Below are 56,487 nucleotides of genomic sequence, written 5' to 3'. Positions count from 1 at the left end.
TGTCGCTGCACTGGGAGTTCATGTACACCCGCTCGCTGTTTGAAACCACCGACATGATCGAACAGCACAAGCTGCTCAACCGGGTCGCTGAACTGATCGACGACGGCACGCTGAAAACCACCCTGGGCGAGCACTTCGGCACCATCAACGCCGCCAACCTGCGCCGCGCCCATGCTCTGCTGGAAAGCGGAGCGGCGAAGGGCAAGATCGTTCTGGAAGGCTTCTGAAAGTTCGCGCCCACCTCGCTGGCGGGGTGGGCGCGACCGTCAGTCCGACAACTGACTCAGGTTATTCCGCTGCCCGTGGCCGGCGCTACAATGCATCAGCCAACGCCAACCTCAGGTATGCAGATATGAATATCCAGGTCAGTGCATCAGCAAAAAAGCCCGGCTGCCCATGGCAGGTCCAGCTCGACCAGCATGTGGTCAGCTTTCGCAGCGAGGCCGAGGCCCGCGCCTTCGTCAACACCCTGCAAGCCCGGCTCCAGGCGCCGCACCCGCTCAAACGGAGCGGCTGAGGTTAAGCCTGCGGGTCAGCATCGCCACGCTCACTACCGCCAGGCCGCACAGGCTGATAACGATGGCCATCGGCACCGCCGTGCCGTCGTGCAGCACCCCCACCAGCGCCGCAGCCGCGGCCGCCACACTGAACTGCAGGCAACCGAGAAGTGCCGAAGCGCTACCGGCCCGGGCGCCCTGCCCACTCATGGCGCAGGCCGAGGCGTTGGGGATGATGCAGCCGAGGCTGGCGATACAGATGAACAGCGGAATCAGCAATGGCCACAGCGCCGCCGGATGCAATGCGCTGATGCCCAGCAGGGTCAGGCCCGCCGCCAGGTAAACCCACACCGCCCGGGCCAGCAAGAAGGCCGGGCCACGCTTGGCCAGCAGCCGTGCGTTGACCTGCGCCACCAGAATGAACCCCGCCGCGTTACTGCCGAACAGCCAGCCATAGTGCTCGGCCGGCACCCCATAGAGCTTGATGAAGACGAACGGCGAGCCGGCGATGTAGGCAAACATGCCGGCGATGGCGATGCCACCGGTCAAGGCATGGCCGAGGAAGATGCGGTCCTTGAACAGCCGGCCGTACTGGCGCAGCGAACCGGACAACGGCGGGCGCGGCTGGTTGGCCGGCAGGCTTTCGGGCAGGCCCAGGGCCACAGCCAGGGTGCACAGGGCACTGAACAGGGTCAGGGCAATGAAGATCGACTGCCAGCCGTACAGGTTGACCATCAAGCCACCGAGCATGGGTGCCAGGATCGGCGCCAGGCCCATGACCAGCATCAGTTGCGAGAAGACCTTGGCCGACCCCACGGCATCGCACTTGTCGCTGACGATCGCCCGCGACAGTACCATCCCCGCGCAACCGCCGAGGGCCTGGACAAAACGCGCCAGAATCAATGCATCAAGGCTCGGAGCGAAAGCGCAGGCCAGCGACGCCAGGGTGAACAAGGTCACCCCGACCAGCAGCGGAATGCGCCGGCCAAAGCGGTCGGCCACCGGCCCATAGGCCAGCTGGCCCAGCGACAGGCCAAGGAAGTACGCCGCGAGAGTGGTCTGGATGTGCTTCTCGTCGGTGCCAAAGGCCAGCGCCATGGCCGGGAAACCGGGCAGGTAGAAGTCGATCGCCAGGGGCCCGAACGCACTCAAGGCGCCGAGAATCAGGATGGTTCGCAGGTTCATCGGAAATCCGTAGCAGGCTAAGCAAGTCCGCTAGTCTAACCGCCCTGCCGGGGTTTCGCTGACAGAGTTACGCCTGCGCGATGAATCTTTTATCCACCGCGCCGGCGTCGGCGGTCAGGCTGGCTCGGCGCCGTAGCCCTCTGCCCGAATTGCCTTGAGAATATTGTCTGCCGGCAAATCGCTCTGCACTTTAACCTGCTTGCGCGCCAGATCGATCTCGACCACAGCCTCATCATCATGCTCGCGAACGGCACGCGTGATAGCTTTGGCGCAATGGCCGCAGGTCATTCCTTGAACAGTGAATACTTGCATTGCAACAGCCTCCTGTGGGGTTTGAGCGCAGTCTCAAGCTTGCCATCGGGGCAAGGTCAAGTACGAGGATTGCCTGCCGGGCTGGAAATCAGCGCGCCGCTCCGCCAAGCTGCAAGCCTGAGAATCGATTTGCAGGAGTTTGAATTCATGCGCAGGGCAGCTTTGGGCCTTTTCGGCCTGCTGGGAGTAATGGGCCTGGTGCCCGCGGCCAGTGCCGAGGGCAACGCCGACTACAGCATTCTGACCATTTCCCGCGAGCGCCTGGAAGTGGCGACCTCGTGCGAGATCGGCGTGTACCTTAATGACCAGCTTTCGGCGCGGCTGTTCCAGGAGCAGTCGACCTCGTTCAACCTGCCGCCGGGCAAGGTCGCGGTGCGCCTGCGCCTGCTGCCGGCACAGATGCCGGGCTGCCAGAACGGCCTGGAGAACCAGCGCAACCAGAAGCTCACGCTCAAGGCCGGCGAGATCAATAAATACCGCATCGCCGTGGACCAGAATGGCCTCAAGCTGATCAGGGCCGGCCTGGGCTATTGACCTTCCCCGCATGGCAAGGTTGATGCTTGAGGCCTGTCCAAGGAGGAGTGCCCCATGTCCGCATCTACCACATTCGACCTGCCGATTGCCGGCATGACCTGCGCCAGCTGTGCTGGCCGGGTCGAGCGCGCCCTGCGCAAGGTCGTCGGTGCCGAACAGGTCAGTGTCAACCTGGCCACCGAACAGGCCCGCATCCAGGCCCCGGCCGACAGCCTGCCGGCGCTGGTCGAAGCCGTTGAACAAGCCGGCTACAGCGTGCCCGCGCAAACCCTCGAGCTGCAGATCGGCGGCATGACCTGCGCTTCCTGCGCCGGGCGCGTCGAGCGGGCCCTGGCCAAGGTCGCCGGCGTACAGCAGGTGACCGTCAACCTGGCCAACGAACGTGCCCACCTGCAGCTGCTCGGCCAGGTCGACAGCAACGTGCTGATCGATGCCGTCCGCCAGGCCGGCTACAGCGCCAGCCTGCCACAGAGCGCCAAGGTCAACCAGGCCGACGCCGAACACCGCCTGCGCAAGGAGCGCTGGTCGGTGGCCCTGGCGGTGCTGCTGGCCCTGCCGCTGGTGCTGCCAATGGTCCTGCAACCCTTCGGCATCCACTGGATGCTGCCGGCCTGGGCGCAGTTCGTCCTGGCAACCCCGGTGCAGTTCATCCTCGGTGCGCGGTTTTACGTCGCCGCGTGGAAAGCCGTGCGCGCCGGTGCCGGCAACATGGACCTGCTGGTGGCCATCGGCACCAGCGCAGGTTACGGCCTGAGTCTTTACGAATGGGCCACGGCCAGCGCCGGGGTCATGCCGCACCTGTACTTCGAAGCTTCGGCGGTGGTGATTGCCCTGATTTTGCTGGGCAAGTACCTCGAAAGCCGGGCCAAGCGCCAGACCGCCAGTGCCATCCGCGCCCTGGAGGCCCTGCGCCCGGAACGCGCGCTGTTGCTGGTCGACGGCCAGGAACGCGATGTCGCCATCAGCGAACTGCGCCTGCATGACCTGGTGCTGGTCAAGCCCGGCGAGCGCTTCCCGGTCGACGGTGAAGTCGTCGAAGGCCAGAGCCACGCCGACGAAGCGCTGATCAGCGGCGAGAGCCTGCCGGTACCGAAACAGCCGGGCGACAAGGTCACCGGCGGCGCGATCAACGGCGAAGGCCGACTGCTGGTCCGCACCCTGGCGCTGGGCACGGAAACCGTGCTGGCGCGCATCATTCGTCTGGTCGAAGACGCCCAGGCGGCCAAGGCACCAATCCAGAAACTGGTCGACCGGGTCAGCCAGGTGTTCGTCCCGGCCGTGCTGGTGCTGGCGCTGATTACCCTGGTGGGCTGGTGGCTGAGCGGCGCACCGATCGAAACCGCGCTGATCAACGCCGTCGCCGTACTGGTGATTGCCTGCCCGTGCGCCCTGGGCCTGGCCACACCGACGGCAATCATGGCCGGCACCGGCGTCGCTGCCCGTCACGGCATCCTGATCAAGGACGCCGAAGCACTGGAGCGCGCCCATGCGGTCAACCGCGTGGTGTTCGACAAAACCGGCACCCTGACCTCCGGCAGCCCGCGCATCGTCCACAGCCGTGCGCTGGTCGGTGACCAGGCGCAGTTGCTGCAAATGGCCGGCGCCCTGCAGCGCGGCAGCGAGCACCCGCTGGCCAAGGCGGTGCTGGATGCCTGCGAAGAGCAAGGCCTGCGGGTCGCCGATATCAGCAACAGCCAGTCGCTGACTGGCCGTGGTATCGCCGGCAGCCTCGACGGTCGCGAGCTGGCCCTGGGCAACCGCCGCATGCTGGATGAGAGCGGCTTGCAGCCCGGTGAACTGGCCGCCAATGCCCAGGCCTGGGAAGCCGAAGGCCGAACCCTGTCGTGGTTGATCGAGCGCAGCCCGCAACCGCGGGTGCTGGGCCTGTTCGCCTTCGGCGACAGCCTCAAGCCCGGCGCCGGGCAAGCGGTTCGCCAGTTGGCCGGGCAAGGCATCAGCAGCCACCTGCTGACCGGCGACAACCGCGGCAGTGCCAAGGTGGTCGGCGAAGCCTTAGGCATCACCGACGTGTATGCCGAGGTGTTGCCGGCCGACAAGGCCGCCACCGTTGCCACGCTCAAGCAGTCCGGCGTGGTGGCCATGGTCGGCGATGGTATCAACGATGCTCCGGCCCTGGCCGCTGCGGATATCGGCATCGCCATGGGCGGCGGCACCGACGTGGCCATGCAGGCGGCGGGCATTACCCTGATGCGCGGCGACCCGCGCCTGGTGCCCGCGGCTCTGGAGATCAGCCGCAAGACCTACGCCAAGATCCGCCAGAACCTGTTCTGGGCGTTTATCTACAACCTGATCGGCATTCCCCTGGCCGCCTTCGGCATGCTCAACCCGGTGCTGGCCGGCGCCGCCATGGCCCTGTCGAGTGTCAGCGTGGTGAGTAATGCGCTGCTGCTCAAAACCTGGAAACCGGCCACCGCGCCTGAGGACGATGCCCAATGAATATCGGCCAAGCCGCCCGCCGCTCGGGCCTGAGCGCGAAGATGATCCGCTATTACGAGTCGATCGGCCTGCTCAAGCCGGCCCTGCGCAGCGACAGCGGCTATCGCCTGTATCAGCAGGAAGACCTGCACCAACTGGCCTTCATCAAGCGCTCGCGGGACCTGGGGTTTTCCCTGGAGGAAGTCGCCCGCCTGCTGACCCTGTGGCAGGACCGCCAGCGCGCCAGCGCTGACGTCAAGGCCCTGGCCAGCCAGCACATCGACGACCTCAACCGGCGCATCGAGGAACTGGTGAGCTTGCGTGACACCTTGAGCGAGCTGGTTGCCCACTGCCAGGGCGACGACCGCCCGGACTGCCCGATCCTCAAGGACCTGGCAGCCGGCGGCAGCTGCTGTCACTGACGCGTTTACTGGAGCCAGGGCGGCGCCGGTTCTTCGTCCTTGACCGTACCCCGCTCGGCGTCGGCCTTGGCCGCACGCCGGCGGGCTTCATCAATGCGCGCCGCGTCGATCTCGCGCATCACTCCGTCAACGTCGGCACTGTGCTCGTCATCGGCGAATACCCCGGTCAACGGGCTGTCCGGCAGCAACTTGCCGGCCTGGTACAGGGCCCACATCTCGCGGGCATAGCGCGTCTGCTTGAGCTCCGGGGCGAAGCGCCCGAAGTAGGCGGCCATGTTGCCGACATCGCGTTCGAGCATGCTGAACGCGTGGTTGTTGCCGGCGGCGTCGACCGCTTGCGGCAGGTCGATGATCACCGGGCCGTCTGGCCCGAGCAGCACGTTGAATTCCGAGAGGTCGCCATGGACCAGGCCGGTGCAAAGCATCAGCACGATCTGGCGGATCACGAAGGCGTGGTACTCCCGGGCCTGTTCAGGCTCCAGGTGCACGTCGTTCAGGCGTGGCGCGGCATCACCATGTTCATCGGCGACCAGTTCCATGAGCAGCACGCCATCAAGAAAATCATACGGCTTGGGCACCCGCACACCGGCATTGGCCAGGCGGAACAGCGCCGCCACTTCGGCGTTCTGCCAGGCGTCTTCTGCCTCCTTGCGGCCGAACTTGGAGCCCTTGGCCATGGCCCGGGCCTGGCGGCTGTTGCGCACCTTGCGGCCTTCCTGGTACTCGGCGGCCTGGCGAAAACTGCGCTTGTTGGCTTCTTTGTAGACCTTGGCGCACCGTAGCTCCCGACCGCAGCGGACCACATACACCGCAGCCTCCTTGCCACTCATCAGCGGTCGCAGTACTTCGTCGACCAGTCCATCTTCAACCAGCGGTTCAATGCGTTTTGGAGTCTTCATCGGTTTCTGTCGGGGGTCCTGTCTGGCCAAACACGGGATTGTTATAGGTCACAGGTCCTGGAACCTGCTTGTCGCTGAAGCAAGACCGCACTGCGTTGTAACGGCAATCAGCCTGACTTGCCATTCTTTTTCTGCCCGAAGGCGACCAATCGGTCACAAAATTCGGTAATTACCAATAAATACGGGGGATTTCCCGCAAGTAACACTTTATTTCCAGAGCACACGGCCGATGTAGTCTGCAGCAGCCTCGTACGTTTACAAGAAAAATTCTGGAGCGCGGATGAACATAAAACAAAAACTGACCTGGGCCTTCGCCGTAATCGCCGGCTTGCCGGTGATTCTGGTCGCCACCCTGGTGGTCCTCAACCTGCGCAGTGAAGCCCGCGAAGGCTTCGTCGACGGCAGCAGCCGCGAGATCCGCCAGGTGGCCAACGCCATGCAACTGTTCTTTGAAGGCATCAGCCAGAACGTCGATTACCTGGCCGCCCAGCCGCTGGTCAGCGCTACCGGCGGCGAAGTAAAAAAATACCTGGGCGCCGATGCGGGGCAAATCGCCCTGGGCGAACAGGACAAGAAACTCTATGACTTCTTCGCCAGCCTCGCCACCAGCCATCCGGCCTACTCCTACGTCTCCTACGGCCTGAGCGACGGCGGTTACGCGTTCTGGCCGGGCGATGCGAAAATGGCCAACTACGACCCGCGCCAACGCCCCTGGTACCAGGCGGCCATGGCCAATCCCGGCAAGACCCTGCGCACCGACGCCTATTACTGGGCCGGCGATGACGCCGTACTGGTGAGCACCGTGCGCGCCGTCGCCAACCAGCTCGGCAACCCCGGCGGCGTGGTCAACATCGACGTCTCGCTCAAGCAACTGACCGAGATCGTCAAGCAGATCAAACTCGGTGAAAGCGGCTACCTGATGCTGCTCGAAGATAACGGCAGCGTGCTGGTCGACCCACGCGATCCAGCGCACAACTTCAAGCAGTTGGGCAGCCTCGGCGAGGGTTACGCGCAACTGGCCAAGGCCGGCAAGGGCCTGGTCGAAGTCGAGCTGGACGGCGAGCGCTACATGGCCAACGTCTGGCCCTCGGAGCAACTGGGCTGGAATTTCATCGGCCTGATCCGCCATGACGAAGTGATGCAGACCGCCACCCAGCTGACCTGGCTGGTGGCCGCTATCGCCATCGTCCTGGCAGCGGTGTTCGCCCTGGTCGGTGCGACTTTTGCCAAGCTCATCGTCCGCCCGATCCACAGCGTCACCAGCGGCCTGGAAGGCATCGCCCAGGGCGAAGGCGACCTGACCCGCAGCCTGGAAGTGCGCGGGCGCGACGAAACCGCGCAACTGGCCAGCTGGTTCAACCAGTTCCTGGCCGCGATCCGCAACCTGATCCAGAACATCGGCCAGGCGGCGAACAAGATCCTCGCCACCTCCAGCAGCTCGACCCAGGTCTCCCACGACATGGCTGAAGCCGCCGGGCGCCAGCGCGAAGCGGTGGACATGGTCTCGACCGCCTTCCACGAAATGGTCGCCACTGCCAACGAAGTGGCGCGCTCCTGCAGCCAGGCCGCCGACTCTGCCGACAGCGGCCAGCAACAGGCCCGCGAAGGCCAGCAGCAGATCGACGCGGCAGTGCAGAGTGTCGATCGCCTGAGCCAGGAGATCGAACAGTCGGCGCAGTCGATGCAGCAACTGGAGCGCGACAGCAACGCCATCCAGTCGATCCTCGGCACCATCCGCTCGATTGCCGAGCAGACCAACCTGCTGGCCCTCAACGCCGCCATCGAAGCTGCGCGCGCCGGTGAACAGGGCCGCGGCTTTGCCGTGGTCGCCGACGAGGTACGGGCGCTGGCCAAGCGCACCGCAGACTCCACGGCCGAAATCGACCACCTGCTCGGCAACCTGGCCAGCCGCACCAGTGAAGTGGCCCAGCAGATGCACGCCAGCCTGGAAGTGTCGCAACAGTCGGTCAGCCGCATCGGCCAGGCACGCAACAGCTTCGGGCAGATCCGCGAGTCGGTGGACGTCATCCGCGACATGAACACGCAAATCGCCACCGCCGCCGAAGAGCAGCACCAGGTGGCCGAAGACATCAACCGCCATATCAGCCAGATCCATGGTGATGCACAGTTGGTGGCGGAGCTGGCCAATTCGGCGCGCCAGGACTCGCAGAGCCTGGCCGGTTTGTCCAACGAACTGGATGCGCTGGTACGGCGTTTCCGTACCTGAAGGCTACAAGCGCAACTCGCCCGGGGTAGAGCCGAACAGGCCCTTGAAGGCGGCGATATAGGCCGAGGTGGAGTCGTAACCGCAGCTCAGCGCGGCTTCGGTAACGCTCTGCCCGGCTTCCAGCGCGGTCAGCGATGACAACAAGCGCATGCGCTGGCGCCAGCCGCGAAAGCTCAGGCCGGTTTCGCGCTGGAACAGGCGCGTCAGGGTTTTTTCCGAAGTGTTCATGCGCTGCGCCCACTGCGCGAGCGTCTGGCCCTGCTCGGGCTGTTCGAGCAGTTCGTTACACAGCGCGAGCAAGCGCGGGTGCTGCGGCAACGGCAGCGAAAACCCCACTTCCGGCAACGCCTGCAACTGGTCGAGCAACACCGTAACCAGCCGCGCCTCGCTGCTGTTGCCTTCGGCATAGTCCACCGGCACCAGGCAGAACTGCTTGATCAGTTCGCGAGCCAGTGGCGTTACCTCCAGTACCCGGCACTGCCCTGGCGCCCAACTGGCCTCTTCGCGGCGCACGTACAGGCTGCGCATCTCGGCCTGCATCGACGTCACCACCTCATGCTCGACCCCGGCTGGAATCCACACGCCCCACTGCGGTGGGGCAAAGTAGCTGCCTTCGGCGGTATAGACCCCGAGCACCCCGCTGATCGCATACGAGAACTGCACCCAGTCGTGCCGGTGGCGCGGCGTCCAGGAGCCGGCGCCGAGGCTTTCGGCGCGCGCATACAGAGGCCGGGGCAAGCGCTCCAGTTGTGGAATCGCCCGGGCCGACGGCTTTTGTCCGTTACTCGGCATCAGTTGGCCTTATGTCGCAAGACGGTAATCACCTGCTGAGCGTAGCCTCTGGGCTCAATGAATACAAAATGATTCGCAGGCCCGCCTATGCAAGCGCTCAAGCACCTCAAACGTGTGGTAACCGACTGGTTCTTCTGCGGTATGTTCCTGGCAACCTTCCTCGCCTGGCTGTTCCCGCAGTTCGGCCGTAGCGGCGGAGCGCTGCATGCCGAGGTGATAATCAATGTCGGCGTGTTCCTGGTGTTCTTCCTCCACGGCATCAACCTCTCCAGTGAACAGATCCGCCATGGTTTGCAGAACTGGCGCCTGCACCTGATGGTCCAGAGTTTTACCTTCGTGGTCTTTCCGCTGCTGTGGTGGCTGGGTAACAAGGTGCTCGGCGGCCAGTTGCCGGCGCTGCTGATGCTGGGTTTCTTCTACCTGTGCGCCCTGCCCTCAACCATTTCCTCATCGGTGGCGCTGACCGGCAGTGCCGGCGGCAACGTGCCGGCAGCGATCCTCAATGCCAGCCTGTCCAGCGTACTGGGCATCTTCCTCACCCCCTGGCTGGTGAGCCTGGTGCTCGGCAGCGGCAGTGACGGCATTGATCTGGGCGCGACCCTGCTCGACCTGTGCGCACTACTGTTGCTACCGCTGCTGCTCGGCCAGTTGCTGCGGCCCTGGTTCGGGCGCTTTTTCGCCAGGCACAAGCGCTACACCAATGTCATGGACAAGCTGGTGATCCTGCTGCTGGTGTATGCGGCGTTTTGCAACTCGATGGTCTCGGGCATGTGGCAGCAGCAAGGCGCCTCGGTGATCGCCACGGCTCTGGTGGGCAGCGCCCTGCTGCTGGGTTTGATCCTGCTGCTGACCACCCGGACCGCGCGGGCCCTGAACTTCAGCCCGGCGGACGAGATTGCGGCGGTGTTCTGTGCCAGCAAAAAGTCCCTGGCCGCTGGCGCGCCGATGGCCGCGCTGATTTTCGGTGCACACCCGGGGCTGGGGCTGATCCTGCTGCCGATCATGATCTATCACCCGTTGCAGTTGATCATCTGCTCGATCATGGCCGAGCACTACGCCAATCGCCCGGCCCCACAGCTCAACCAGTCGCCTCTGGTCAACGCTCGATGATCGCTGTCACGCCCTGACCGCCGGCGGCGCAGATCGAGATCAGGCCACGGCCCTTGCCGGCACTGGCCAACAGCTTGGCCATGTTGGCCAGGATGCGCCCACCGGTGGCGGCGAAGGGATGCCCGGCAGCCAACGAGCTGCCCTTGACGTTGAGCTTGCTGCGATCGATTGCCCCCAGCGGTGCCTCGAGGCCCAGGCGGGTCTTGCAATACTCGGGGTCCTCCCAGGCCTTGAGGGTGCACAACACCTGTGCGGCAAAGGCTTCGTGGATTTCGTAATAGTCAAAATCCTGCAGGCTCAGGCCATTGCGCGCCAGCAAACGGGGCACGGCGTAGGCCGGGGCCATCAGCAGCCCTTCGTGGCCTTTGACGAAGTCCACCGCGGCGGTTTCACCATCGACCAGATAGGCCAGCACCGGCAAGCCGCGCTCGCGAGCCCAGTCTTCACTGCCCAGCAGCACCACCGAGGCGCCGTCGGTCAGCGGTGTCGAGTTGCCCGGCGTCAACGTGCCCTTGTCACTGCCCTCGAACACCGGCTTGAGGCTGGCGAGTTTCTCCAGGGTCAGGTCCGGGCGCAGGTTGTTGTCGCGGGTCAGGCCCAGGAATGGGGTCAGCAGATCGTCGTGCCAGCCCTCGGCAAACGACGCGGCCAGGTTGCGATGGCTGAGCAGGGCCAGTTCGTCCTGTTCCTGTCGGGGGATGTGCCAGGTCTGCGCCATCAGCTCGCAGTGCTGCCCCATGGACAGGCCCGTGCGCGCTTCACCATTGCGCGGCAATTCCGGTTTCAGGTGCCCGGGACGCAGTTGCAAAAAGGCCTTGAGCTTGTCGGCGGTGGAGCGCGCCCGGTTGGCCTGCAGCAGAATCTGGCGCAGCCCTTCGTTGACGGCAATTGGCGCATCGGAGGTGGTGTCGACGCCACCGGCAATGGCGCTGTCGATTTGCCCCAGGGCAATCTTGTTGGCCACCAGCAGCGCCGTTTCCAGCCCCGTGCCGCAGGCCAGTTGCACGTCGTAGGCCGGGGTTTGCGGTGACAGCCGCGAGCCGAGCACGCTTTCGCGGCTGATGTTCATGTCGCGCGAATGCTTGAGCACCGCCCCGCCGACCACCTCGCCCAAACGCAAGCCATGCAGGCTGTAGCGCTCGATCAGCCCTTCGAGGGCGGCGGTGAACATTGCCTGGTTACTGGCCTTTGCATAAGGGCCGTTGGAGCGGGAGAACGGAATTCGATTGCCGCCAATGATCGCGACCCGGCGCAATGAGCGCATACGTAACATCCTCTTTTACGAAACGGTCGGCTACAGCGTAGGTGTTTTTTGCCCAGTCGAACGACCGATGGCCAATCATGGTCCACACTTTGAAGCTATTTCAGGGAGAACCGCACATGAGCGACCGCTATATCGACTTCGCCAACTCTGACCTTGGCCGCCGTCTGGTAGGTGCCGTCGGCCTGCCCAGTCCGGCCCGCCTGGAACGTTGGCAAGCCGGCCGCCTGCGGCCGATCGAGGGCGCCCTGCTGCTTGGCGGCGGGCCGCTGGCGAGGACCGTCGAAACTTTTGCCAGGCGCCTGACCGATGAGCTGTACAGCTTTGCCAGCCCCGACCTTGAGGCCAGCGAGTGGGTTGCAGGCTTGGGCCCCAAGCTCAAGGCGGTAGTCTTCGACGCCAGCGAACTGGACGATATCGACCAGCTCAAGCAACTGCGCGAGTTCTTCCAGCCGCTGCTGCGCAGCCTGGCGCCCAGCGCCCATATCGTCATTCTCGGCCGCGCCCCGGAACAGCTCGATGACCCGCTGGCGCAGGTGGCCCAGCGTGCCCTCGAAGGCTTCAGCCGCTCACTGGCCAAGGAGTTGCGCGCCGGCGGCACCCTGCAACTGCTGTATGTAAACGAAGCGGCCGAGGACCAGCTCGAAGGCGCCCTGCGTTTCTTTCTTTCGCCAAAAAGCGCATTCATTTCCGGCCAGGTACTGCGCCTGGAAGCCTGCGGCACAGCGGTCCAGGACTGGAGCCGACCCCTGGCCGGGCGCAAGGCGCTGGTCACCGGCGCCGCCCGTGGCATCGGTGCGGCGATCGCCGAAACCCTGGCCCGCGATGGTGCCGAAGTGATCCTGCTCGATGTACCGCCGGCCAAGGCCGACCTCGATGCCCTGGCCGCGCGCCTGGGCGGGCGCAGCCTGGCCCTGGACATCTGCGCGACGGACGCCCCGGCACAGTTGCTTGAAGGCCTGCCCGACGGTATCGATATTGTCGTGCACAACGCCGGCATCACCCGCGACAAGACCCTGGCCAACATGACCCCGGAATTCTGGGATTCGGTACTGGCGGTCAACCTCAAGGCCCCGCAACTGCTGACCCAGGCGCTGTTCGACAGCGGCGCCCTGCACGACAACGCGCGGATCGTCCTGCTGGCCTCGATCAGCGGCATCGCCGGCAACCGTGGCCAGGCCAACTACGCCGCCAGCAAGGCCGGGCTGATCGGCCTGGCCCAGGCCTGGGCGCCGAAGCTGGCCAAGCGCGGCAGCAGCATCAACGCCGTGGCCCCCGGGTTCATCGAAACACGCATGACCGCAGCGATTCCCTTCGCCCTGCGCGAAGCCGGCCGGCGCATGAGTTCGCTGGGCCAGGGCGGCCTGCCCGAGGATGTTGCCGAAGCAGTGGCGTGGCTGGCGCAACCAGGCAGCGGCGCGGTCAATGGCCAGGTGCTGCGGGTTTGTGGTCAAGCCGTGATGGGGGCCTGAACATGAGCCGTAAATGGATTGAGCTTGGCAGCACGGCGGCGCTTTCCGGGCTGTACCTGCGCGCCGCGCGCAAGCGCAAGATCAGCGGCGACAGCCTGCCCGGCACTGGCTTGCGCTGCAACTTGAGCGTCGACCCGCAGCAGCTTGAGGCCTACCGCAAACTCTGCCACTTCAGTGACGACGGGCGCCTGCCGCCGACCTTCCCACATGTCATGGCCTTCGCCCTGCAGATGCAACTGCTGACCGCAAAGGATTTTCCCTTGCCGCTGCTGGGGCTGGTGCACCTGCACAACAGCATTCGCGTGCTGCGCCCGTTGGGGGGCATTAGTCGCCTGCGTTTCAGCGTACATGTGGAGAACCTGCAGCCCCATGAAAAAGGCGCCACCTGCGACCTGATTACCGAAGCCGAAGACGGCCTCGGCCTGATCTGGTCCGAGACCAGCCGCATGCTCTGCCGGGGGCTGAAACTGAGCGGCGAACCGCCTGCGGTCGAAGAGCCCGAGGCCCTGCCCTTGAGCGAACTGACCCGCTGGTACGCCGACAGCGATATCGGCCGGCGTTATGCCAAGGTCTGCGGCGACTACAACCCGATCCACCTCAGTGCCGTCAGCGCCAGGCTGTTCGGCTTCCCCACCGCCATTGCCCATGGCATGTGGAGCAAGGCCATGGCCCTCTCCGCGCTGCGCGGGCACCTGCCGGTCAGTGGTTACGAGATCGAGGTGGGCTTCGTCAAACCGGTGCGCCTGCCCAGCGAGGTGATCCTCAACAGCAGCCCGGCTGCGGCCGAGGGCCAGTTGCAGCTCGACGGCCATGGCGAGCTGGTGCACATGCGAGGTGCCTGGCGAGCACTGAGCTGACCACGCCCTCTTGCGTTGCGACGGCGCCCGCCTGAAGCTATGCCGCTTGAGGAGAGCCCCGATGAACTTGCAAGAACTGACCGAACGCCTGCACCGCATCCGCGACACCAACGACTGGCGCGGCTTCCACAGCCCGAAGAACCTGGCCATGGCCGCCAGCGTCGAGATGGCCGAACTGGTGGAAATCTTCCAGTGGCTGACTGAAGACCAGTCGCGCCAGTTGCCGCCCGAGCAACTTGAGCACGCCGGCCAGGAAGTTGGCGATATCGTTCTCTACCTGTTGCTGCTGTGCAGCGAACTGGGCCTGGACATGGAGCAGGTGGTCAGAAGCAAACTGGCCGACAGCGAAAGGCGTTTTGCCAAATGAACGACCGTCACTTCGATGAGCTGGCGACCCGTTTTGCCGAAAAAATCTATGGCGGTGCCAAAGGCGCTATCCGCCTGGCGGTGCTCCAGGCGGACCTTGCCGAAGCGCTCCCCGATCGCCCCTTGCGGGTACTGGATATCGGCGCGGGCCTGGGCCATATGTCGTTGTGGCTGGCCCAGCGCGGGCACCAGGTAACCCTGGCCGAACCCGCTGCGCCGATGCTCGACGGCGCTCGGGAGCGCTTTGCCGAAGCCGGCCAGCAGGCCGCGTTCATCCAGGCGCCGTGGCAGGACCTGCTCGGCCAGTTGACCGAACCCTATGACCTGGTGCTGTGCCACGCGGTGCTGGAATGGCTGGCCGAACCCGAGGCCATCCTGCCGGTACTGCATCAATTGACCCGCACCGATGGCCTGCTGTCACTGGCGTTCTACAACCGCGACGCGCTGGTGTACCGCAACCTGCTCAAGGGCCACTTCCGCAAATTGCGCAGCAACGAGCTGGCCGGTGAAAAGCAGAGCCTGACCCCGCAAAAACCACTTGATCCACGCACGCTCAAGGCGCAACTTGAAGGCTTGTGGCAGGTCGAAAGTGAAAGTGGCGTGCGGGTTTTCCACGACTACATGCCCCGCGACTTCCAGGCCAAGGCCGAGCTGCTCGACCTGCTGGAAATGGAGCTGGCGCATCGACGGCACCCGGCGTTCGCCGGCCTGGGCCGCTACCTGCACTGGATCTGCCGACCGCGCTGAAGCGCACCCGCCGGGAGGCTGACATGCCGTACCGTTTGACCCTGGGCCTGCTGTGCCTGGCCCTGGCCGCCTGCCAGGGCAGCAACCCGTATGTGGCCAGCTCCCGCCCGTTGCCCCCGGCCCCCGCACAGGCCGCCACGACCTTCGATGCCAGCGCCTACCCGGCCGCGCCGCGCGACTACGGGCGCTACCGCAGTTGGGCCTGGCTCAACGGCCAGTTGCCGGCGGGCAGCACCTATGCAGAACCTGCACAGCTGGCCGATGCGGTCAGTAACGCCCTCGACCAGCGTGGCCTGCGTCCGGCCCGCAATGGTCAAAGCGGCGACCTGCTGGTCAGTGCCGACCTGCGCCTGGAGCGGCGCCTGCGTCAGGTTCGCGAAGACTATTACCCCTATGACAGCTACCCCTATGGCGGTTACGGCGGCTATGGCAGCTATGGCCGCTATCACAATGGCTACGGGGTCTACGGCAGCGTGCCGCTGGTGCGCACCTACGAGGTCGAAGTGATGGTGGTGCGCGTCGACCTCTATGACGCCCGCGACGGCCAGCCGGTCTGGAGCGCCAGCGCCGAAACCGCCAGCCAGGACTCCCAGGGCAAGCGCGCCGATGCTGTGCGCGAATCGGTGCAGAAGGCCCTGGCCAGCTATCCTCCAAGTTAAAGGTAATCGGAGAACCATCATGTTGCGCCTTCTGGCTTTACTCTCGCTCGCGCTGCTGCTCGGCGCCTGCCAGAGCAACAATGTCACCCAGGACTTCGATGCCAGCCGCGACTTCGCCGCTTACCGCAGCTGGGTCTGGCAGGAGCCGGGGCTGCAGTACCGCCCGGATGATCCACGGATCAAGAGCGACCTCACCGAACAACGCATCCGCCAGGCGGTGGCCGGCCAGCTCGACCAGCGTGGCCTGCGCCCGGCCCAGGGCAACAGCCGCCCTGACCTCAAGGTGCAGTCCTACCTGATCGTCGAGAACCGCCAGCAACAGGTCACTACCAATTATGGCGGCGCCTGGGGTGGCTACTGGGGTGGGCCGATGTACAACGAAACCCGCAGCGTCGACTACAAGGTGGCAACCATCCAGGTCGACCTGTTCGACGCCCGCGACGGCAAGCTGGTGTGGCGCGGCAGTGCCGAGCAGATCATGAACAACTACCCGCCTAGCCCCGAAGAACGCAACTCGGCGATCCAGAACACCGTCGCCAAGCTGATGGTCAACTACCCGCCACGCTGACCCTCGCCCGCCAGTCGCCATGCAGGCGACTGGCCATTATCTTGGCTACACTCCTTTGCACTGCTGCTGCCCCGCGCGGCCATGGGCCGGCAAAGGAGTGCTCGTGTCTACTCGCTTTCCAGCACGGCAACGTGGCGCCATCGGCTTGATCGCCGCCCTGACCCTGGGCATGGCCTTGTTGTTCGGGCTGCTGGTGGTCGACAGCGGGCGGCTGTACCTGGAGCAGCGCAAGTTGCAGCGGGTGGTCGACATGGCGGCACTGGAGGCAGCCGGACAAAGCGCAGTGTGCAGCGGCCCCGGGCCCCAGGCCGCGGCCCTGGCCCAGGCCAGCGCCAGCCGCAATGGTTTTACCGTAGCCGAGGGGCGAACCCTGGCCACCGCCTGCGGCACCCTGCAAACCGGCGTCGACAGCCTGCGCCGTTTTACCGTCAACCCCGCGCGCAACGATGCGATTAGGGTCATCGCCCAGAACAGCGTGCCCACCAGCATCGCCGCCGGGGTGCAAGCGCTGGTTCGCGGCAACACCCTGCCAAGCACCACCAGCCTCACGGCCCAGGCCGTGGCGGCGACACCGAGACCGCCGTTGGCCATGTTGCGCATCCGCACTACCCTGGCCAACATCGATACACGCAAGTCGGCGTTGCTCAATGCCCTGCTCGATCCGCTGGGCGGGCGGGTGCAACTGGATGCCCTGGGCTGGCAAGGCCTGGCCAACACGGATATCAACCTGCTCAAGTACCTGGACCAACTGGCAATCAACGTCAATGTACAAGCTGGCAACTACGATGAGCTACTGGGCAAGCAGCTGTCGGCCACGCAACTGATCCAGGCGGCGATCGACGTATTCAAACAAGGCAGCAACTCCGCCATCGACGTCGTCACCAACCTGGGCAAGCTAACGGTCGGCACCGATGACAACCGCGTGCTCAAGCTCAATGAAATCCTCGATATCCAGGCCGGCACCGCCAAGGCCGGGCTGGACACCAGCCTGCAGTTGCTGCAACTGGTGCAAGGGGTGATCCTGCTGGCCGACAAGCACAATGCTGCTTCGGTCGAGTTGCCCTTCAATGCCCTGGGGCTGGTCAGCGGCAAGGTCCAGATCAAGGTCATCGAGCCGCCGCGAATTTCCGCCATCGGCAATCCGCAAACCGACGACATCAGCGTGCAGACTGCACAGATCCGCACCCTGGTGTCGCTGAATACGCCGGTAGTCGATACCCTCGGCGGCATCGTCACGGAAGTGCTGAAGCTGGCCGCACCGCTGACCAATATCCTTAACAACCTGCTGCACCTGAACCTGCTGGGCACCGTACAGTCCCTGACCTGCGCACTAGGGGTGCCGTGCAAGGTCAGTGACATCGAAGCCCTGAGCAAAGCCGCGCGCATTGATATCAGCATCGACACGGTCAAGGCGACCAGCCGTGTCAGCACCTACCGCTGCAGCCCCGACAAGCAATTGACTGCTTCAACCGACAGCGCGGCAGCCACGGTCACCATCGGCAAGATCGACAACCCGGCGACCTTCTTCAGCACCGGTAGCGGCACGGTCACCCCGATCCCGCTGATCGATATCGGTACCAACATCTGCACCAGTCTGCTCGGGCTGTTTCCCAAATGCGCAACCCGGGTGCCCTGGGTAGGCGGGGGCGTGGGCATCAAGCCGGATCCGCTGCAGGTACTGTCACGCCACGAGAACCTGCTGTTCAGTGGCGCCAACCTGCCGGAGATCGGCAAGCCTGCGCCTTACCTGAGCATGCAACCGATAAACGTGGTGCAAAGCCTGAGCACCACCATCGATACCCTTCCGTTGCAGGTCTACAAACCACAGAACGGTGATGTGCTGGGCGAGATCCTCAGTGTTGCCAGCAGCGTACTGACCGGGGTGACGGATATCCTCAAGCCGATGATCAAGAACCTGCTCAGCCCGCTGGTCGATCCCCTGCTCAACGCCTTGCTCAAGGTCCTCGGCATCGACCTGAACACGGTCGAAGTCAGTGCCAACCTGACCTGCTCCAGCTCTCGCGCTCAACTGGTGCTGTAGGCCGGCAACTCGATGCAGAACCGCGCCCCCTGCTCGGCGTTCTCGACACTCAGGCAGCCGCCCATGGTGTCGATGATGCCGTAGCTCACCGACAGCCCCAGGCCAGTGCCAACGCCCACCGGCTTGGTGGTGAAGAACGGCTCGAAGATGCGTTCGAGCAAACGCGGCTCGATGCCGCCGCCGTTGTCCTCGACCAGCAGCCGTACGTGCTGCCCTTCCCGCTCAAGCCCCACGGCGATCCACGGCTGCAGCTCGCGGTGCTGCTCGCGGCGGGCCAGCAGGGCATCGCGGGCGTTGACCAGCAGGTTGATCAGCACCTGTTCCAGCTGATCCTGATGCCCACTGACCTGCATCTCCTGCGCGGGGGCCTGCACGCGCAGTTCCACGCCCTTGCCGCGCAAGCCGTCGGCCAGCAACGACAGGGCGCCCTCCACCGCCTGCCAGGGCGCGAACGGTTGCTGCTCAAGCTCCGAGCGCCGACCGAACACGCGCATGTGATCGACCACCTTGGAGGCGCGCAGCACCTGGGCATCGATACGCTTGAGTTTGTCCTGCAAGTAGTCGACCTCGGCATTGCCGTTTTCCAAGCGCTTGAGCGCATTGACCACGGCCATGCGCATGACGTTGAGCGGCTGGTTGATTTCATGGGCAAGGCCGGTAGCCATTTCGCCAAGGGTGGCCATTTTTGCGCTTTGCAGCAGTTGCTGCTGAGTGCGCCGTACTTGCGTGTTGTCGCGGCCCACTGCCTGGATTTCCTGCAACTGGCCGTGCTCGTCGAACAATCCGCGATCAGACCACAGCCACCAGGCATGTTCGCGCCCTGGCAGTTGCAGGCAAATCTCGGCGCTGCTCACCGGCTGCTCCGGGGTCAAGCCCGCCAGGCGTTCGACAAAGGCCTGGCGCTGCGTCTGCGATAGCCACTGGCCGAGGTTCACACCGGCCAGTTGCGCGGGCGAACATTCCAGGTAATCAGCCAACGGCTGGTTGCCGAACACCAGGCTCAGGTCCGGCCGGTAGCGGCAGATCATCGCCGGTGAATCCTCGACCAGCACCCGATAGCGCTCCTCGCTCTGGCGCATTTTTTCCGCAGCCTCGGTGGCCTCGCTGACGTCCAGCCAGATGCCCACCACCTCTACCGGCAAACCGAGGTCATCGCGCAGCAGGCGCGCTTCATCCAGTATCCAGTGATATCCGCCATGCTGATCACGCAGGCGATAGCGGCTGCGGCTCTGGCCATGCTGCAAGAGCATGCGCGTGCGCTCCAGCCACAGCGGCTGATCATCGGCGTGCAACCACTGCGCCGGTTGCAGGGGCTCGCCGGCCAGCGCTTGCCAGCCGAGCATCGGTGTCAGGCTGGCGCTGCAGAACTCGGTGAGCAACGCGCCTTCGGCGTAGCGCTGGATGTAGATCACCGCCGGCGAGCTGGCGATCAGGTTTTCCAGGCGCGCCTGAGCAGCATTGGCCTGCAGCTGCTGGGCCTTGATATCACTGATGTCGAGCATGAAACCCTGGACCCGGCGATTGCCGCCACTGCCGTGCACCTGGCCGCACAAGCGATACCAGCGCGGCTGCGCCTGGGTGCTATGGTCGAGCAGGCGCAGGCTCAGTTGCAAGGCGCAGCCCTGGCGCTGCAGCTCGGCAAATGCCAGCTGGGCGGCCTCGCGGTCCGCCGGGTGCACGCGGCTCAACCACTGGTTGAGGGTCAGCGCCGCCGGCACGCCAAGGCTCTCGGCCAGCGCCGGGTCCAGGTGCAAGTGCGGCTCGTCCAGGCGCCATTGCCACCAACCGGCGCCCAATTGCAATTGCAGGCTGTCCAGGCGTTCGCTTTGCTGATGCAATTGGTGCGCAGCCAGGCGAGCGAGCAACGGTTCGACAAAGGCGGCGGCAACCAGTAGGGCATCCTCGGCCTGCAGCACCTCTTGCGGCTCGATGCAGATTAGCCAGGCCTGATTGGCCTGGCCCTGGGCAAACGCCAGCAGGTAAGTCGAAAGCCCTGGCAACAGGGCCTGTAGCGCGGGCTCGCTGGCGCTGCTGAGCATGCTCGCCGGCAACTGCCGATCAAGCAACGGCGCCAGCTGTTCGTCACGCAGCCAGTGCAGCGCATCGCCACTGCAGGCGTAAATCTGCCAGCCCTGCTCGGTTTGCACCAGCACACCCGCGCCCCGGGCCCGCCAGTGGCGTACCAACCAGTTGAGCTGTTCTTCGGCCACCGCTTGCAGGCGTTCGATGCTGCAGGCGCGCAAGGCGCAGGCCAGGTGCGCGATCAGGTGCTGCTGGCGCTCTGCGGCCAGGGCTTGCTGGCGATGCTGCAACAGATCGCCGATGTCGAACATCTGCAGCAACCAGCCGCCATCGCCCTGAGGCTGCAACCAGCCGCGGGTGTGCAAGGTGTGGCCGCCGGCCGCCTTGAAGTCCAGTTCCAGAAGCTGCCCCTGCCAGTCTGCCGGCTCGCCTTCGAGCACCAGCAGGCTGTAGGGCTGCACGTAGTCGTGCAGGCGCACCCCGGCCTGGGTCGGCAGCGCCAGCGCCGCGCGCAGCGGGCCGGCCAGGCGCAACACCCTGGCAGCGGCATCCAGCCACAATTGCAGGCCCACCGCGGGCACCTCGGGCACTTGCACCACGGGCTCTTCGACCGGTGCCGCGCGCCCGCGCCAGCGCTCGAACAGGCTATGCCCGCCACTCACAGCTGCAGGCTCGCTTCAGCCTTGAGGCTCTCGGGCAGGCGCGGCACCTCACCGATGCCGGGCAGTTTCAGTAGCGGCAACACCGAGGTCAGTTTGCCCTTGGCGTAGTCGATCTTCACCGTCAGCAGCTTGCCCGGGGTAAGGACCACCGTGGCATCGCTATTGACCTGGAAAGCCAACGACGCCGGCATCCACGCCAGTTGCTCGCCAAGCACGCGCTTGGCCAGAGCGTCGACATCGGCGCTATAGGTGGCGCTGGCAGGATCCAGCGCCACACAGCGGCGTACCGCTTCGCTACTGGCCTGGTGGAAGGACTGCAGCATCAGCATCGGCAGCCCGTAGCTGACCACCCCGTAGAAGACCGCGAAGAAGATCACGAATACCGCGACAAACTCGAGGGCTGCCGCGCCTTTTTGCCGCTTGCACAGGCTTGCTTGCATGATCGCGTCTACCCTGACAGTGACACCTGAAAGACAGCATAGAATCATTCACCACAAAGGGATGGCCTTTCGCCAATGCAAAGCATTGTTCTGCTGCTGTGGCTTGCCTTGTGCTCTGAACAGGATCTGCGCGAACGCCAGATCGCCAATACCCTGACCCTCGGCGCCGCGGCCTGCGCCCTGGTTTATCTATTCGTTACCGGTCACACCTGGATTGGCGCCGATGCCAGCGAAGGCGGCTGGGCGCTGGCCATCGTCATGCTGCTGACCCTACCCGGTTACATGCTCGGCCGCCTGGGCGCAGGCGACGTGAAATTGCTCGGGGCCCTGGCCCTGGCCACCGATAGGATGCACCTGCTGGGGACCTTTATCGGTGCAGGGGTCGCAGTCGTCGCCTGGCTGCTAAGCCGCCGTTGGCTATGGTCCCTTTTGAGTCAGAAGGTTAAGAACCGTCTTAAGCAACTGAGCGAGGAGTCGTCAAAAAAACAGCCCTTCGCGCCGTTTCTGCTGCTCGGTTTTCTATTGGCAGCGGTGTGGATCAATTAGCCGATTACCGCACGCAAAAGGATGTACAAACCTTGTACATAGTCAAAAAGTGCGACTACTTTCTAGTGTGTGCCAGGAATGGATCCAGGCTCGGCCTGGCCTCGGGAACACAAGGCGAATAGCGCAGGGAGTTGCATGTGAGCAAGCCAGTCAGTGAGTTGAAGGTGCTGGTCGTGGACGACCAGCCACTGATCGTCGAAGAGTTGTGCGAATTTCTCCAGGGCAGCGGCTACCGTTGCGTGCCCTGCCAGTCCAGTGCCCAGGCCATCGAGCAGTTCAGTGTCGATCAGGAGATCGCGCTGGTGGTGTGCGACCTGCACATGCCCGACTGCGATGGCCTCGAACTGATGCGTGCGCTCAAGGCCATTGCCGGGCCGCAGCGCCAGTTCGAAGCGATCATGCTCACCGGGCGCGCCGATAAGCAGGACGTGATCAAGGCGCTGCGCGAAGGCTTTGCCGACTACTACCAGAAACCGGTCGACCTCAACGAGCTGCTTGAAGGTGTACAACGTCAGGAGGCCGCTGTGCTGGAGCGGCGCAAAAGCTATCAGCACCTGGGTGACCTGAACCAGAAGCTGCAGTTTCTGGCCGAATCGATCGACGATCTCTACCAGGACCTGGACAAGGCCCGCGGGCTCGGTGCTCACCGCCGCGCCACCGACATCGAGCCGGAAGCTGAGGCCGACAACCTGCCGGCGCTGTTCGACAAGCTGTCACCGCGCCAGCTGGACGTGGCCAAACTGGTGAGCAAGGGCAAGACCAACTACCAGATTGCCTGCGAACTGGGCATCACCGAGAACACGGTGAAGCTCTACGTCTCGCAGGTGCTGCGCCTGACCCACATGCACAACCGCACCCAGCTGGCGCTGGCGTTGTCACCCGGCTCCTCGCCCCTGCATCAGCGAGTCACGGCGCACTGAGTGCGCCTTCGCGGCTGAGTCATTTGTCGGACGCACCGGTACTCTCCCAGCGGTAAAAGTCCGGGATCACATATTTGTAGCTGTCGAGCCAGCGCTGCATGCTCTGGTCACGCTCCTTGGGCGTGGCCGTCTGCGGGATCTTCGAGGCTTCGAGGTTGCGCGCCTGCAACTGCAGCCAGGCTTCGGTGGTCTGCTGGGCCTTGGACGAAGGCCCGCCTTCCAGTGCCAGGGCGGCCAACGGCAATACGCTGAGGGCAAGCAGGAGCAATGACCTGTTCATGACGACCTCACTGTTGAGTAACGGTGGACGCTTCTGAGGTAACCGCAGCGACCTGATCGCTGCGCGCTGCCGGTTTCTTCAACTGCTCGGCTCGCGCGCGGGCTTCACTGAACTGCGCCGGCGTCAGGTGCAAGCGGCTGACCAGGTCGGCGGCCTGCTGGAACTTGTCCTGATAGAGCAGCAGGCTCACCAGGTTGACCGCCGCCAGGGCGTTGTTGTCCTTGAGCTCGATGGCGGTGAGGAACTCGAAACGGGCCTGCTCGACATTGCCCAGGTTCAGGTAGACCACGCCGAGGTCGTTACGCACCTTTTCGTCGGTTGGCGCCAGGCGCACCGCGCGCAGCAGGTGACGCTGGGCCTGGAGGTTGTCGCCCCGGGCCGCTGCCAATTGCCCCAGGCCATGTTCACCCTCAGCCGCCAGGCAGCCACCAAGCAGGCTTCGGTACAACGGCTCAGCCTCGCTGCGCCCGAGCAGGCGCGACACCCGGGCCTTGCGCAAGCGCACCTGGGCCATGTCCGCCGGTAACGCCTCAAGGTGCGCCAGGCTGGCATGCGGGCGGCCTTCGGCGAGCATCTCGTCGGCCATGCTCAAGGCCAGCTCCTGGGCGGAGTCCGGCTTGCTGCAACTGGCCGGCATCCCCGCCAGGGCCTGCCACTGCGCGCCGTCCTGAGTACTGCAACCGGCGAGCAGCGCCAGGCTCATGATCACCATGACTGCTTTCATGCACATCCCTCCGCTCATGAGCCCAAGGCCTTGGCCAATGCCGTGAAACCGGGCCCTGCCAACACAATCAGCAAGGCCGGAAACAGGAACACCATCATCACTATCGACATCTTCCCGGACATCTTCGAAATCCGCTCCTGCATGCGCGTCAGGCGCCGGTCATCGAGCAGTTGCTTGAGCGCCAGCAGCGATTTCATAGCCCCGCCGCCCTGGCTCAGCAACTGCTGGAGGATCACACAGGTATCGCTGAACTCGTCGACGCTGAGTAGTTGCGCGGTTTTTTCCAGCTCCGGGGCCAGAGCCAGGCCGGAGTCGACCCGCAGCAAAATCATCCGCAGTTCCTCACTCAGCACCGGCAACAATTGCCGTGATTCCTGGCTCAGCACGCGCAAGGCCTGCTCCACTGCCAAGCCCGACTCGAACAGAATCCGCAGCAGCGCAATGAAAGTCGACACTTCCCGGGCGACCTGCTGTTGACGGCGCGACGCCGCCCAGGCCAGCAAGCGCTTGGGCAACAGGTAACCGGCGCCCATGGCGCACAGCGGCAACACCAGCCACGGGGTCTGGCTGGTGCGGTACAGCGTTTCCTGCGCGATCACTCCCAGGCCCAGTGTCAACAGCGGCACCCCCACCTGACAGGCGGCGAATAACGCCCGTTGCCGGCTGCGCCGCCAACCGATGCGGTCGAGCAGCAAACGCGTCTCACCGTCCAGATTCAACGAGCGCTGGCCCAGGCGGCTGGCACCCAGATGCTGCAGCCAGTTGCCCAAGCGGTTGTCCGCGCCCAGCTGGCCCTGCAAGCGCTGGGCGACCAGGCGCTGGCGATGCCGCTGGCGCAGGAACTGAGCCAGCAACAAGGCAAAGGCGGCAAAGAACATCAGGGCACTGAGCAACAGGGCCATTTCAGATACTCCGCAACATGCGCCACAGCGCCAGGCAGCCCAAGGCTTGCAGAACAAAGGCCCCAAGCAGGAGGAACTGGCCGTTGCTGTCGCGCCACATGGTCAGCAGATAGTTGGGATTGCTGAGCAGGAAATAGCCGGCCATGCCCACCGGCAACAAGCCCAGGACGATAGCAGTCATGCGTGTTTCGCCGGTCATGGCGCGCAACTGTCGCGCGCCCTGCTCGCGTTCACGAATCAGTTTGATCAGGTTCTCCAGCAGCTCGCTGGCGTTGCCACCATAGCGATGGTTGATACGCAGGCCCAGGGCAAACAGGCGCAGTTCATCCTGGTCATACAACTCGGCCAACTCGCCCACGGCATCGTCCAGGCTGATGCCCATCTGCACGTTGCGCCGCACCCGCTGCAAGGCGCCGTGCAGCGGATCGCGGGAGGCATCGATGGCGCCGAGCACTGCATCGCTGAGGGTGCGCCCGGCCTTGAGGCTGCGCACGCTGTGATCGAGCAGCACCGGCAGTTGTTCGATCATCCGTTGCAGCCGCCGGCGATAGCGCCAGCCCAGGTACAACCAGGCCAGCAGCGGGCCGATCGGTAGCAGGCCGAGGCCCGCCGCCCAGCCGACAATCCGCCCGGTCAACAGCGCAGCCAGTAGCCAGATCGCCAGCCATAGCCACAGCAATTCGTTACGCCGCTCGATACCGGCACGCTGCAGCAGTCGGTCCAGCCAGTCGTGCCCGACTGGCGCCAGTGCGGACGTTGCCTCGACCTGGCCCAGGCGCCGGAGGATGCGCTCCTGGGCCGACTTGCGCATGCCGCGGTAGAACAGGTGCACCGACAAGCCGAGCAAGGCCAGGCAAATCAGCCCGAGTATTGCCGCAATCACGGCTGCAGCTCCGAGTAATCGCGGCGCAGCTTGTCGCCGGCCGGGTTTGGCGCTTCACGCAGGAAGCCCTCGCCATTGCGCCGGTCGAGACGAAACAGGGTATTGGTGACGTACACGTCATCGCGCACCCCGACGACTTCCAGCACCTCACTGACGCAGCGGCGGCCATCGGCCAGGCGGGTCAGCTGAATGACCACATCCAGCGCCGCGCAGATCATCTGTCGCAGGGTCTTCTCGGCCACCTGGCGGCCGGTCAGGCCGACCAGGGTTTCCAGGCGCAGCAAGGCGTCCTGGGCAGTGTTGGCGTGCACGGTACTCATCGAACCATCGTGGCCGGTGTTCATCGCGGTGAGCACATCGAGCACTTCGACGCCGCGAATCTCGCCAAGCAGAATGCGGTCGGGGCGCATCCGCAAGGCGTTGCGAATCAGCTCGCTGGCCTTGATCTCGCCGTGCCCCTCGGCATTCGGCGGACGGGTTTCCAGGCGCACCACGTGCGGGTGATCGAGCTGCAGTTCGGCCACGTCCTCGATGGTCACCAGGCGCTCATGGGGGCTGATCAGCTGGCTGAGAATGTTGAGCATTGTGGTCTTGCCGGTGCCGGTGCCGCCGCTGACCAGAATGTTGCAGCGCCGAGCCACCGCCAGCTGGATAAAGTCGAGCATGCCCTGGTCGATGGTGCGGGTGGCCAGCAGGTCGGCACTCTTGAGCATGTCCTTGCGAAACTTGCGAATCGACAGGCACGGCCCGTCGAGCGCCACCGGCGGGATGATGGCATTGACCCGGCTGCCGTCGGGCATGCGCGCGTCGACCATCGGCGACGACTCGTCCAGGCGCCGGCCCAGGGGTGCAAGAATCCGCTGCATGACCCGCTCGACATGGTGGGCATCGATAAAACGCAAGTCGGTCTGTTGCAGCACCCCGGCCCGCTCGATGAACACCCGATGCGGACCGTTGACCAGGATTTCGGTGACACTGGCATCACGCAGCAGCACTTCCAGTGGGCCAAAACCGGTCAGCTCGTCGACGATCTCCTCGGCCAGGCGTTCCATCTCGTAGCGCGACAACGCCAGGTGCAGGCGGGCAATGTAATCGCCGACTTGCTCCACCACGAACTGCGCCAGGGCCGGGCGCGAACCTTCGAGCAGGTTGCGGCCGCTGTCCTCGATGGCGTCGATGATGTAACGGTGCAGGGCGCGTTTGAGCGCCTGTGGATCGGCCCCCAGGTTATGCCGGGGGCCACCGAACAGCTCGTCGCCGCTCACTTGTGCCCCCACAGCCGATTGAGCCAGTTGGCGGCCACCGGCGGGTTGTTTTCCGAGCGCCGCGCCAGGCGTTCACCGAGGCTTTTCAACTGTTGCGTAAGCGGCTCGCGCGGTGCCAGCTCGAACAGGGTCAGGCCCTGATTCTTGGCGTTCAGGCGCACCTCCGGGCTATAGGGCAAGACCCGCAGAACCGGCAGGCCGTAGCGCTTGCCCAGGGCTTCGGAGTCCGGCGCGACGCCGCGCAGGTAGCGGTCGACCAACAGGCTTGCGTGTTCGAGTTTCATGCCCTTCTCGCGCCACTGGGTCAGCACTTCAAGGTTGCGCCGGCAATCGAGGACGTTCTGGTCGGTGTACCAGATCAGCTTGTCGCAGTGGCTGACAAAGGTGCGCAGGGCCTCACTGTCGGCCTGGCCGGTAAGGTTCACGACGATGTGCTGGAAGTGCTGGCGCAGGGCGCTAAGCAGCATGTACAGCTCTGCCGCGCTGGTGCGCTCCAGTGGCTCGTCGGTCTCGGCATAGGCCAGCAAGCGCAGGCCCGAGCTTTCGCGGGTAAAGGCGCTGTCGATCAGGGTGTTGTCGAGACGGCGCAGGTGGCGCAGGGCATCGCCGAAATGAAACGAGGCCTCCAGGCCGAGCAGCGCCAGGCTGTCACCCCGGGGCAAACCAAGGTCGAGCAGCAGGGTTTGCTGGCCGCTGGTCTGCACCACCCGCGCCATGTGCGTGGTCAGCAAGGCGCCGTCGGCGGCACTCTGGGCCCCATAGAGCACGGTCAGACCACCCAGGCTGGGGTTGCTGGTCACCGGCGGCAGGCGTTTGCTCAAGCGCCGCACCAACCCCGCGACTTCACTGGAGCGCGAGCCATAGGCGACAAAGTCCCGCGCCCCGGCGCGCATGGCATTGAGCACCAGCTGGTTGTCCATGCCATCGCCCAGGGCCACGATCGCCAGCATCGGCTTGGCTTCCAGCACCCCCTCGATCAACGCGCACTGGTTGACCACCTGCTCACGGTCAAGGCCGACGAACACAAGGCTGGCGAAGGTCACATCAACCAGCGCCAGCAGCTCGTCGAGGCTGCCGCTGCCGGCACCCACCACCTGCCCCAGTGGCGCCAGTGCGCCCTGCAACCATTGCAGGTCGCCATCGTTGCGGGTGATGGCGAGGAAGGTCTGGCTCAGGCTTTCACTCATTGGGATAACCCGCTGCGACGTTCAAAGTCGCCGTTTTCGAGGAAGAACAAGCGGCCCCAGCTCGGGTCGTAGTTGCGCAATCCCTCACCCGGCAGCGACGGCAACTGGGCATCGGCCGCCAGCGGCTGGACCAGGTGCGGGGTAACGATCATCAGCAGTTCGGTCTCGTCGCGCTGCACCGATGACTGGCGAAACAGCGCACCGATGATCGGCAGGTTGCCAAGGCCTGGAAACTTGTCGACGCTCGAGCGCGACTGGCTGCTGATCAAGCCACTGATGACGAAGCTCTCGCCATCGGCCAGGGAGATGCTGGTATCGGTACGCCTGACGGTCAGGCCGGGCACCTGGGTGCCGGCAATATTCACCGCCTTGTTGTAGTCCAGTTCGCTGACTTCCGGCGCGACCTTGAGCAGGATGCGATTGCGGCTGACCACGGTCGGCGACAGGGTCAGGCGGATACCGAACTCCTTGTATTCGATCGAGACACTGTCGCTGCCGCTGCTGGGCACCGGGATGGGGATCTCGCCGCCGGCCAGGAAGCTTGCGGTCAGGCCGCTGAGCACCACCAGGCTGGGGCGCGCCAGGGTGTAGGCGAAACCGCTGGTTTCCAGGGCATTGATAGCGGCCAGAAAGCGACTGCTGCCGCCACCCCAGATGATGTTGAACACGCCGTTGTCCAGGGGGATGTTCGGCATGCCGGGCAAGGTAGGCACCTGGCCCGGGCTCACGGAGGTGTTCGGCACGGTGCTGGGCGCGCCAATCAGGGTGTTGTTGGAGCCCTTGAAGAACAACCTTGCGCCGGCCTCCTTGTACTTGGTGCGATTGACTTCGACAAAGCGGATGTCGGCCTGCACCTGGCTGGGCAACAGTGGATCGTCGGAGGGCGGCAGCGCACTGGCGGCCATCTCGCTGCTGGCAACCCCCTTGACGAACACCATGGCCTGGCGCGGCGCTTTGGCGCAGGCGGTCCACAGCATCAGGCTGGTGGCGCCGGGGCCGACCGCCGTCAGCAACACCGCATCAGTGCCGCTGGCATGCACGTCGGCGATCTTCGGCTCGCCAATCGCCGCCCGGGTGATTGCCACCGGCAGGCGCAACTCCTGCTGCAGGCCCTGATCGATCTCGATCACCGCCGGCACCTGCTCCAGCGCCGCGCAGCCGGGCGCCGCCATCGCTGCCGGAGCGAGCGGCGCGGCGCACAACAGGGCGCAGAGCATCTGCTTGATTACCCGCTCGGAACGACTGCTCATTTAAGGGCATCCTTGCTTGATCAGGGGGTTGGCTGGTTGGCTTGATTACCGCGGATGATTTCCATGCCGCGTGGCGCCGCCGCGCTGGCTACAGGCCTGGCGACCGGCACCTGGGTAAGCTGGCTGAAGCGATAGAGTTCGCGGTTGGCGTTGTCGACGGCCTTGGCACTGGCATGCGGATCGCTCCAGTACCGGGCCAGGCGCTTTTCCTCGGCGCTGCGTACGGCCAGGCGCAAGCTGCCGGCCTGGGCGGCCAGCAACAGGCGGCTGGCCAACGCCTCGGGAACCGCCAGCACCACGGTGCGTGCAGGGTTGCGCTGTTGCTCCTGGCGCGCCTTTTCATCCACCGGCGCTTCAGCGGGCTGGCCATCGTTGGCCAGGCCCAGTTGCGCACCGACACTGAGCAGGCGCAAGGCGGGCAATATCACCTGGGCCGACGCTTGCGGGTTGCTGTTGTCTTCGCGCAGAAACACCAGCACATCGACATAGTCACCCGGGTGCAATTGCCCGGCGGCGCCAACCACTTCGTCCACCGCCACCGCCAGCGCCCGCTCATGGGGATGAATCATCCGTGCCAGCGGGCCACCGGCCTCGAAGCTGCCCTGCTCCAGCCAGGTGCCGGCGCTCAAGGCGCGCCAACTGCTGCGTCCGATTACTTGTTCGAGGGTCTGGAAACTGCCCGGCGGCGCTACCTGCAGGCGTTCGACCAGCAGGTCTTCGGCCACCAGCGGGGTGTAGGCGCCAACATCGCGGCGCAGTACCACCACCGGTTTGCGCAATTCGTCTGTCGCCTCAGTGACCACCCGGGTCACCGGGGCCGGTACGGGTTCAACGATGGGTGCCGGGGCCGGCTCACTCGGCGGCTGACTGAGCACCAACCCCCAGTAGCCGGCAAGCAGTGCACCGATCAGAAAAAGGCCAGCGAGGACAATGGTGATACGACTGCTCATGCTGGCCCTCCCTCTCCCAAGCTGTCCTTCAGACGCATTTTTGTGAAACGGTCCACAGCACTGCAGTCAGAAACAACTATTTCGCTATTTGACCGTAGCGCAGCTAGGACAAAATGCCATTACCCGTCAGATTTTTTTCCGTCGCAAAACCGACACCCCCATAAAACAACAACTTATTGGCGTCGGCATTTGGCTATAACTTTCGTATTAATACCTTCTTACATTTGCCAAGACATGGGCCGTTGACGATGCTGTGATGGCAAAGGGGAATCACTGAATACCCCTGCCATCTGCGCCTTCGGCGCAAGGAGAAATGCCATGCGTCTTTCCCGAGTCCTCAAGAGCTGCAAAGATTTCTTCTATCGCAAGGATGGTGCCTCGGGCATCGAGTACGCGATTGTCGCGGCCATGGTTGCTGTAGCGTTGACGGCGTTCATTACGCCCATTTCTACCAATGTCTCCGGGGTAATGTCCAAAGTGGAAAAGGCGCTGGAAGCACCTAAAACTCCACCTGCCAACTGATGAGCGGTTTTTTTGAGCACACGCTAATGTACTGAAAACTCCTCCATCACAGGACCGCCCCATGCCGACCTCTTCCCCCCGTCAACAGTTGCTCCTGGTGGATGACGAAGAGGACGCCTTGCTGGAACTTGCCGAATTGCTGGAGGGCGAGGGTTTTTGCTGCCACACGGCCACCTCGGTGAAACTCGCCCTGCAACAGCTCACCCGCCACCCGGACGTGGCCCTGGTCATCACCGACCTGCGCATGCCGGAGGAAAGCGGCATCTCACTGATCAGGCGCTTGCGCGAGCACACCTCACGCCAACACTTGCCGGTGATCGTCACCTCCGGGCATGCCGACATGGACGACATCAGCGACCTGCTGCGCCTGCAGGTGCTGGACCTGTTCCGCAAGCCGATCTACCACAACCGCCTGCTGGAAACCCTGGACAACCTGTTCCCCAAACCGCGGATGCAACTGGTGCAGTGAACCTGCAGGGGCTACGGCCCCTGTGGGAGACGGTTCATAGCTGCACACTGAAACTCACACTCACCCGCGGTTCCCGGTCAAAACTGTCGAGAGCAACGTCCGACAGCGGCTTGGCCAGCTCCAGCGCCAGGTTATAGAAACGCCCGTCACCAATGCGCAGCCCCAGCGCCGCTGAACTCAGGTGCGCATCGCGCAGGTCCACCTCATTGAACCAGGTGCGCGCGGTATCCAGCACGGCATAAGGTTGCAGCAACTTCACCCAGCGGCCGTCGCCGTTGAAACTGTAGTTGAGCTCATACGCCAGGCCCCAACCTTTGTCGCCCAAGGCCTGGTCGGCGGGATAACCGCGGGCGAAGCTCTGCCCGCCGAACACCACCCGTTCGCTATCGGGCAGGCTGTCGCGGCTCCAGTACAAGGCCGCCGACGCCACCCCCTGCCAGTTGCCGAACAGGCGATCGCTCTGCAAACCGGACAGGCGCAGGCGCAGGAAATCCAGGTCGAAATCGCTGTTGCTTTTCGCCCCCAGGTAATCCAGGCCCTGATAGGCACCGCCGCTGACAATCCGCAACTGCCCGGCATCGGCCTTGCGCCACTCGCCCTCAAAACCCAGGGCGCGCACATCGGTGCGGTTGCTCAGGCGCAAGGGGCCTTCGACCGCGCGGTACAGCACATCATCGTTGACCGCGTAGAAACGCGCGGCCACGTTGAGCGACTCACCGGGCGCGGCCAGCAGTACCTGACTGAGGCCCGCCGAGAAACGGTCATTCTCGCGATGGGCCTTGAGCTGGGTGCCATCGCTGAGCAGTACCTGGGCACTGGGGTTGCTGTCGTATCGCGACGCCGACAGGTGCAGCTGGCTACCCTGATCGTCCAGGTACTGGGAGTAATCCAGGCGAAAGTAGCTTTCGTGATCTTCCCCGCGCGGCGCCAGGGCGGTGACGCTGAACTGTTCGGCCAGCGCCGTCTGTGCGTTGCTGCTCACGGTGAGCAAGGCCTGGGGGTCATCGCGGGTGCCATCGGTAACAGTCAGGCCGCCACTGAACGGCCGGCGCGTGGCCTCGACGATCAGCCGGCTGGTGCCACTGACAGGGTTGGCAGGCGCCAAGCGTGCCTGCACGCTGAACCCCGGCAGGCGACTCATCAGGGCGATATAACGCTCAAAGGTCACGCGGGTCAGCGGCCGCTCGGCCTTGAGCCGGCCCACCAGTTGTTCCACATAGGCCGCCGCCGGGCCCACGTCGCCGTGCAGGTCGAGCTCATCGATGTAGCCTTCGACCAGCACCACCCGCACCCGGCCATCGGCGAAGTCCTGTTCGGGCAGATAGGCATGCGACAGCAGGTAGCCGTCCTGCTGGTAGCGCCGGGTCAGGCGCTGGGTGGCGTCGATCAGCTCGCCGAGGCTGACCTCGCGGCCGACCAGGCCCTGGTAGTTGTCGCGCAGGTCACTCAACGGATAGATGCTGCCGCCTTCGAAGCGCACCTTGCGCAGGAAGATCCGCGTGCTGCGCAACAATGGCTGGGCCTGGGTCACCGGGATCGGCACCTGCACCCCGGGGTTGCTCGGCCGGTAGGCATCGGCCGGCAGGTTGGGCGCCGGCAGGTTTCGTTCGATATCGTGGCTGTAGAGAAAGCGCGGCAAGGGTTCGCTATTGGCCACGCCCGCCCAGGACAACCCAACAATCGCGACAGCCAAGGCACGCATCGGACGCTCCATGATCCCGAACAGTACAAGGCCGCCAGGACGGCGGCCTCGTCAATCCAAGCGTAGGTGCTGGCCCCGGCATCGTCTAATCGGCGGTGTCAGTCATTGACCTGGAATTCGACCCGGGCGGTTTCGCCGCTTTCATCCAGGGCGCTCAACTCGAAGCGCCCGGCCTGATCGAAGCTTGCCGTGAGGTTTTCCTGGCCACTGGTTTCGCCCAGTGGCGCCCCGTTGAGGAACCACCAGTGGCGACCGTTACCGCCAAGGGCCGAGACCTTGAAGCGCAACGGCTCGCTGCTGGTGGCCGGGCGGCGCAACTGGTCGCCCTGGCGCACGCCAACGATCGACAATGGCGGCGCGCTGGCCGGCACCTGCGGCGGGCACTGCGGATCGACCTTGGGCAAGCGCGCCTCGCGGCGCTCCACCCGCGGCAACCAGGGCTCCAGCGGCGATGGCCAGAGGGCGATGTCCCGGGCCTGGGCGCCGGCGCAGGTGGCATCGACACGCAAGCCCTGATCGTTGACCCAAACCGTCTCGCGCAAGCCGACGCTCAAGGGCTGGTCCTGGGCCAGCAAGGTCGGCGGCGTGGTGCCGTCCAGGGTCCAGGCAAATCGCTGGCGCCGGCAGTTGGAGTCCTGGCGGGCCATGGGTTGCCCGAGCGGCCAGCAGATCGCCGCAACCCCGACGTTGGCCGGCACCGCCGCCACTGGCGCGGCAATGCCGCGCTGGCTGTCGCGGTTGCTCAGCACGTCATGCACCTGCAGCATCAACGGCGCCGCCGAGGCCAGGCCGAACTGGCCGGGCACCGGCGTGCCATCCGGGCGCCCGATCCAGATACCGATCAGGTAACGCGGGCCCACGCCAATCGACCAGGCATCACGAAAGCCATAGCTGGTGCCGGTCTTCCAGGCCAGTTGCGGGCGCTGCACAAGCTCTGCGTGAGGGTCGCGGTCCGGGCGCGCCTGGCCGCTGAGAATCCGCCGGATGATCCAGGCACTGCCCGGCGACAGCAGGCGCCGCTCAAGCAATGGATCATCCGGTTGCAGGCGGATTGGCGCACTGAGGCCATCACGGGAAAACGCTGCGTAACCGCCGACCAGGTCTTCCAGGCGGCTACCGGCGCCGCCGAGAATCAGCGACAGGTTCGGCTCGGCCAGCGGCGGCAAGATCAACGGCACGCCGCCACTGCGCATCTGCGCGGCAAAACGTTTCGGCCCGAAGGCTTCCAGCAGTTGCACTGCGGGCAGGTTCAACGACAGGGCCAGGGCGGAGCTGGCCGCCACCGGCCCGCTGAAGCCCATGGAGAAGTTGCCCGGGCGATAGTCGCCGTAGCGGCGCGGCACATCCTGCAGCAACGACTCGGAATGGATCAGGCCATCGTCCATGGCCATGCCATAGAGGAACGGCTTGAGGGTCGAGCCGGGGGAACGCAGGGCGCTGATCATGTCGACGTGGCCAAAGCGGCGCTCGTCATTCAGGTCCACCGACCCCAGGTAGGCGCGCACCGCCATGTTCTGCGCCTCGACCACCAGGATCGCTGCCGAGGTACGCTCCGGCAGCCGCGCCCGCCAACCCAGCAGCAGGTCTTCCAGGCGCCGTTGCAACGAGGCATCGAGGGTGGTGCGAATCAACGGCGGGCTGTGCGGGCGGTTCAGGCGCCGCGCCAATAGGGGCGCCAGCGCCGGCTCCTGACGTGGTGCCAGCAACAGCGGTTCCTCTTCTGCTTCGGCGACCCGTTGCTGCGGCCACACCTGGTATTCGGCCAGGCGCTGCAAGACCTTGTCGCGCGCCGCCTGGGCCCGCTCCGGGTGACGATCCGGGCGCAGGCGGCTGGGCGCCTGGGGGAGCACCGCGAGCAAGGCCGCCTCCGAAGGCGTCAGGTGCATCGGCGACTTGCCAAGATAGGCCCAACTGGCCGCTGCGACACCCTGCAAGGTGCCGCCGAACGGCGCACGGTTGAGGTAGATCTCGAGGATCTGCGCCTTCGACAGGTGCCACTCCAGTTGCGCGGTACGCCACAGCTGGCGCAGCTTGCCGGGCAACGTGCGCGAATGCGGATCGAGCAGGCGCGCCACCTGCATCGACAGGGTGCTGCCTCCGGACAACACCCGGCCGCCCCGCAGGTTCTGCCAGGCCGCGCGGCCCAGGGCCAGCGGGTTGACCCCGGGGTGATGGTAGAACCAGCGGTCTTCGTAGGTCAGCAACGCCTCCAGGTAATAGGGCGAAACCTGCTCGGCACTGACCGGATAGCGCCACACCCCGTCGGCATCGGCAAAGCGCCACAGCGGCGTGCCGTCTTCGGCCAGGACCACCCGGGCGAGGTCATCAGCCGGCATCGGCAACGGCCAGATGCGGTCGGCAAGCCACAACAGGGCTATCAGCAGCAACGGGACGGCAAGCAGCAAGCCCAGGGGTTTTCTGATTGCGCCACGCAGGCGAGCTAAGATGTGCATCAGGCCCTCCTGGCGTAGCAGCTACGTAGGGAACCGACCCGGCCAAGGCATGGCCAAAGGCTTGGCAACGGCGCATTCGCCGAATTGATCATCAGGAAGCAACTATGCATGTAGAAGGTTTTTTCGAGTGGCTCGGCCAGGCGCTGGGGGCGGTGATCCGGTTTATCGTCGACGGCCTTAGCGGATTGTTCAACCTGCTGGCCAACGCCGGTGGCAATTTTATCGAGGGCCTGTCACGCACCCTGGGCATGGACACTTCGCTGGTCAGCATCCTCGCCCTGATCGTCGGCCTGATGTTGCTGTACTCGGCGATCCGCGCCTTCATGCGCGCTTCGATCATACTCGGCATCATCTGGCTGGTGCTGGGTTTGTGGGTGCTGAGCTGGATCATTCACTGAGCAATTCAGAACCTGTGGGAGCGGAGTCATCCGCTCCCACAAAGCCCTGTGTCAGCGGCCTTTGACCACCAACTCGGCAGGCGACTCGCCCACCGCGTTGTAGTTCGGCCGGTACATCGACTCGACCTGCGGCGGCGGTACCTTGTAGGTCCCCGGGGTTACCGCGCGGGCCAGGTACAGCAGGTGGGTGGTGGAGTATTGGTCGATACTCAGCGCCGCCACGTAGCGGTCATCACGAAACTCCTGATGCACCACAGCAGCGTTCTGCATCGACTCGCGCCATTGCTTCACCGCACTGCTGGCGTTCTCCAGGCTTGCTGCGCTTTGCGCCAGGTTCTGGTTTTCCAGCTCCAGGCCCGCCGGCAGCAGATCGACCACCAGCGCGTCCGGCACCTGGGTGTTGGCCGTCACCGCCAGGTGCACCAGCACCAGGTCACCGCTCTTGAGCGCCTTGATGTCCAGCGCCTGGCCATTCATGCCGAGGAACTCGCGGCGAATGGTCATGCCACTGCCACGGGCAACCGGGGCCTGGCGCGGATAACCGGACAGGGTCAGTTGCTGGAACAGCGTCTCGCTGCCTTCGTTCTGGATGGTTAGCGGCGAGGCCAGCAGCGGGCCTTCGAGTTTCATCCCCGATTGCTCGTTGTTGAATTCGCGCACTTCACCGGCGCTGTCCAGGCGTGCCGACCAGTTGCCTTCAGGCTTGCGCAGCAGGCCACGACCGGCAAGGAACAGCGCGTTGCGCTCCTGGGTCGACAGCCAGCGGTTACCCGCCATCTGATCGGAGAGCTCGAACAGCCGTGCATCTAGCTTGTCGCTGGCCAGGTTGTTCTCGGTGAGCAGCGACAAGATCAGCGCCTGGTCACGTACCGGGCTACCATAATCAGCCAGCCAGGAATTTTCGCTGCGGGTCACGGCCAGGCCAGCCTGCAGCGCCTGTTGCGCACGTGGCTTGTCGCCCATCTTGTCGAGAGCGATGGCCAGCTGTACCAGCGGCAAGCCGGAACGCGCATCGCTGCGCCGCTCGAACAGGCTGCGCAGGGCACCCAGCGGCGCTTGCTGGGTACGCGCCAGCACCAGGGCGGCATACGACTGAACGGCAAAGCGGCTGTGCTCGGCGTTCTGGCTGTAGCTGACTTCGATCAGGTTGCGCTCCTGCAGGTAGCGCAGCAGGCGCTCGCTGGCCTTCTTCAGGGCCTCGGGCGGTACGGCATAACCTTGCTCGCGGGCACGCAGGAGGAAGTCGGTGACATAGGCGGTCAGCCAGTATTCTTCCTCGTCGTCAGCGCTCCACAGGCCAAAGCTGCCGTTGTAGCGCTGCATGCCCAACAAGTGCTCGATGCCCATCTCGATTTTGCGCTTGCGCACGTCCGCCGGCTCACCCGCGATGCCCAGGCGCTTGAGCGTTGCGGCATCGGCGTACAGCGACGGGTACAGGCCACTGGTGGTCTGCTCCAGGCAACCGTACGGATAGGCTTCGAGCGCACGGATCTGCTCGGCCAAGTTCAGCGGCGGGCGGCTCGACAGGGCCAACGAGGCCTCGAGGCCCGATGGCTCGAACAGCGCCAGGTCAGCTTCCGGCAGGGTCCAGGGTTGGTCTTTGAGGGCGACACGATAGTGCTGCAGCATCGCCGGGTAGGCCGGGCGAATGCCCAGGGTCCAGTCGCGGCTGAAGGCCGTGGCCGACTCGCCTGGCAGTTGCAGGCCCTGCACCTCGACCTTGACCTTGACCTTGCCCTGGCCCAGGCCACCGTTGGCCTGCACCGGCACCAGCAAGGTGACGCGCTTGCCTTCGGTGAGGCTCAGGGTTTGTTCGGCGGCGCCGAGCAGGCTCAGCTGGCCTTCGGTGCTCAGGCGCACGGTCAGGTTCTGTGCCTTGCCCGACAGGTTGGAGAGGTCCAGGGCCAGGGTGGTGCGGTCGCCGCCGGCGAGGAAGCGCGGCGCCGAAAGCTCGGCAATCAACGGCGCGGCGACCACGGTCTTGGCTTCGGCCATGCCGTAGCGCTCGTCGGTCCAGGCCTGAGCCATCAGCCGCAGCTCACCGTTGAAATCAGGGATATCGACCGTCGCTTCACCTTCGCCCTTGTCATTGAGGGTTACCGGGGCGCTTTGCTTGGCAACGATGGTCACCGTGGTGTTCGGGCGCTTGCCGCCCTTGGCCATGGCCGCGTCACCACCGAAGGCCAGGCTGGCCAGACGGCCCTGCCCGGCTTCGATCAACTGGCCGTAGATATCCAGTTGGTCAGCGCCATAAGCCTTGCGGCCGAACATGCCGGTGAACGGGTCGGGGGTTTCGAACTCGGTGATGTTGAGGATACCCACGTCCACCGCCGCCAGCAGTACATGCACCTGCTTGGGCACGCTGCCGTCGGCGTTGCGCGCTTGCACCTTGACGGTCAGCGGCTGCTTTGGACGCATTTTTTCAGGCGCAGCAAGCGTTACCGCCAGCTTGCGCTCGTGGCGATCCAGCGGCAGGTGCAGCACACCCACAGCGCGTTTCGGCGTGGCGTTGACCTTGCGCTCACCCGGGCGGATCACCAGGGCACTGACATACAGGTCGTGGCGCGCCCACTTCGGATCAAGCTTGACGGCAAAACTCTTGCCTTCGGCGGGCACGTCGATTTCTTCCCACCACAGCGGGCCTTCGCTGGACTCGACCATCAGGTAGCCGGTGCCTGCAGCAGGCGGCGTGACGGTGATGTTGGCCGTTGCGCCATCGCTATATGACGGTTTGTCCAGGGCCAGCTTGACCTGGTCCGGACGCACGGCGCCGCCGTCGGCGTTGTCCTGGGCACGGTAGCCGGCCCAGAAACGCCCGCTCGACACCAGGCCGGTCTGCGGGTCTTCGACCTCGACACGGTACGGGCCCCAATCAACCAGGAAGTTGACCCGGGCGGTGGAGCCGGCCTTGACGTTGACCGTCTCTTCGTTCTGGACCAGGAACTTCTCGTTGTAGTTGTAGCTCCAGCCGTCGCTCTGCGAGTAGTTCCAGTAGTAGTCGCGGCGCTCGCGGATCAGGCGTACCTTGAGATTGTTGACCGCCAGCTTGTTGCCTTGCGGGTCGGCCACCAGCACTTCGAATTCCACCGGGCCTTCGCCGTCGGTTTCTTCACCCTCGAACAGACCGCGCAAGCCAGGCAGACGCCCGGCTGGCCAGATCGGTTGTTCAAGACGGCGGGTGATCGGCCGGCCACCGGACTCCTGCAGGCTGGCCTGCACGGTCAGTTGCAGCGGCGAACGGGCCTCGGACCATTTGCTTTCGATGTTCAGGGTGGTCTTGCCGTTGCTGTCCAGAGTGACTTCGTCCAGCTCCAGGTCCTGGCTCAGCTCCTCTTCGGTGATCGAACCGAACTGGTAGCCAGGCAGTGCCGGCACCGCTTCACGCAGCGGGCGCACATAGGCCTGGCCGCTCAGGCGATTGCCCGAAGCCGGGGCGCCGTACAGGTAGCGACCGTTGACCTTGATCTGCGCAGTCTGGTCCGGGCTCAGGGGCTTGTCGCTGCCCTTGAGTTCCAGGGCCAGACGCTCGGGCAGGAAGTCTTCGACAAGGAACTCGAACACCTGCTTCTTGCCACCGCCGAGGTCGAACAGCAACTGCCAGCGCCCGGTCGGCGCTTCATCGGCCAGTTGCAGCTGGTACTGATAGAAGCCATTGGCATCGGCTTCCCAGACGAACTTGCGGCTGATCTGCTCATCCGGACGGCGCACTTCCACGGTCACCGGTTGCGGCTTGAGCGGGCGGCCGTCCTGGTCACGCAACAGGCCGTTGAGCAACACGGTTTCACCCGGGCGATAAAGGTCGCGCGGGCCGAACACGAAGAACTGCAGCGGGTTGGCTTGGGGGCCGGTGATGTCGAATTCGGCCAGGTCCAGGGCAGCGCTATTGAGGCGCAGCATGGTGGTGTGCACGCCCTGATGGGCCAGCAGGGTTTCGGCCTTCGGTGGCGTCGGCAACTGGGCATGGCCGTCGCTGTCGGTCTTGGCCTGGGCCAGCACGCGGCCTTCGCCGTCGAGCAGTTCCAGCTCGACGCCGCTCAGCGCCTTGCCGCCTTCCAGGCCCTGGGTGAAGACATCCAGGCGGTTCTGGTAACGGTGCGCCGAGACGCCGATGTCACTGAGGGTGAACAGCGTCGCCGGTTGCGTGTAGTCGTAGGTACCGGAGGCGCGCATTACCGCCAGGTATACACCTGGCTCTTGCAACGGCTTGATGCCGGCAATCGGCAGCAGCACGGTCTCGCGGGTGTTCTTCGCCGGGTTGAGGTCGAAGCGGCCGCTGTAGACCAGCTCGGTCATGTCCAGGATTTCCTTGGACGTGTAGTAGTACAGACTGCTGTTGCGGCCCCAGGTGGCAAGGAACGGCGACAGTTTGTCCGACTTGATGCGGAAGAACTCGACATCGACCTTGTTGACGTTAAGGGCGATCACCGGCAGGCCTTCGGCCAGTCGCGTCGGCAGCAGCGAGCCACGGCTGGCGAAGCCGATGGTCGATTGCATGTCGCGGGTTTCCAGGCGACTGATCGACTCGGCAGGCAGGCGCTTGCCGTTGACTGCGAGCAGCCCGGCGTCGATGGTCAGCACCAGTTTGCGCTGCGGCTCCAGATGGCGCAGGCGCAGCTCCATCTTGTTGGCGGAAAGCTCCCAGGCGCCGTCGACCTTGCCTTTGACGGTATCGACCAGGTGCACCTTGTCGGCGAAGTTCTGCTGGTCATCCAGCGGTACCGAAAAGGTCAGGGCCAGGGCGCTGGCGCCATCGACCTGAACTTCCGAGACATCCACCACACTCAGCTCGCGGCCGGCATAACGCTTGGCCAGGGTCGCGGCATCGTCCTTGGCCGCAGCGGGCTTGGCCGCGTCTGCGGGTGCAGCCGGGGCGGCCGGGGCCGGGGCTGCGGGTTGGTCCTGGGTCTGCGCAGGCGGGGCGGCGGGAGCCGGTTTGTCCGGGGCAGACGAATCGCAGGCACTGAGCAAGGCCAGCGCGCAGGCCAGCAACAATCCTTTGTTGAGCATGGGAGTAGTAACTCTCGGGCAGCGGAATCTTAGGGGTGCACTATATATCAACCGCGCCGCAACGGTGATGCGGCGAGCGGATGTGAGACCGCCTTCGCACGATTTGGTGCCCGCAGCGGCTACAATGCCGGCTTGCCAGGAGCTTTCATGTCCCGTTTGCTGACCGACTGGCGCGACCGCCCGACCCATATCAAGGTCTGGGCGCTGGCCGCGCCGATGATACTTTCGAATATCTCCGTACCGCTGGTGGCCCTGGTCGACAGCGCCGTGATCGGCCACCTGCCCCACGCCCATCAGCTCGGCGCGGTGGCGGTGGGCGCCAGCCTGTACACCTTCCTGGCCTGGGTCATGGGCTTTCTGCGCATGGGCTCGACCGGTTTCGCCGCCCAGGCGGCGGGCCGTGCCGACGGCGCAGCACTGCGCCAGGTGTTGCTCCAGGGCCTGTTGCTGGCGCTGTTTTTCGCCCTGCTGCTGGGTGTGCTGGCCCTGCCGTTCAGCCACCTGGCGCTGCAACTTATGCAGCCCTCGGCGGCGCTGGAGCAATCGACCCACGACTTCTTCCAAACCCGCCTGCTCGGGCTGCCGGCAGCGCTGGCCAGCTTCGCCCTGGTTGGCTGGTTCCTCGGCACCCAGAACGCCAAGGCGCCGCTGGCAATCCTGCTGACCACCAACCTGCTCAACATCGCCCTCAACCTGTGGTTCGTGCTCGGCCTGGACTGGGGCGTGATCGGCTCGGCGCGGGCCTCGGTGATTGCCGAATGGAGCGCCGCCCTGCTCGGCCTGGCCCTGACCCGCCCGGCCCTGCGCGCCTACCCCGGACAGATCGCCTGGGCTCTGCTGGCGCGCTGGCAGAGCTGGCGGCCGTTGCTGAGCGTCAACCGCGACATCTTCATCCGCAGCCTGGCGCTGCAAGCGGTGTTCTTCCTGATCACCGTGCAAGGCGCACGCCTGGGTGAGGCAACTGTGGCGGCCAATGCCTTGCTGCTCAACGGCCTGCTGCTCACCGCCTACGCCCTCGACGGCCTGGCCCATGCGGTCGAAGCGCTGTGCGGGCACGCCATCGGCGCCGGCGATCGCCAGGCATTAAGGCGCTCGCTGACCGTCGCCTGCGGCTGGTCGCTGCTGGCCAGCAGCGGCTTTGCCGTACTGTTTTTGCTCGGTGGGCATCTGTTCATCAATATGCAGACCGACATCGCCAACGTGCGCGAAACCGCCTACCAGTACTTGCCGTACCTGGCCTTGCTGCCGTTGATCGCGGTGTGGAGCTATCTGCTCGATGGCTTGTTCATCGGCGCCACGCGGGCACGGGAGATGCGCAACGGCATGCTGCTCAGCGTGCTCATCGCCCTGCCGGTCGCCTATGTCGCCCGCGATCTGGGCAACCACGGCTTGTGGCTGGGGTTTCTGCTGTTCATGGCCTTGCGCGGGGTAACGCTGGGGGTGATGGGCTGGCGATTGCAGCGGCGGGATGGGTGGTTTGTGCGCTAAATGATGGCGCGGATTTACATCAGCGCCCTCAGTGGCGTGCGAAGAAATGTCACAACTTGGGTTTGACCGGCAAAAGTCCAATTCCTGACACTGGGTGACCCATGGAGGGGCAATCAGTTGTATCAGTCTAACTTTTGCAGGAAGCTCTTTATGTATCCTCCTCCGGCACCTGGTGGCGCGTCCATATATTCAAATATGCAAACGGCCAGCCTCGAGCGAAATTTCTTCAAGAATGGCGGCACTGGTTTTCTTTTTTCCTGGTTCTATTCGAAGGTCAGAAATCGAGGCGAGTGGGACTACAAACAGCATGGTCGCCAATACGAAGCTTTCGGCAACTTCAACTACGGCGCATGTGGAACTGCGGCAGGGATCTCACCTAACGTCTTGTTGAGAGCTGCCGGTTGGGCGCAAAGCCGAGCGGGCACCAGTGACTCAGGCTTTGGAAAGTGGTGGGGAGACGTCCCATTTGGCGACGACCCTCAAGATCAGGAATGGATCAAGGCCGGCATTGAATATGCGAAATCTTTCGGCTACTAAATGGCTGGTGGGCATTCTCACTGTTATCGCGGTACTGCAATTCGCCTGGATATTCATGAGCGGTGCGCCTCAGCCACATCTGAGTGCGGTGGTGAATACCCTACCCGTTGGAACACACAGTGCGGTCTATGAAGTACTAAGTGATAGCGGCGGCGCCACCGTTGGCCACACCTACCTTTATTACGTTGCAGAACGACAACCCGACGACAAAGCAGTGCTCAACAACCTGCAAGATCAGACGCCGTTTCTCGTCTCCCGCCAATCGGGGGCGATTGTCGCTGTAGACGGGCGGCGGATCAGGGCACGGACACAATCGACGGTGTACCGATTCTCCAGCATCGCCATTCTCAGGGAGAACGATCAGGCTATTCCGTTGATCATCGAGCTGACAGCCACAAGTCCTGAGGACTAAAGATGTGAGGCATGAGCTGGCTGGAAGTAGTTGAAAGCATCGCGGGTCAAGTCGGATCGCCGCACCGCCGCTCCCACAGATTCAGCATCATGCCGCCCCTGTGGGAGCCGGCCTTGCCGGCGATAGGGTCGACGCGCAGCCAGTGACTGCACGCGACCCGCACCCCTGATCAGCTCGACAGGTACGAGGAGCGGGTCAGGCCCAGACGCAGGGCGTCGAGGAACTGGGTCTTCTCACGGGCAGTGATCTTGGCGCTGGCGCACTTGTCACGGTAATGAGTCATCAACTCCTCCGGCGACAGGTGCACGTAGCGCAGCATGTCTTCGATGGTGTCGTGGGTCTCGATACCGGCGTGGTACACGCTGCCGTTCGGGTTCTGGTAGATGTTCACCGAGTCGGTGTCACCGAACAGGTTGTGCATGTCACCGAGAATTTCCTGGTAGGCACCGACCAGGAAGATACCCAGCAGGTAGTCTTCACCCTCGTTGATCGCGTGTACCGGCAGGCTGGTCTCGATGCTCTGCTCGTCGACGTACTGGTTGATCTTGCCGTCCGAGTCGCAGGTCAGGTCCTGCAGCACGGCGCGGCGCAGCGGCTCTTCGTCGAGGCGATGCAGCGGCAGGATCGGCAAGACCTGGCCGATGGCCCAGGTGTCCGGCAGGCTCTGGAACACCGAGAAGTTGCAGATGTACTTGTCGGCCAGCTTGTCATTGAGCTCGTCGAGCACCTGGCGGTGCGAGCGCTGACGGGCCTTGAGCGAGTTATGCAGGCGCCGGCACACAGCAAAGTAGCACTGCTCGGCCAGGGCTTTCTCGGCCAGGGTGATCTTGCCGTCGGCGTACTGGGCAGCAACGTCGCTCATGTAGTGAGTGGCGCGCCAGTAGGTCTCGGTGACCATCTCGATATCGGTCGGGCCGAGCAGGTCGGCCAGCCACTGCACGGTCTCGGGCAGGCTTTCCTTGTTCTCGATCAGCGGCACTTCGTCGTTGTGTTTCTCGACGTCAGTCACCTGCACCACCAGCACGGCGTGGTGCGCGGTCAGCGAGCGGCCGCTTTCCGAGAAGATGTGCGGATGCGGCAGGCCCTGGGCATCGCAGAACTCCTTGAGCATGCCGACCACGACACCGGCGTAGTCATCCATGTCGTAGTTGATCGAGCTGGCGTTGCGCGAGTGGGTACCGTCGTAGTCCACGCCCAGGCCGCCGCCGACGTCGATGTGATCGACCGGTAGGCCCAGCGCACGCAGCTCGCCGTAGTAACGGATGGCTTCCTTGAACCCGTGCTGGTAGTCGGCCAGGTTGGCGATCTGCGAGCCCATGTGAAAGTGCAGCAGGCGAATGCCCTGATCCAGGCCGGCATCGCGAAAACGCTGCACCACCGAGATCAGTTGCGCCGCCGAAAGACCGAACTTGGACTTCTCGCCACCGGTATCGGCCCACTTGCTCGAGGCCAGCGACGACAGGCGTACGCGCAGGCCGACCTGCGGCTTGACCTTGAGCTCGGCGGCTTCTTCGATCACCAGAGCCACTTCCGACTCTTTCTCGATGACGATGAACACGTTGTGGCCGAGCTTCTGGCCCATCAGCGCCAGGCGGATGAACTCGCGGTCCTTGTAACCGTTGCAGACGATAGTGCCGCCCTTCGGTGCCAGCGCCAGCACGGCCAGCAGCTCGGGCTTGGAGCCGGCTTCCAGGCCAATGGAGACGTTCTGGGTGGCGATGATGTTTTCCACCACCGCTTCTTGCTGGTTGACCTTGATCGGGTACAGCGCGGTGTACTGGCTCTGGTACTCCAGGCGCGCGATGTTGGCGTCAAAAGCGCCGGTCAGCTGGCGCACGCGGTCCTGGAGGATGTCCGGAAAACGTACCAGCAACGGCAGCGACAGGCCGCTCTTGCGCAGCTCGTCGACCTGTTCGAACAGGTCGATCGGCGCACTGCCTGGCCCGTTCGGGCGGACTTCGACGCGCCCGGCCTCGTTGATTGCGAAGTAGCCGGCCCCCCAATGGCGAATGCCGTAAACACTGCGGCTGTCCGCAACTGTCCATTGGCTGCCATCGTCTTTGCGTGTGCGTCGTACGGACATTGAAGTCCCCTATATAGAAAGTCGAAAAACACCGGCCTGCATGGGGCGGGCGCAGTGTAAAACCTGAAAGTGACGATTATCCGTGTTCAGGGATAGACCCTTCCTACGGGAACGAGTTTAGAAAGCGAATTGCAAAAAATCGCGATGCAGTCTTCAGCCGCCGGACTTTTTCGCTTTGAAGCCCTGTTTGATCAGCTCGGCCAGTAACAGCTCGACATGATCGCCCTGGATTTCGATGACCCCGTCTTTCAACGCGCCGCCGGTTCCGCAGCGGCGCTTGAGCGTGCTGGCCAGATCCTTGAGCTGTTCCAGGGGCAGCGGCACGCCGCTGATGGTCGTCACCGTCTTGCCGCCACGGCCCTTGCTTTCGCGACGCACGCGAGCAATGCCATCGCCTTCGGGGATGAGCGTCTGTTTGCAGATGCAGGCATCTATGGGTTTGCTGCAGTCCGGGCAATGCCGGCCTGCATCAGTGGAGAACACCAGGCCACCGAGGGCGGCGAATGATGCGGCTTTCTTGGCCACTTTTGATCCTCTACGGTGAGGATAAAAACTGGTCGACGCCCCTGGCGGGGTACCGACCGCGAAGCCCCACTCTGGCAGGGGCAGCGCAACTGCCGCAAGAAGCATGCGGCAGCCTTTAAAGGCCGCGCAGTGTAACGATAAATGTCGCGAATGCTAAGTACAAAACTGCGCCATTTTGCATGTGTTTAGCGACGTCAGGCCCGACGGCCGAGGTAGCGCTGCAAGGCAGCCAGCGAATCGGGGCAATACGGCTGTTGCCGGCTGTCGGCCAGGGCCTGCTCGACGGCGATGAAGTGCGCCTCGCTGACCTCTTCGGGCTGCAGGCGCAAAGGCCCGTCCCAGACCGCCGAGAACACCGCGCACCAGAGCCGGTTGCCGGTCTGGTCGAAGAAAAAACACTCATGGGCGGTGAGCTCGACGCCACTTACCCCGAGCTCTTCTTCCAGCTCGCGGGCTGCCGATTCGGCAAAGCTCTCACCGGCCTGGACCATGCCACCGGCAGCGACATCCCAGTAACCGGGGTAGATTGCCTTGCTCTCGGTGCGCCGGTGCACACACAACTCGCCGGCGGAGTTGAACAGCAGGATGTAGGTACCGCGGCCGATCAGCCCGCGATCGCGTAGTTCGGCACGGGGCAAGGCGCCGAGCAGGCGGTCGTCTTCGTCGACCCAGGCAATCAGTTCGAGGTCGGAGGCCGCGCGGTGCGCCGCCTCCTGCTTGGAGATCGACACGGATCAGCCCTGGGTCAGCAGTTGACGCAGGTCGATCACTGCCGCGTTGGCCCGCGAGATGTAGTTGGCCATGACCAGCGAGTGGTTGGCCCACATGCCAAAGCCGCTGCCATTGAGCACCATCGGGCTCCACAGCGGCTCCTGCGAGGCTTCCAGCTCACGGATGATCTGGCGCACGCTGACCGTGGCGTTCTTCTTCGCCAGCACATCGGCGAAGTCGACCTCGATGGCGCGCAGCAGGTGCGACAGTGCCCAGGCCTGACCGCGGGCTTCGTAGAACACGTTGTCGATCTGCAGCCATGGGGTCTCGACCACTTCCTCGTCAACCTGCGGGACCTGGCCCGGCACCACCGACTCGGTCTTCAGGGTGCTGTTGAGCTTGACCCGGCCGACACTTGCCGACAGGCGCTGCGACAGCGAACCCAGGCGGGTGGCGACATCACCCAGCCAGTTGTTGAGGTTGTCGGCGCGGGTGTAGAACAGCGCGCCCTGCTGATCCGGCGAGGCCAGGCGGTTCTGGTAGCGGGTCAGCGAGTTGATGCCTTCCTGGAACTCCGATTCGCTCGACGGCAGGATCCAGCTCTTGTTGTCGAAGTTGAAGCGCGGCTCGGCCTTGGCAAGGTCAGCGTCCTCGGTGGACTGCGACTGCGAGCGGGCGAAGTCCTTGCGCAGGGCGCGGCTCAGGTCACGCACCTGGACCAGCACGCCGTATTCCCAGCTGGGCATGTTGTCCATCCACAGGCCTGGCGGGAAGCGGTCGTTGGAAATGTAGCCGCCGGGCTTGTTCAGCAGGGTGCCGGCAACGGTCTTGAGGGTTTCGATGGTGGTGTAGCCGACGACCATTTGCTTGCCGGTTTTTTCGGCGGCCGCCTGGGCGTTTTGCTGCACCGGGAACAGGTCGGGCTCATCGCTCCAGTACCAGCCCAGGCCCACGCATACCAGCAGGTACAGGCCGATCAGCGAGCCCAGGGCGCGGCTGAAGAACAACCCGCCAAAATAGCTGCGGGTGGCGGCGGTGCGCGGTTCGACCCGCTCACGCGCCTCGGCTTTGCCTGTACGGTTTTTCCAGTCCAGCATGGCGTTGTCCTTTCAGTCACGTCGGTTCAAGGGGTTCGACCGCAACCCCCGGGCTTCGTGCCAGCGCAATGGGCTTTTTATGCCGCGCGCCACCTGCCGGGGTCGGCAAGTATCGCTGCACTATAAATCAAGCACGGCGCTTCGCATAAGCGACTATTGGGTCAGCAAATGAATAAACGGACTTGTACAGTTAATTGATACAAGGCACTCGATTGCCGGGAAAGTGGTGCTAGCATAGAGCCATCACTCGAACTCAGCCTCACCCCTTACAAGTAGTCAGGACATGACCGAGCCAGAAGACCCCAGTCGTGAGCGCCTCAAGCAACACTTTGCCCAGCGGGTCATTCATCAGGCCCGGCAAATCCTCGAGATCTGGCAGCGCCTGCAGCGCAGCGAGTGGTCCACCGGCGACCTGGGTGAGCTGTGCGAAGCCAACCTGCGCCTGCAACGCTACGCCGAGCGCTTCGAGCAGCCCGAGCACAGCCAGCTGGCCGAGGCCATCGGCCATGCCCTGGAGGCGGTCGAGGCCAACAGCGCTCGCCTGAGCAGCCAGCTGATCAGCGACCTCAACCGGCTGATGCAACGTCTGTCGCGCACCGGCCTGCGCCAGGGCGACCAGCTTGAGCAAGTGCCGCTGCCGCCGTTGCGCAAGCCGGTATACATCATGCTCCAGGACCACGACCGCGCGGAACGCCTGGCCCAGCAACTGGAATTCTTCGGCCTCGGTGTACAGGCCTTGTACAGCGCCGCCGCGTTCCAGGCGACCATGAGCGAACGCCTGCCCTCGGCAATCGTCATGGACGTCGACTTCACCGGCCCCGGTGTCGGCCTGCAACTGGCCGCCCAGGCCCAGCAGGGCCTGGAGCAGCGGGTGCCGTTGCTGTTCTTCAGCCTGCACGAAACCGACACGCCGACGCGCCTGGCCGCGGTCCGCGCCGGCGGCCAGGAGTTTCTTACCGGCACCCTGGAAGCCTCAAGCCTGCTGGAAAAGGTCGAGTTGCTGACCAGCGTCACCCAGTACGAACCCTTCAAGGTGCTGATCATCGACGACTCGCGGGCCCAGGCCCTGCACACCGAACGCCTGCTCAACAGCGCCGGGATCGTCACCCGCACCCTGATCGACCCGATCCAGACCATGGCCGAGCTTGCCGACTTCCAGCCCGACCTGATCATCCTCGACATGTACATGCCGGCCTGCACCGGCACGGAGCTGGCCAAGGTCATCCGCCACAACGACCGTTATGTCAGCGTGCCGATCATCTACCTGTCGGCCGAAGACGACCTGGATAAACAGCTCGATGCCATGAGCGAGGGTGGTGATGATTTTTTGACCAAGCCGATCCGCTCCCGGCACCTGATCACCACCGTGCGCAACCGCGCGGCCCGCGCGCGCAACCTCAAGGCGCGGATGGTGCGTGACAGCCTCACCGGGCTGTACAACCACACCCACATCCTGCAACTGCTGGAAGACTGCAGCTTCCGTGCACGCCGCGAACAGCAGCCGCTGAGTTTCGCCATGCTCGATATCGATCACTTCAAGAAGGTCAACGACAGCCACGGCCACCCCATGGGCGACCGGGTGATCAAGAGCCTGGCGCTGTTCCTTAAACAACGCCTGCGCAAAACCGACTTCATCGGCCGCTACGGCGGTGAGGAGTTCGCCATCGTCATGCCCAACACCGACCTGGGTTCGGCGCACAAGGTGCTCGACGAGATCCGCCGGCGCTTTGCCGAGATCCACTACCCGGCCCAGCCGCGTGACCTGTCTTGCACCTTCAGCGCAGGCGTTGTGCAACTGAGCGAAGGCCTGGATGCCCTGAGCATGGCCACCGCCGCCGACGAGGCGCTTTACCGGGCCAAGGGTGCCGGGCGCAACTGCGTGCAACGGGTCGAAGCATAAAGGCAAAGTGCCAGTTTTTTTCACCGAACCGCCCGCTTCGTCATAACCCGGTCATAAAAACGCAATAACTTCAGGCGCTTACCATTCGGCCGTTGGTAGACACCGGACATGCGCCTGAAGCTGCTCACCAATTTCAATACCCTGTTGCTGGTTACCGTGTGCATCGCCCTGGGCGCGACCCTGTGGTGGTCGCAGCGCGCCCTGGAGCGCCCCTATTTATTAATGGAGCGCTACCTGTCGCTGTCGCAGCAATTCCAGAACCAGGCGGCGCGCAATATCCAGGACTACCTGAGCAGTGGCGACGCCCTGCGCCATGCCACGGCATTGCAAGCCACCGCCGCCCTGCAGGGCGAGCTGGTGCAACTGCCGGCAGAGCTTGCCGCGCGCCTGCGCCCGAGCCTGGACAACCTGCAGCGCTTTACCGCCAACGAGTTACTGGGCGCCGGCAAGCTGGCCGGCGACCCGCAGGCCCTGTTGCTGCAGGCCGAACGCGAACTGAGCGCCAGCCTCGAGCAATTGGCCAACTATGCCCAGAGCAGCACCAGCAGCGATGCCGGGCGCTATTCGCCGCTGCTGTTCAACGCCTCCCTGCACCTGTCGCGACTGTCCCTGGCGCGGGACAAACTGGTCAGCAGCGGCCGTAGCGAACTTGCCGAGGAGGTCGAGCGGGAACTGGCGCAGATCGCCGCCCAGGCGCAGTTGCTCGACCAGTTGCCGCTGCTGGGAGTCACCGCCAGCAGCGCTTCGAGCGCCGATGATTTTGCCGCCCTGATGGGCCTGGAAACCCAGGCCAGCACAGCCGCCGAAGACACCGGCGTGGCGCTCAAGCGCGAGTTCAACAGCCTGATCAAGCGCTACCCGGGCGAGTTGCAGCGCACCCGCGAGCAGATCCAGCAACGCAGCGCGCTGGCCAGCAGTACCTTCGAACGCATCGCCGCCGTGCAGCAGGCCATCGCCGAGCTCGAGCCCAGTGTGCGCAGCCAGCATGCAACCATCCAGGGCGAAGTACGGGTGATCCAGGGCCTGATGATCGGCCTGATCCTGCTGATTGCCCTGCTCATCGACACCCTGCAGCGGCGCCTGGCGCGAGTGCTGACCAACCTTGCGCCGGCACTCTCGCGCTGGGCCGAGGGCGACTTCAGCCAGGCCATTGCCCTGGGCCGCAGTAACCGTGAGATGCATGACATCCAGGACTCACTCAACCGCCTGCGCGTCTACCTGGTCGAGCTGGTCGGCACCCTCCGCCACAACGCCGAGCAGGTCGCTGGCAGCAGCCACGCCCTGGCCGGCATGAGCAGCGCCCTGCACGATGGCGCCGAACGCCAGGCCGGCGACACTGCGCAAATCCGCGATGCCCTCGGCGAGCTGGAAGCGACCATCCTCCAGGTCGCCGGCGATGCCAGCCAGGCGGCCGACGCCAGCCACGACGCCGGGCGTGCGGTCGAGCAAGGCCAGGCGGTGATCGGCCAGAGCCTGACCGGGCTGCGGGCATTGGTCGACGAGGTGCAGGGCAACGCGCAGATGATCGAACAGCTGGCCGAAGAATCGGCGACCATCGGCGGCGTGCTGACGGTGATCCGCTCGATCGCCGAACAGACCAACCTGCTGGCCCTGAACGCCGCGATCGAGGCGGCGCGGGCCGGGGAAATGGGCCGCGGCTTTGCCGTAGTCGCCGAAGAGGTGCGCTCCCTGGCGCAGCGCACAACCGGCGCTACCGGTGAAATCCAGACCTTGATCGGCCGCCTGCAGCAGGCTGCCCGGGAATCGGTTGAAGGCATGCGCGCCCAGCTCGAACATGCACAGATCACCGCCGACCAGGCTCAGGCGGCGGATGGTGCGCTGGATGAGATTGTTGCGGCAATCCAGACCATCTCGGCCACGGCGGTACGGATTGCCGATGTCACCGCCCAGCAAAGTGGCGCGGTGAGCGAGATTCGCGACCACAGCGAACGGATTCACGGCTTGGGTGAAGACAACTTGCAACGTATTGGTGAAGGGCGTGAGCAAGGGGAGCAGTTGCTTCGCCTTGGTGGAGAGTTGAATACGGCGGTGCGGGCGTTTCGACTCTGATCCGAGACAGTGGCGTCACCATCGCCGGCAAGGCCGGCTCCCACAGGGGATGTGTGTACTCCGAACCTGTGGGAGCTGGCCTTGCCAGCGATGCAGGCGCCGCGCAACTGCACGTAGCGGCTCAGTCCGTTATCATGCAGGCACTTTTGTACTGCGAGACCGCCATGCGCCGCCTGCTTTGCCTCCTGTTTCTGCTCCTGGCCTTGCCCGCCGTCGGCGCCGGCCTGCTCGACAATCGCCCCAGCGCCACCCTGGGCGTCGCGTCGCTGAACAACAGCAGCGACTTTTTGCCGGTGCACGAAGCCTTCAAGCTGAGCCTGGTTCAGGATGAGGGGCAAACCCTGAAGCTGCGCTTCGTCGCCGCCGACGGTTACTACCTGTACCGCCACCGCTTCCAGTTCCACAGCGAACCTGCCGACATTGCCCTGGGCACGGCGCAGATCCCCCCAGGTGAAGCCAAGCACGACGAGTTCTTCGGCGACGTCGAGGTCTATCACGGCATCCTCGACATCGAAATTCCCCGCCCGGCCAACGAACAACGCCCCTTCACCCTGCTGGTGGGCTACCAGGGCTGCGCCGACAAGGGCTTGTGCTACCCGCCGGAAACCGCGCGCCTTAGCATCGATGGCGTCGCCAGTAGTGCGCCGCCAGCTACCGCTACGGTCGCCAAGGCCGGCTGGGACTGGCAAAGCCTGCTGCTGTTCTTCCTCGCCGGTGTCGGCCTGACCTTCACCCCCTGTGTCTTGCCGATGCTGCCCATCCTCTCCGGCGTGGTGTTGCGCGGCCAGGTTGGCGGCGTGCGCGGCTTTGCCCTGTCGCTGGCCTATGTGCTGCCGATGGCTGCCTGCTTTGCCCTGCTCGGCGCGCTGATGGGCTTGTTCGGTGCCGGCCTCAACCTGCAGGCACGCCTGCAGTCGGCCTGGGTGTTGGTGCCGTTTGCGCTGTTCTTCGTGCTGTTTGCCCTGGCCATGTTCGGCCTGTTCGAGCTCAAGCTGCCCCATGCCATCAGCAGCCGCCTGGAACGCCTGGTCGGCCAGACCAAGGGCGGCTCGCTGATCGGTGCGGCGATCCTCGGGGTGTTCTCCAGCCTGCTGGTATCGCCGTGCGTGTCGGCGCCATTGGCCGGCGCGCTGCTGTACATCAGCGCCAGCGGCGATGCCCTGGGGGGTGCATTGAAGCTGTTCGCCCTGGGCCTGGGCATGGGTGCACCACTGCTGCTGATCGCCACCGGCGGCGCGGCCTGGCTGCCGAAAAGCGGGCCATGGCTGGTGACGGTGAAAAACGCCATCGGCGTGCTGTTGCTGGGCCTGGCTATCGGCCTGCTCAGCCGCGTGCTGCCAGGGCAGGTCACGCTGCTGCTGGTCGGCTTGCTGGCCGCCGGCACCGCGGTGTTCCTTGGCGCCCTGGAGTTCACGGTTAAAACCACAGGTCAGCGCCTGGCGCAGTTGCTCGGCCTGGCCCTGCTGTTCTATGCGTTGACCTGTTGGTACGGCGCCTTGAGCGGGCAAACCGACCCGCTGCGCCCGCTGCCTCAAGCCGGTAACGCCAGCACTGGTGCAAGTGCCCAGGCCAGCAGCGCCAGCGCCTGGCAGACCATCACCACCCCGGCGGCGCTGGACAACGCCCTGGCCGCCGCCAAGGCCGCCGGCCAGCCGGTGCTGCTGGACTGGTACGCCGACTGGTGCATCAGCTGCAAGGTGATCGAACACGAGGTGCTCAATGCGCCCGCAGTGCAACCACAACTGAAGGATTACCAGCTGCTGCGCTTGGACATCACCGAAAGCAATGCCGAACAGCGCGCACTGCTCGACCGCTACCAGCTGTTCGGCCCGCCTGCGCTGTTGTTCTTTGCCGCGAACGGCAGCGAAATCACCGCCGATCGAGTAGTTGGCGAGATAAACGCCGGCGAATTTGCCGAGCATCTGACGCGCATTCGCGCCGATCTGGGTCTATAACTTCTTCGGGTCGCTGAAAAGCCGGTCTCGATGACCGAAATTAATAAATTAGTCACATATTTAGCGTGAATATCGGTCATCGTGCTGGCTATTGCTGGTAACTGGACAGTGCCCGCCGGTTTACGGCATAGTCGCCGCGCAAAGTTTCCTAACGATAAAAAGGAACCACAGATGGCAACGCTACTGGTGCTGCACGGCCCCAACCTGAACCTGCTCGGGACCCGCGAACCAGGCGTCTATGGCGCCGTGACCCTGGCCCAGATCAACCAGGACCTGGAGCAGCGCGCCCGCGCCGCCGGCCATCACCTGCAGTATCTGCAAAGCAATGCCGAGTACGAATTGATCGACCGCATCCACGCTGCGCGCAGCGAAGGCGTGGACTTCATCCTGATCAATCCAGCGGCTTTCACACATACAAGTGTCGCATTACGTGACGCGTTGCTGGCGGTGAGCATCCCATTCATCGAAGTGCATCTGTCCAACGTGCACAAACGCGAACCTTTTCGCCATCACTCCTACTTCTCTGATGTCGCCGTAGGAGTGATTTGCGGCCTGGGTGCCAGCGGTTATCGCCTGGCCCTGGAGTCTGCCCTGGAACACCTGGCTGCTAACGCAAAGCCCTGATGACGAGAACCTGGCCTATGGGCCGGGGCTCACAAGAAACGTTTGCTAACACGTTTTTATATTTACGCCCCTGACCGAACCTTGGGAGTTGATGATTAATGGATATCCGTAAAGTCAAGAAACTGATCGAACTGCTGGAAGAATCTGGCATCGACGAGCTGGAGATCAAGGAAGGCGAGGAATCCGTACGGATCAGCCGCCACAGCAAGACTCCAGCCCAGCAGTACTACGCTCCGGCTCCAGTCGCCGCTCCTGTTGCCGCACCAGCCGCCGCCCCGGCCGCTGCCGCCGCTCCAGCCGAAGCTGCCGCGCCAAAACTGAACGGCACCGTTGCCCGTTCGCCAATGGTCGGCACCTTCTACCGCAAAGCCTCGCCAACCTCGCCAGCCTTCGTTGAAGTCGGCCAGACCGTGAAGAAAGGCGACACCCTGTGCATCGTCGAAGCCATGAAGATGATGAACCACATCGAAGCTGAAACCAGCGGTGTGATCGAATCCATCCTGGTAGAAGACGGTCAGCCGGTTGAGTTCGACCAGCCGCTGTTCACCATCGTTTGAACCGCGGAGAGCCAACGATGTCTGCGAAGCTGGAAAAAGTCCTGATTGCCAACCGCGGGGAAATTGCCCTGCGGATCCTGCGTGCCTGCAAAGAGCTGGGCATCAAGACCGTCGCCGTACACTCCACGGCTGACCGCGAACTGATGCACCTGGGCCTGGCAGACGAATCGGTCTGCATCGGTCCTGCTTCGGCCAGCCAGTCCTACCTGCACATCCCGGCCATCATCGCCGCGGCCGAAGTGACCGGCGCTACCGCCATTCACCCAGGCTACGGTTTCCTCGCGGAAAACGCTGATTTCGCCGAGCAGGTCGAGAACTCCGGTTTTGCCTTCATTGGCCCGAAAGCCGACACCATCCGCCTGATGGGCGACAAGGTTTCGGCCAAGGACGCGATGATCAAGACCGGCGTTCCGACCGTGCCAGGTTCCGACGGCCCGCTGCCGGAAGACGAAGAAGAAGCCCTGCGCATCGGCCGTGAAGTCGGCTACCCGGTGATCATCAAGGCCGCCGGTGGCGGTGGTGGTCGCGGCATGCGCGTGGTGCACAAGGAAGAGGACCTGATCGCCTCGGCCAAGCTGACCCGCACCGAAGCTGGCGCCGCCTTCGGCAACCCGATGGTCTACCTCGAGAAGTTCCTGACCAACCCACGCCACGTGGAAGTCCAGGTCCTGTCCGACGGCCAGGGCAACGCCGTGCACCTGGGTGACCGCGACTGCTCGCTGCAGCGCCGCCACCAGAAAGTACTGGAAGAAGCACCGGCCCCGGGCATCGACGAGAAAGCCCGCCAGGAAGTCTACAAGCGCTGTGTCGATGCCTGCATCGAGATTGGCTACCGTGGCGCCGGCACCTTCGAGTTCCTCTACGAGAACGGTCGTTTCTACTTCATCGAAATGAACACCCGTGTTCAGGTGGAGCACCCGGTTTCGGAGATGGTCACCGGTATCGACATCGTCAAGGAGATGCTCAGCATCGCCGCTGGCAACAAGCTGTCGTTCACCCAGGATGACGTGGTGATTCGTGGTCACTCCCTGGAGTGCCGGATCAACGCCGAAGACCCGAAGAAGTTCATCCCGAGCCCAGGCACGGTCAAGCACTTCCACGCCCCGGGTGGCAACGGCGTTCGCGTCGATTCTCACCTGTACAGCGGTTACGCGGTTCCACCGAACTACGACTCGCTGATCGGCAAGCTGATCACCTACGGCAAAGACCGCGACGAAGCCATGGCGCGCATGCGCAATGCCCTGGACGAGATCGTCGTCGACGGCATCAAGACCAACATCCCGCTGCACCGCGACCTGGTGCGTGATGAAGGTTTCTGCAAAGGCGGCGTCAACATTCACTACCTGGAACACAAACTGGCTAACCAGGAGTGATTCGGTGGTGATGTGAAAAAGACCCCGGTCCTGTGACCGGGGTCTTTTTTTGGGGCTGCTGTGGGAGCGGGGGGGGTCCCCCCCGGGGGGGGTGAGGGCCAAAGCAACCCCGGGGCACGCCCCCCCCCCCCCCCAAAACAAATTTTGCCCACCCCCCCCCGCCCACCCGAGGGCAACCCCCCCCCCCA

Annotated in this window: 50 protein-coding genes and 1 pseudogene (1 of these 51 only partly in view); 29 read left to right on the top strand and 22 right to left on the bottom strand. The window is 64.4% G+C overall.

The genetic code is table 11. The features are described from left to right. Together ABIE20_RS24760 and ABIE20_RS24755 are read left to right on the top strand one after the other, a co-directional pair. Positions 1–227, top strand: partial view of a zinc-binding alcohol dehydrogenase family protein gene (locus tag ABIE20_RS24760; protein WP_429507995.1) — the 3' portion only. Its footprint begins 787 nt before the window's first position; 227 of the gene's 1,014 nt are visible here — the last part of the coding sequence; its start codon lies off the left edge, out of view; it ends in the stop codon at positions 225–227. 125 nt (positions 228–352) lie between these two features. Further along, positions 353–517 carry a hypothetical protein gene (locus tag ABIE20_RS24755; RefSeq protein ID WP_010221743.1) on the top strand — a complete coding sequence of 55 codons (165 nt, stop codon included), beginning with the start codon at positions 353–355 and terminating at the stop codon, positions 515–517. Here the strand turns inward: ABIE20_RS24755 and ABIE20_RS24750 are convergent. After that, a complete protein-coding gene (locus ABIE20_RS24750) occupies positions 501–1,682 on the bottom strand; it encodes a multidrug effflux MFS transporter (protein ID WP_123565040.1) in 1,182 nt (393 codons plus the stop codon). The two genes, ABIE20_RS24755 and ABIE20_RS24750, sit on opposite strands and share 17 nt — an antisense overlap. 114 nt (positions 1,683–1,796) lie before the next feature. Then, on the bottom strand, positions 1,797–1,994 hold the full coding sequence (locus ABIE20_RS24745) for a heavy-metal-associated domain-containing protein (protein WP_045197079.1): 198 nt from the start codon (positions 1,992–1,994) through the stop codon (positions 1,797–1,799). 147 nt (positions 1,995–2,141) lie between these two features. Here ABIE20_RS24745 and ABIE20_RS24740 point away from each other — a divergent pair, with 147 nt between their 5' ends. Genes ABIE20_RS24740 through cueR form a run of 3 tightly spaced genes read left to right on the top strand, consistent with a single transcriptional unit; the run spans position 2,142 to position 5,386 of the window. Continuing rightward, positions 2,142–2,528 (top strand): hypothetical protein, encoded by a 387-nt coding sequence (locus ABIE20_RS24740; RefSeq protein WP_045197115.1) that lies wholly within the window; start codon positions 2,142–2,144, stop codon positions 2,526–2,528. Between the two features lie 54 nt (positions 2,529–2,582). Next, positions 2,583–4,985, top strand: coding sequence for a heavy metal translocating P-type ATPase (locus ABIE20_RS24735; protein ID WP_429507993.1), 2,403 nt, complete (start codon positions 2,583–2,585; stop codon positions 4,983–4,985). Then, the gene (gene cueR / locus ABIE20_RS24730; RefSeq protein ID WP_010221738.1) at positions 4,982–5,386 is read left to right on the top strand and encodes a Cu(I)-responsive transcriptional regulator; all 405 of its coding nucleotides are present in this window, start codon (positions 4,982–4,984) and stop codon (positions 5,384–5,386) included. Before ABIE20_RS24735 ends, cueR begins: the two co-directional genes overlap by 4 nt. 5 nt (positions 5,387–5,391) lie before the next feature. Here the strand turns inward: cueR and ABIE20_RS24725 are convergent, their stop codons facing one another. Further along, the gene (locus ABIE20_RS24725) at positions 5,392–6,285 is read right to left on the bottom strand and encodes a PA4780 family RIO1-like protein kinase (protein ID WP_429507991.1); all 894 of its coding nucleotides are present in this window, start codon (positions 6,283–6,285) and stop codon (positions 5,392–5,394) included. 280 nt (positions 6,286–6,565) lie between these two features. On the opposite strand from ABIE20_RS24725, the pseudogene ABIE20_RS24720 reads away from it, so the two are divergent. Continuing rightward, positions 6,566–7,654: pseudogene (locus ABIE20_RS24720) on the top strand (HAMP domain-containing protein); the annotation flags it as partial. A gap of 90 nt (positions 7,655–7,744) precedes the next feature. Beyond that, positions 7,745–8,512 carry a methyl-accepting chemotaxis protein gene (locus tag ABIE20_RS24715; protein ID WP_429508012.1) on the top strand — a complete coding sequence of 256 codons (768 nt, stop codon included), beginning with the start codon at positions 7,745–7,747 and terminating at the stop codon, positions 8,510–8,512. A gap of 3 nt (positions 8,513–8,515) precedes the next feature. On the opposite strand, the gene ABIE20_RS24710 is transcribed toward ABIE20_RS24715, so the two are convergent. Beyond that, positions 8,516–9,304, bottom strand: coding sequence for an AraC family transcriptional regulator (locus ABIE20_RS24710; protein WP_429507989.1), 789 nt, complete (start codon positions 9,302–9,304; stop codon positions 8,516–8,518). Between the two features lie 87 nt (positions 9,305–9,391). Here ABIE20_RS24710 and ABIE20_RS24705 point away from each other — a divergent pair, with 87 nt between their 5' ends. Then, positions 9,392–10,414 (top strand): bile acid:sodium symporter family protein, encoded by a 1,023-nt coding sequence (locus tag ABIE20_RS24705; protein ID WP_429507988.1) that lies wholly within the window; start codon positions 9,392–9,394, stop codon positions 10,412–10,414. On the opposite strand, the gene ABIE20_RS24700 is transcribed toward ABIE20_RS24705, so the two are convergent. Continuing rightward, positions 10,401–11,678, bottom strand: coding sequence for an acetyl-CoA C-acetyltransferase (locus ABIE20_RS24700; protein WP_429507986.1), 1,278 nt, complete (start codon positions 11,676–11,678; stop codon positions 10,401–10,403). The genes ABIE20_RS24705 and ABIE20_RS24700 overlap by 14 nt on opposite strands. Positions 11,679–11,794: 116 nt before the next feature. Between ABIE20_RS24700 and ABIE20_RS24695 the strand changes: the two genes are divergently transcribed. The 7 genes from ABIE20_RS24695 to ABIE20_RS24665 all read left to right on the top strand — a co-directional run bounded on the left by ABIE20_RS24695 (position 11,795) and on the right by ABIE20_RS24665 (position 18,385). Continuing rightward, entirely contained in the window at positions 11,795–13,147 is a 1,353-nt protein-coding gene (locus ABIE20_RS24695; protein WP_429507985.1) for a 3-oxoacyl-ACP reductase, read from the top strand. 2 nt (positions 13,148–13,149) lie between these two features. Next, positions 13,150–14,004 (top strand): MaoC family dehydratase, encoded by an 855-nt coding sequence (locus tag ABIE20_RS24690; protein ID WP_429507984.1) that lies wholly within the window; start codon positions 13,150–13,152, stop codon positions 14,002–14,004. Positions 14,005–14,065: 61 nt separating this feature from the next. After that, positions 14,066–14,371 (top strand): MazG-like family protein, encoded by a 306-nt coding sequence (locus ABIE20_RS24685; RefSeq protein WP_123565031.1) that lies wholly within the window; start codon positions 14,066–14,068, stop codon positions 14,369–14,371. After that, on the top strand, positions 14,368–15,117 hold the full coding sequence (locus tag ABIE20_RS24680) for a methyltransferase domain-containing protein (protein ID WP_429507983.1): 750 nt from the start codon (positions 14,368–14,370) through the stop codon (positions 15,115–15,117). Before ABIE20_RS24685 ends, ABIE20_RS24680 begins: the two co-directional genes overlap by 4 nt. Positions 15,118–15,140: 23 nt before the next feature. Beyond that, entirely contained in the window at positions 15,141–15,776 is a 636-nt protein-coding gene (locus tag ABIE20_RS24675; protein WP_429507982.1) for a DUF4136 domain-containing protein, read from the top strand. Between the two features lie 19 nt (positions 15,777–15,795). Then, positions 15,796–16,344: a DUF4136 domain-containing protein gene (locus tag ABIE20_RS24670; RefSeq protein ID WP_429507980.1), complete on the top strand. Its 549-nt coding sequence runs from the start codon at positions 15,796–15,798 to the stop codon at positions 16,342–16,344. A 103-nt stretch (positions 16,345–16,447) separates the two neighbouring features. Further along, positions 16,448–18,385: a pilus assembly protein TadG-related protein gene (locus ABIE20_RS24665; protein ID WP_429507978.1), complete on the top strand. Its 1,938-nt coding sequence runs from the start codon at positions 16,448–16,450 to the stop codon at positions 18,383–18,385. Here the strand turns inward: ABIE20_RS24665 and ABIE20_RS24660 are convergent. Then, complete coding sequence (locus tag ABIE20_RS24660) at positions 18,370–21,069, bottom strand: ATP-binding protein (RefSeq protein WP_429507976.1); 2,700 nt, start codon at positions 21,067–21,069, stop codon at positions 18,370–18,372. The genes ABIE20_RS24665 and ABIE20_RS24660 overlap by 16 nt on opposite strands. Further along, positions 21,066–21,509, bottom strand: coding sequence for a TadE/TadG family type IV pilus assembly protein (locus tag ABIE20_RS24655; RefSeq protein ID WP_429507975.1), 444 nt, complete (start codon positions 21,507–21,509; stop codon positions 21,066–21,068). The genes ABIE20_RS24660 and ABIE20_RS24655 overlap by 4 nt, the downstream gene beginning before the upstream one ends. Positions 21,510–21,584: 75 nt before the next feature. Between ABIE20_RS24655 and ABIE20_RS24650 the strand changes: the two genes are divergently transcribed. Together ABIE20_RS24650 and ABIE20_RS24645 are read left to right on the top strand one after the other, a co-directional pair. Continuing rightward, complete coding sequence (locus ABIE20_RS24650; RefSeq protein WP_429507974.1) at positions 21,585–22,055, top strand: A24 family peptidase; 471 nt, start codon at positions 21,585–21,587, stop codon at positions 22,053–22,055. A 131-nt stretch (positions 22,056–22,186) separates the two neighbouring features. Then, positions 22,187–22,975 (top strand): response regulator transcription factor, encoded by a 789-nt coding sequence (locus ABIE20_RS24645; protein WP_429507973.1) that lies wholly within the window; start codon positions 22,187–22,189, stop codon positions 22,973–22,975. 19 nt (positions 22,976–22,994) lie between these two features. Here the strand turns inward: ABIE20_RS24645 and ABIE20_RS24640 are convergent, their stop codons facing one another. The 8 genes from ABIE20_RS24640 to cpaB are packed head-to-tail and all read right to left on the bottom strand — an operon-like array spanning position 22,995 to position 30,416. Next, positions 22,995–23,255 carry a DUF3613 domain-containing protein gene (locus tag ABIE20_RS24640; RefSeq protein WP_195885604.1) on the bottom strand — a complete coding sequence of 87 codons (261 nt, stop codon included), beginning with the start codon at positions 23,253–23,255 and terminating at the stop codon, positions 22,995–22,997. Positions 23,256–23,262: 7 nt separating this feature from the next. Beyond that, positions 23,263–23,979, bottom strand: a complete 717-nt coding sequence (locus ABIE20_RS24635; RefSeq protein WP_429507971.1) for a hypothetical protein — start codon at positions 23,977–23,979, stop codon at positions 23,263–23,265. A gap of 14 nt (positions 23,980–23,993) precedes the next feature. Beyond that, entirely contained in the window at positions 23,994–24,881 is an 888-nt protein-coding gene (locus tag ABIE20_RS24630) for a type II secretion system F family protein (protein WP_429507969.1), read from the bottom strand. 1 nt (position 24,882) lies between these two features. Further along, complete coding sequence (locus ABIE20_RS24625; protein WP_429507967.1) at positions 24,883–25,764, bottom strand: type II secretion system F family protein; 882 nt, start codon at positions 25,762–25,764, stop codon at positions 24,883–24,885. Beyond that, complete coding sequence (locus ABIE20_RS24620) at positions 25,761–27,029, bottom strand: CpaF family protein (RefSeq protein ID WP_429507966.1); 1,269 nt, start codon at positions 27,027–27,029, stop codon at positions 25,761–25,763. Before ABIE20_RS24620 ends, ABIE20_RS24625 begins: the two co-directional genes overlap by 4 nt. Then, positions 27,026–28,216: a pilus assembly protein gene (locus tag ABIE20_RS24615; RefSeq protein ID WP_429507965.1), complete on the bottom strand. Its 1,191-nt coding sequence runs from the start codon at positions 28,214–28,216 to the stop codon at positions 27,026–27,028. Before ABIE20_RS24615 ends, ABIE20_RS24620 begins: the two co-directional genes overlap by 4 nt. Continuing rightward, complete coding sequence (locus ABIE20_RS24610) at positions 28,213–29,466, bottom strand: type II and III secretion system protein family protein (protein WP_429507963.1); 1,254 nt, start codon at positions 29,464–29,466, stop codon at positions 28,213–28,215. Before ABIE20_RS24610 ends, ABIE20_RS24615 begins: the two co-directional genes overlap by 4 nt. 20 nt (positions 29,467–29,486) lie before the next feature. Beyond that, a complete protein-coding gene (gene cpaB / locus ABIE20_RS24605; protein ID WP_429507962.1) occupies positions 29,487–30,416 on the bottom strand; it encodes a Flp pilus assembly protein CpaB in 930 nt (309 codons plus the stop codon). A gap of 318 nt (positions 30,417–30,734) precedes the next feature. On the opposite strand from cpaB, the gene ABIE20_RS24600 reads away from it, so the two are divergent. Continuing rightward, positions 30,735–30,938, top strand: a complete 204-nt coding sequence (locus ABIE20_RS24600; protein WP_429507960.1) for a Flp family type IVb pilin — start codon at positions 30,735–30,737, stop codon at positions 30,936–30,938. Between the two features lie 61 nt (positions 30,939–30,999). Further along, positions 31,000–31,407, top strand: a complete 408-nt coding sequence (locus ABIE20_RS24595; RefSeq protein WP_429507959.1) for a response regulator — start codon at positions 31,000–31,002, stop codon at positions 31,405–31,407. Between the two features lie 34 nt (positions 31,408–31,441). Here the strand turns inward: ABIE20_RS24595 and ABIE20_RS24590 are convergent, their stop codons facing one another. Together ABIE20_RS24590 and pbpC are read right to left on the bottom strand one after the other, a co-directional pair. Further along, positions 31,442–33,109 carry a ShlB/FhaC/HecB family hemolysin secretion/activation protein gene (locus tag ABIE20_RS24590; protein WP_429507958.1) on the bottom strand — a complete coding sequence of 556 codons (1,668 nt, stop codon included), beginning with the start codon at positions 33,107–33,109 and terminating at the stop codon, positions 31,442–31,444. Between the two features lie 98 nt (positions 33,110–33,207). After that, the gene (gene pbpC / locus ABIE20_RS24585) at positions 33,208–35,562 is read right to left on the bottom strand and encodes a peptidoglycan glycosyltransferase PbpC (RefSeq protein ID WP_429507957.1); all 2,355 of its coding nucleotides are present in this window, start codon (positions 35,560–35,562) and stop codon (positions 33,208–33,210) included. Positions 35,563–35,666: 104 nt separating this feature from the next. Between pbpC and ABIE20_RS24580 the strand changes: the two genes are divergently transcribed. Beyond that, a complete protein-coding gene (locus ABIE20_RS24580) occupies positions 35,667–35,960 on the top strand; it encodes a hypothetical protein (RefSeq protein ID WP_429507955.1) in 294 nt (97 codons plus the stop codon). Positions 35,961–36,011: 51 nt separating this feature from the next. Here the strand turns inward: ABIE20_RS24580 and ABIE20_RS24575 are convergent, their stop codons facing one another. Further along, positions 36,012–40,967, bottom strand: a complete 4,956-nt coding sequence (locus tag ABIE20_RS24575) for an alpha-2-macroglobulin family protein (RefSeq protein ID WP_429507954.1) — start codon at positions 40,965–40,967, stop codon at positions 36,012–36,014. A gap of 147 nt (positions 40,968–41,114) precedes the next feature. Here ABIE20_RS24575 and ABIE20_RS24570 point away from each other — a divergent pair, with 147 nt between their 5' ends. The 3 genes from ABIE20_RS24570 to ABIE20_RS24560 all read left to right on the top strand — a co-directional run bounded on the left by ABIE20_RS24570 (position 41,115) and on the right by ABIE20_RS24560 (position 43,404). Next, positions 41,115–42,455 carry an MATE family efflux transporter gene (locus ABIE20_RS24570; protein ID WP_429507952.1) on the top strand — a complete coding sequence of 447 codons (1,341 nt, stop codon included), beginning with the start codon at positions 41,115–41,117 and terminating at the stop codon, positions 42,453–42,455. Positions 42,456–42,605: 150 nt separating this feature from the next. Next, positions 42,606–42,992: a polymorphic toxin type 44 domain-containing protein gene (locus ABIE20_RS24565; protein WP_401288316.1), complete on the top strand. Its 387-nt coding sequence runs from the start codon at positions 42,606–42,608 to the stop codon at positions 42,990–42,992. After that, positions 42,970–43,404 (top strand): hypothetical protein, encoded by a 435-nt coding sequence (locus ABIE20_RS24560; protein WP_429507951.1) that lies wholly within the window; start codon positions 42,970–42,972, stop codon positions 43,402–43,404. Before ABIE20_RS24565 ends, ABIE20_RS24560 begins: the two co-directional genes overlap by 23 nt. 169 nt (positions 43,405–43,573) lie before the next feature. On the opposite strand, the gene speA is transcribed toward ABIE20_RS24560, so the two are convergent. The 4 genes from speA to ABIE20_RS24540 all read right to left on the bottom strand — a co-directional run bounded on the left by speA (position 43,574) and on the right by ABIE20_RS24540 (position 47,820). After that, the gene (gene speA, locus ABIE20_RS24555; protein WP_045197019.1) at positions 43,574–45,487 is read right to left on the bottom strand and encodes an arginine decarboxylase; all 1,914 of its coding nucleotides are present in this window, start codon (positions 45,485–45,487) and stop codon (positions 43,574–43,576) included. Positions 45,488–45,640: 153 nt separating this feature from the next. Continuing rightward, entirely contained in the window at positions 45,641–46,012 is a 372-nt protein-coding gene (locus ABIE20_RS24550) for a translation initiation factor Sui1 (RefSeq protein WP_010221702.1), read from the bottom strand. 194 nt (positions 46,013–46,206) lie between these two features. Continuing rightward, the gene (locus tag ABIE20_RS24545; RefSeq protein WP_429507949.1) at positions 46,207–46,743 is read right to left on the bottom strand and encodes an NUDIX hydrolase; all 537 of its coding nucleotides are present in this window, start codon (positions 46,741–46,743) and stop codon (positions 46,207–46,209) included. 3 nt (positions 46,744–46,746) lie between these two features. Then, positions 46,747–47,820, bottom strand: coding sequence for a DUF2333 family protein (locus ABIE20_RS24540; protein ID WP_429507948.1), 1,074 nt, complete (start codon positions 47,818–47,820; stop codon positions 46,747–46,749). 283 nt (positions 47,821–48,103) lie between these two features. Between ABIE20_RS24540 and ABIE20_RS24535 the strand changes: the two genes are divergently transcribed. The 6 genes from ABIE20_RS24535 (at position 48,104) to accC (ending at position 56,299) form a co-directional block, all read left to right on the top strand. Then, a complete protein-coding gene (locus ABIE20_RS24535) occupies positions 48,104–49,720 on the top strand; it encodes a diguanylate cyclase (RefSeq protein ID WP_429507946.1) in 1,617 nt (538 codons plus the stop codon). 108 nt (positions 49,721–49,828) lie between these two features. After that, complete coding sequence (locus tag ABIE20_RS24530; protein WP_429507944.1) at positions 49,829–51,790, top strand: methyl-accepting chemotaxis protein; 1,962 nt, start codon at positions 49,829–49,831, stop codon at positions 51,788–51,790. A 164-nt stretch (positions 51,791–51,954) separates the two neighbouring features. Then, complete coding sequence (locus ABIE20_RS24525; RefSeq protein ID WP_429507943.1) at positions 51,955–53,745, top strand: protein-disulfide reductase DsbD; 1,791 nt, start codon at positions 51,955–51,957, stop codon at positions 53,743–53,745. 171 nt (positions 53,746–53,916) lie between these two features. Beyond that, positions 53,917–54,369, top strand: coding sequence for a type II 3-dehydroquinate dehydratase (aroQ, locus tag ABIE20_RS24520; RefSeq protein ID WP_028945755.1), 453 nt, complete (start codon positions 53,917–53,919; stop codon positions 54,367–54,369). A 98-nt stretch (positions 54,370–54,467) separates the two neighbouring features. After that, positions 54,468–54,926 (top strand): acetyl-CoA carboxylase biotin carboxyl carrier protein, encoded by a 459-nt coding sequence (accB, locus tag ABIE20_RS24515; RefSeq protein ID WP_123565011.1) that lies wholly within the window; start codon positions 54,468–54,470, stop codon positions 54,924–54,926. 17 nt (positions 54,927–54,943) lie between these two features. Next, positions 54,944–56,299: an acetyl-CoA carboxylase biotin carboxylase subunit gene (gene accC, locus ABIE20_RS24510; RefSeq protein ID WP_123565010.1), complete on the top strand. Its 1,356-nt coding sequence runs from the start codon at positions 54,944–54,946 to the stop codon at positions 56,297–56,299. Positions 56,300–56,487 lie beyond the last annotated feature (188 nt).

It is taken from the genome of Pseudomonas sp. 2835, from assembly GCF_050435905.1.
Taxonomy (GTDB): domain Bacteria; phylum Pseudomonadota; class Gammaproteobacteria; order Pseudomonadales; family Pseudomonadaceae; genus Aquipseudomonas.
This window is presented reverse-complemented; position numbering and strand designations above follow the sequence as displayed.

What these genes read in the sequence shown, in the direction of transcription:
- ABIE20_RS24755 (WP_010221743.1), top strand. Translation starts at nt 353, where the DNA reads ATGAATATCCAGGTCAGTGCATCAGCAAAAAAGCCCGGCTGCCCATGG.
- ABIE20_RS24750 (WP_123565040.1), bottom strand. Translation starts at nt 1,682, where the DNA reads ATGAACCTGCGAACCATCCTGATTCTCGGCGCCTTGAGTGCGTTCGGG.
- ABIE20_RS24745 (WP_045197079.1), bottom strand. Translation starts at nt 1,994, where the DNA reads ATGCAAGTATTCACTGTTCAAGGAATGACCTGCGGCCATTGCGCCAAA.
- ABIE20_RS24740 (WP_045197115.1), top strand. Translation starts at nt 2,142, where the DNA reads ATGCGCAGGGCAGCTTTGGGCCTTTTCGGCCTGCTGGGAGTAATGGGC.
- ABIE20_RS24735 (WP_429507993.1), top strand. Translation starts at nt 2,583, where the DNA reads ATGTCCGCATCTACCACATTCGACCTGCCGATTGCCGGCATGACCTGC.
- cueR (WP_010221738.1), top strand. Translation starts at nt 4,982, where the DNA reads ATGAATATCGGCCAAGCCGCCCGCCGCTCGGGCCTGAGCGCGAAGATG.
- ABIE20_RS24725 (WP_429507991.1), bottom strand. Translation starts at nt 6,285, where the DNA reads ATGAAGACTCCAAAACGCATTGAACCGCTGGTTGAAGATGGACTGGTC.
- ABIE20_RS24715 (WP_429508012.1), top strand. Translation starts at nt 7,745, where the DNA reads ATGGCTGAAGCCGCCGGGCGCCAGCGCGAAGCGGTGGACATGGTCTCG.
- ABIE20_RS24710 (WP_429507989.1), bottom strand. Translation starts at nt 9,304, where the DNA reads ATGCCGAGTAACGGACAAAAGCCGTCGGCCCGGGCGATTCCACAACTG.
- ABIE20_RS24705 (WP_429507988.1), top strand. Translation starts at nt 9,392, where the DNA reads ATGCAAGCGCTCAAGCACCTCAAACGTGTGGTAACCGACTGGTTCTTC.
- ABIE20_RS24700 (WP_429507986.1), bottom strand. Translation starts at nt 11,678, where the DNA reads ATGCGCTCATTGCGCCGGGTCGCGATCATTGGCGGCAATCGAATTCCG.
- ABIE20_RS24695 (WP_429507985.1), top strand. Translation starts at nt 11,795, where the DNA reads ATGAGCGACCGCTATATCGACTTCGCCAACTCTGACCTTGGCCGCCGT.
- ABIE20_RS24690 (WP_429507984.1), top strand. Translation starts at nt 13,150, where the DNA reads ATGAGCCGTAAATGGATTGAGCTTGGCAGCACGGCGGCGCTTTCCGGG.
- ABIE20_RS24685 (WP_123565031.1), top strand. Translation starts at nt 14,066, where the DNA reads ATGAACTTGCAAGAACTGACCGAACGCCTGCACCGCATCCGCGACACC.
- ABIE20_RS24680 (WP_429507983.1), top strand. Translation starts at nt 14,368, where the DNA reads ATGAACGACCGTCACTTCGATGAGCTGGCGACCCGTTTTGCCGAAAAA.
- ABIE20_RS24675 (WP_429507982.1), top strand. Translation starts at nt 15,141, where the DNA reads ATGCCGTACCGTTTGACCCTGGGCCTGCTGTGCCTGGCCCTGGCCGCC.
- ABIE20_RS24670 (WP_429507980.1), top strand. Translation starts at nt 15,796, where the DNA reads ATGTTGCGCCTTCTGGCTTTACTCTCGCTCGCGCTGCTGCTCGGCGCC.
- ABIE20_RS24655 (WP_429507975.1), bottom strand. Translation starts at nt 21,509, where the DNA reads ATGCAAGCAAGCCTGTGCAAGCGGCAAAAAGGCGCGGCAGCCCTCGAG.
- ABIE20_RS24650 (WP_429507974.1), top strand. Translation starts at nt 21,585, where the DNA reads ATGCAAAGCATTGTTCTGCTGCTGTGGCTTGCCTTGTGCTCTGAACAG.
- ABIE20_RS24640 (WP_195885604.1), bottom strand. Translation starts at nt 23,255, where the DNA reads ATGAACAGGTCATTGCTCCTGCTTGCCCTCAGCGTATTGCCGTTGGCC.
- ABIE20_RS24635 (WP_429507971.1), bottom strand. Translation starts at nt 23,979, where the DNA reads ATGAAAGCAGTCATGGTGATCATGAGCCTGGCGCTGCTCGCCGGTTGC.
- ABIE20_RS24630 (WP_429507969.1), bottom strand. Translation starts at nt 24,881, where the DNA reads ATGGCCCTGTTGCTCAGTGCCCTGATGTTCTTTGCCGCCTTTGCCTTG.
- ABIE20_RS24615 (WP_429507965.1), bottom strand. Translation starts at nt 28,216, where the DNA reads ATGAGTGAAAGCCTGAGCCAGACCTTCCTCGCCATCACCCGCAACGAT.
- ABIE20_RS24610 (WP_429507963.1), bottom strand. Translation starts at nt 29,466, where the DNA reads ATGAGCAGTCGTTCCGAGCGGGTAATCAAGCAGATGCTCTGCGCCCTG.
- cpaB (WP_429507962.1), bottom strand. Translation starts at nt 30,416, where the DNA reads ATGAGCAGTCGTATCACCATTGTCCTCGCTGGCCTTTTTCTGATCGGT.
- ABIE20_RS24600 (WP_429507960.1), top strand. Translation starts at nt 30,735, where the DNA reads ATGCGTCTTTCCCGAGTCCTCAAGAGCTGCAAAGATTTCTTCTATCGC.
- ABIE20_RS24595 (WP_429507959.1), top strand. Translation starts at nt 31,000, where the DNA reads ATGCCGACCTCTTCCCCCCGTCAACAGTTGCTCCTGGTGGATGACGAA.
- ABIE20_RS24590 (WP_429507958.1), bottom strand. Translation starts at nt 33,109, where the DNA reads ATGCGTGCCTTGGCTGTCGCGATTGTTGGGTTGTCCTGGGCGGGCGTG.
- pbpC (WP_429507957.1), bottom strand. Translation starts at nt 35,562, where the DNA reads ATGCACATCTTAGCTCGCCTGCGTGGCGCAATCAGAAAACCCCTGGGC.
- ABIE20_RS24580 (WP_429507955.1), top strand. Translation starts at nt 35,667, where the DNA reads ATGCATGTAGAAGGTTTTTTCGAGTGGCTCGGCCAGGCGCTGGGGGCG.
- ABIE20_RS24575 (WP_429507954.1), bottom strand. Translation starts at nt 40,967, where the DNA reads ATGCTCAACAAAGGATTGTTGCTGGCCTGCGCGCTGGCCTTGCTCAGT.
- ABIE20_RS24570 (WP_429507952.1), top strand. Translation starts at nt 41,115, where the DNA reads ATGTCCCGTTTGCTGACCGACTGGCGCGACCGCCCGACCCATATCAAG.
- ABIE20_RS24565 (WP_401288316.1), top strand. Translation starts at nt 42,606, where the DNA reads ATGTATCCTCCTCCGGCACCTGGTGGCGCGTCCATATATTCAAATATG.
- ABIE20_RS24560 (WP_429507951.1), top strand. Translation starts at nt 42,970, where the DNA reads ATGCGAAATCTTTCGGCTACTAAATGGCTGGTGGGCATTCTCACTGTT.
- speA (WP_045197019.1), bottom strand. Translation starts at nt 45,487, where the DNA reads ATGTCCGTACGACGCACACGCAAAGACGATGGCAGCCAATGGACAGTT.
- ABIE20_RS24540 (WP_429507948.1), bottom strand. Translation starts at nt 47,820, where the DNA reads ATGCTGGACTGGAAAAACCGTACAGGCAAAGCCGAGGCGCGTGAGCGG.
- ABIE20_RS24535 (WP_429507946.1), top strand. Translation starts at nt 48,104, where the DNA reads ATGACCGAGCCAGAAGACCCCAGTCGTGAGCGCCTCAAGCAACACTTT.
- ABIE20_RS24530 (WP_429507944.1), top strand. Translation starts at nt 49,829, where the DNA reads ATGCGCCTGAAGCTGCTCACCAATTTCAATACCCTGTTGCTGGTTACC.
- ABIE20_RS24525 (WP_429507943.1), top strand. Translation starts at nt 51,955, where the DNA reads ATGCGCCGCCTGCTTTGCCTCCTGTTTCTGCTCCTGGCCTTGCCCGCC.
- aroQ (WP_028945755.1), top strand. Translation starts at nt 53,917, where the DNA reads ATGGCAACGCTACTGGTGCTGCACGGCCCCAACCTGAACCTGCTCGGG.
- accB (WP_123565011.1), top strand. Translation starts at nt 54,468, where the DNA reads ATGGATATCCGTAAAGTCAAGAAACTGATCGAACTGCTGGAAGAATCT.
- accC (WP_123565010.1), top strand. Translation starts at nt 54,944, where the DNA reads ATGTCTGCGAAGCTGGAAAAAGTCCTGATTGCCAACCGCGGGGAAATT.